Source organism: Roseovarius gaetbuli (assembly GCF_900172365.1).
GTDB classification, from domain to species: Bacteria; Pseudomonadota; Alphaproteobacteria; order Rhodobacterales; family Rhodobacteraceae; genus Roseovarius; species Roseovarius gaetbuli.
On sequence record NZ_FWFJ01000002.1, the window covers coordinates 1 to 56,376 of the forward strand.

Annotated in this window: 58 protein-coding genes and 1 riboswitch (1 of these 59 only partly in view); of the genes, 24 read left to right on the top strand and 34 right to left on the bottom strand. The window is 57.0% G+C overall.

Annotation, left to right across the window (positions count from 1 at the left end):
* Nucleotides 1-183: 183 nt before the first annotated feature.
* The 4 genes from ROG8370_RS01210 to ROG8370_RS01225 all read right to left on the bottom strand — a co-directional run bounded on the left by ROG8370_RS01210 (nt 184) and on the right by ROG8370_RS01225 (nt 2,948).
* Nucleotides 184-705 carry an IS30 family transposase gene (locus ROG8370_RS01210; RefSeq protein ID WP_370738320.1) on the bottom strand — a complete coding sequence of 174 codons (522 nt, stop codon included), beginning with the start codon at nt 703-705 and terminating at the stop codon, nt 184-186.
* A gap of 113 nt (nt 706-818) precedes the next feature.
* On the bottom strand, nt 819-1,454 hold the full coding sequence (locus ROG8370_RS01215; protein ID WP_085825279.1) for a DUF1326 domain-containing protein: 636 nt from the start codon (nt 1,452-1,454) through the stop codon (nt 819-821).
* Nucleotides 1,455-1,479: 25 nt separating this feature from the next.
* On the bottom strand, nt 1,480-2,262 hold the full coding sequence (locus ROG8370_RS01220) for a DUF2182 domain-containing protein (protein WP_245827135.1): 783 nt from the start codon (nt 2,260-2,262) through the stop codon (nt 1,480-1,482).
* A 47-nt stretch (nt 2,263-2,309) separates the two neighbouring features.
* A complete protein-coding gene (locus ROG8370_RS01225; RefSeq protein ID WP_085825281.1) occupies nt 2,310-2,948 on the bottom strand; it encodes a DUF1326 domain-containing protein in 639 nt (212 codons plus the stop codon).
* 753 nt (nt 2,949-3,701) lie between these two features.
* Between ROG8370_RS01225 and ROG8370_RS01230 the strand changes: the two genes are divergently transcribed.
* Complete coding sequence (locus ROG8370_RS01230; protein ID WP_245827136.1) at nt 3,702-4,109, top strand: c-type cytochrome; 408 nt, start codon at nt 3,702-3,704, stop codon at nt 4,107-4,109.
* Between the two features lie 518 nt (nt 4,110-4,627).
* Here ROG8370_RS01230 and ROG8370_RS20010 read toward each other — a convergent pair.
* The 4 genes from ROG8370_RS20010 to ROG8370_RS01255 form a co-directional block, all read right to left on the bottom strand.
* On the bottom strand, nt 4,628-4,831 hold the full coding sequence (locus ROG8370_RS20010) for a hypothetical protein (protein WP_139838014.1): 204 nt from the start codon (nt 4,829-4,831) through the stop codon (nt 4,628-4,630).
* Between the two features lie 669 nt (nt 4,832-5,500).
* Nucleotides 5,501-6,544, bottom strand: a complete 1,044-nt coding sequence (locus tag ROG8370_RS01245) for an IS110 family RNA-guided transposase (RefSeq protein ID WP_085825285.1) — start codon at nt 6,542-6,544, stop codon at nt 5,501-5,503.
* Between the two features lie 136 nt (nt 6,545-6,680).
* Nucleotides 6,681-8,117: a recombinase family protein gene (locus ROG8370_RS01250; protein WP_085825286.1), complete on the bottom strand. Its 1,437-nt coding sequence runs from the start codon at nt 8,115-8,117 to the stop codon at nt 6,681-6,683.
* Between the two features lie 183 nt (nt 8,118-8,300).
* A complete protein-coding gene (locus tag ROG8370_RS01255; RefSeq protein WP_245827137.1) occupies nt 8,301-9,521 on the bottom strand; it encodes a type IV secretory system conjugative DNA transfer family protein in 1,221 nt (406 codons plus the stop codon).
* A gap of 142 nt (nt 9,522-9,663) precedes the next feature.
* Between ROG8370_RS01255 and ROG8370_RS01260 the strand changes: the two genes are divergently transcribed.
* From ROG8370_RS01260 to ROG8370_RS01300, 9 genes are all read left to right on the top strand, one after another.
* Nucleotides 9,664-10,194, top strand: a complete 531-nt coding sequence (locus tag ROG8370_RS01260; protein WP_085825288.1) for a DUF3768 domain-containing protein — start codon at nt 9,664-9,666, stop codon at nt 10,192-10,194.
* Between the two features lie 2 nt (nt 10,195-10,196).
* Nucleotides 10,197-10,481 carry a hypothetical protein gene (locus ROG8370_RS01265; protein ID WP_085825289.1) on the top strand — a complete coding sequence of 95 codons (285 nt, stop codon included), beginning with the start codon at nt 10,197-10,199 and terminating at the stop codon, nt 10,479-10,481.
* Between the two features lie 385 nt (nt 10,482-10,866).
* Complete coding sequence (locus ROG8370_RS01270; protein WP_085825290.1) at nt 10,867-11,217, top strand: helix-turn-helix transcriptional regulator; 351 nt, start codon at nt 10,867-10,869, stop codon at nt 11,215-11,217.
* Between the two features lies 1 nt (nt 11,218).
* Nucleotides 11,219-11,695, top strand: a complete 477-nt coding sequence (locus tag ROG8370_RS01275) for a hypothetical protein (RefSeq protein WP_085825291.1) — start codon at nt 11,219-11,221, stop codon at nt 11,693-11,695.
* 88 nt (nt 11,696-11,783) lie between these two features.
* Nucleotides 11,784-12,611, top strand: coding sequence for a hypothetical protein (locus ROG8370_RS01280; protein ID WP_085825292.1), 828 nt, complete (start codon nt 11,784-11,786; stop codon nt 12,609-12,611).
* A 193-nt stretch (nt 12,612-12,804) separates the two neighbouring features.
* Nucleotides 12,805-13,164 carry a hypothetical protein gene (locus ROG8370_RS01285; RefSeq protein ID WP_085825293.1) on the top strand — a complete coding sequence of 120 codons (360 nt, stop codon included), beginning with the start codon at nt 12,805-12,807 and terminating at the stop codon, nt 13,162-13,164.
* Nucleotides 13,164-15,239 carry a type IV secretory system conjugative DNA transfer family protein gene (locus ROG8370_RS01290; RefSeq protein WP_212580038.1) on the top strand — a complete coding sequence of 692 codons (2,076 nt, stop codon included), beginning with the start codon at nt 13,164-13,166 and terminating at the stop codon, nt 15,237-15,239. The genes ROG8370_RS01285 and ROG8370_RS01290 overlap by 1 nt, the downstream gene beginning before the upstream one ends.
* Nucleotides 15,240-15,258: 19 nt before the next feature.
* Nucleotides 15,259-16,104 carry a replication-relaxation family protein gene (locus tag ROG8370_RS01295; protein WP_170925152.1) on the top strand — a complete coding sequence of 282 codons (846 nt, stop codon included), beginning with the start codon at nt 15,259-15,261 and terminating at the stop codon, nt 16,102-16,104.
* 52 nt (nt 16,105-16,156) lie between these two features.
* Nucleotides 16,157-16,639: an enoyl-CoA hydratase-related protein gene (locus tag ROG8370_RS01300; RefSeq protein WP_085825295.1), complete on the top strand. Its 483-nt coding sequence runs from the start codon at nt 16,157-16,159 to the stop codon at nt 16,637-16,639.
* A 24-nt stretch (nt 16,640-16,663) separates the two neighbouring features.
* Here ROG8370_RS01300 and ROG8370_RS01305 read toward each other — a convergent pair whose 3' ends face one another.
* Genes ROG8370_RS01305 through ROG8370_RS01330 form a run of 6 tightly spaced genes read right to left on the bottom strand, consistent with a single transcriptional unit; the run spans nt 16,664 to nt 21,430 of the window.
* The gene (locus tag ROG8370_RS01305) at nt 16,664-17,806 is read right to left on the bottom strand and encodes a benzoate/H(+) symporter BenE family transporter (RefSeq protein WP_306372358.1); all 1,143 of its coding nucleotides are present in this window, start codon (nt 17,804-17,806) and stop codon (nt 16,664-16,666) included.
* 52 nt (nt 17,807-17,858) lie between these two features.
* The gene (locus tag ROG8370_RS01310; RefSeq protein WP_085825447.1) at nt 17,859-18,485 is read right to left on the bottom strand and encodes a 3-oxoacid CoA-transferase subunit B; all 627 of its coding nucleotides are present in this window, start codon (nt 18,483-18,485) and stop codon (nt 17,859-17,861) included.
* Entirely contained in the window at nt 18,485-19,189 is a 705-nt protein-coding gene (locus ROG8370_RS01315; protein WP_085825297.1) for a CoA transferase subunit A, read from the bottom strand. The genes ROG8370_RS01310 and ROG8370_RS01315 overlap by 1 nt, the downstream gene beginning before the upstream one ends.
* On the bottom strand, nt 19,186-20,022 hold the full coding sequence (locus ROG8370_RS01320; RefSeq protein WP_085825298.1) for a 3-oxoadipate:acetyl-CoA acetyltransferase: 837 nt from the start codon (nt 20,020-20,022) through the stop codon (nt 19,186-19,188). Before ROG8370_RS01320 ends, ROG8370_RS01315 begins: the two co-directional genes overlap by 4 nt.
* 44 nt (nt 20,023-20,066) lie before the next feature.
* On the bottom strand, nt 20,067-20,924 hold the full coding sequence (locus ROG8370_RS01325) for an alpha/beta fold hydrolase (protein ID WP_085825299.1): 858 nt from the start codon (nt 20,922-20,924) through the stop codon (nt 20,067-20,069).
* Nucleotides 20,921-21,430, bottom strand: a complete 510-nt coding sequence (locus tag ROG8370_RS01330) for a hypothetical protein (RefSeq protein WP_306372356.1) — start codon at nt 21,428-21,430, stop codon at nt 20,921-20,923. Before ROG8370_RS01330 ends, ROG8370_RS01325 begins: the two co-directional genes overlap by 4 nt.
* A 140-nt stretch (nt 21,431-21,570) precedes the next feature.
* Here ROG8370_RS01330 and ROG8370_RS01335 point away from each other — a divergent pair, with 140 nt between their 5' ends.
* Together ROG8370_RS01335 and ROG8370_RS01340 are read left to right on the top strand one after the other, a co-directional pair.
* Entirely contained in the window at nt 21,571-22,446 is an 876-nt protein-coding gene (locus tag ROG8370_RS01335) for a dioxygenase family protein (protein WP_085825300.1), read from the top strand.
* 115 nt (nt 22,447-22,561) lie between these two features.
* The gene (locus ROG8370_RS01340; protein ID WP_085825301.1) at nt 22,562-23,452 is read left to right on the top strand and encodes a LysR family transcriptional regulator; all 891 of its coding nucleotides are present in this window, start codon (nt 22,562-22,564) and stop codon (nt 23,450-23,452) included.
* Between the two features lie 6 nt (nt 23,453-23,458).
* On the opposite strand, the gene ROG8370_RS01345 is transcribed toward ROG8370_RS01340, so the two are convergent.
* The 15 genes from ROG8370_RS01345 to ROG8370_RS01415 form a co-directional block, all read right to left on the bottom strand.
* Nucleotides 23,459-24,157: an ABC transporter ATP-binding protein gene (locus ROG8370_RS01345; RefSeq protein WP_085825302.1), complete on the bottom strand. Its 699-nt coding sequence runs from the start codon at nt 24,155-24,157 to the stop codon at nt 23,459-23,461.
* Nucleotides 24,150-24,893, bottom strand: coding sequence for an ABC transporter ATP-binding protein (locus ROG8370_RS01350; RefSeq protein WP_073196197.1), 744 nt, complete (start codon nt 24,891-24,893; stop codon nt 24,150-24,152). Before ROG8370_RS01350 ends, ROG8370_RS01345 begins: the two co-directional genes overlap by 8 nt.
* Nucleotides 24,886-25,890, bottom strand: a complete 1,005-nt coding sequence (locus tag ROG8370_RS01355) for a branched-chain amino acid ABC transporter permease (protein WP_085825303.1) — start codon at nt 25,888-25,890, stop codon at nt 24,886-24,888. The genes ROG8370_RS01350 and ROG8370_RS01355 overlap by 8 nt, the downstream gene beginning before the upstream one ends.
* A 4-nt stretch (nt 25,891-25,894) precedes the next feature.
* Complete coding sequence (locus ROG8370_RS01360; protein WP_085825304.1) at nt 25,895-26,764, bottom strand: branched-chain amino acid ABC transporter permease; 870 nt, start codon at nt 26,762-26,764, stop codon at nt 25,895-25,897.
* Between the two features lie 68 nt (nt 26,765-26,832).
* A complete protein-coding gene (locus ROG8370_RS01365; RefSeq protein ID WP_085825305.1) occupies nt 26,833-28,008 on the bottom strand; it encodes an ABC transporter substrate-binding protein in 1,176 nt (391 codons plus the stop codon).
* 40 nt (nt 28,009-28,048) lie between these two features.
* On the bottom strand, nt 28,049-28,828 hold the full coding sequence (gene benD / locus ROG8370_RS01370) for a benzoate diol dehydrogenase BenD (RefSeq protein WP_085825306.1): 780 nt from the start codon (nt 28,826-28,828) through the stop codon (nt 28,049-28,051).
* Nucleotides 28,825-29,847 carry a benzoate 1,2-dioxygenase electron transfer component BenC gene (gene benC, locus ROG8370_RS01375; RefSeq protein ID WP_085825307.1) on the bottom strand — a complete coding sequence of 341 codons (1,023 nt, stop codon included), beginning with the start codon at nt 29,845-29,847 and terminating at the stop codon, nt 28,825-28,827. The genes benD and benC overlap by 4 nt, the downstream gene beginning before the upstream one ends.
* 73 nt (nt 29,848-29,920) lie before the next feature.
* The gene (benB, locus tag ROG8370_RS01380) at nt 29,921-30,442 is read right to left on the bottom strand and encodes a benzoate 1,2-dioxygenase small subunit (protein WP_085825308.1); all 522 of its coding nucleotides are present in this window, start codon (nt 30,440-30,442) and stop codon (nt 29,921-29,923) included.
* Between the two features lie 12 nt (nt 30,443-30,454).
* Entirely contained in the window at nt 30,455-31,843 is a 1,389-nt protein-coding gene (gene benA / locus ROG8370_RS01385; protein WP_085825309.1) for a benzoate 1,2-dioxygenase large subunit, read from the bottom strand.
* A 64-nt stretch (nt 31,844-31,907) separates the two neighbouring features.
* Nucleotides 31,908-33,056 carry a muconate/chloromuconate family cycloisomerase gene (locus ROG8370_RS01390; RefSeq protein ID WP_085825449.1) on the bottom strand — a complete coding sequence of 383 codons (1,149 nt, stop codon included), beginning with the start codon at nt 33,054-33,056 and terminating at the stop codon, nt 31,908-31,910.
* 212 nt (nt 33,057-33,268) lie between these two features.
* On the bottom strand, nt 33,269-34,234 hold the full coding sequence (bhcD, locus tag ROG8370_RS01395; RefSeq protein WP_085825310.1) for an iminosuccinate reductase BhcD: 966 nt from the start codon (nt 34,232-34,234) through the stop codon (nt 33,269-33,271).
* A 62-nt stretch (nt 34,235-34,296) separates the two neighbouring features.
* On the bottom strand, nt 34,297-35,463 hold the full coding sequence (bhcC, locus tag ROG8370_RS01400; protein WP_085825311.1) for a 3-hydroxy-D-aspartate aldolase BhcC: 1,167 nt from the start codon (nt 35,461-35,463) through the stop codon (nt 34,297-34,299).
* 11 nt (nt 35,464-35,474) lie between these two features.
* Nucleotides 35,475-36,431, bottom strand: a complete 957-nt coding sequence (gene bhcB / locus ROG8370_RS01405; protein WP_085825312.1) for a beta-hydroxyaspartate dehydratase BhcB — start codon at nt 36,429-36,431, stop codon at nt 35,475-35,477.
* Nucleotides 36,431-37,714: a D-amino acid dehydrogenase gene (locus ROG8370_RS01410; protein ID WP_085825313.1), complete on the bottom strand. Its 1,284-nt coding sequence runs from the start codon at nt 37,712-37,714 to the stop codon at nt 36,431-36,433. The genes bhcB and ROG8370_RS01410 overlap by 1 nt, the downstream gene beginning before the upstream one ends.
* A gap of 146 nt (nt 37,715-37,860) precedes the next feature.
* Nucleotides 37,861-37,947, bottom strand: a riboswitch (glycine riboswitch).
* A 73-nt stretch (nt 37,948-38,020) separates the two neighbouring features.
* Nucleotides 38,021-38,491 carry a MarR family winged helix-turn-helix transcriptional regulator gene (locus ROG8370_RS01415; RefSeq protein ID WP_170925153.1) on the bottom strand — a complete coding sequence of 157 codons (471 nt, stop codon included), beginning with the start codon at nt 38,489-38,491 and terminating at the stop codon, nt 38,021-38,023.
* A 146-nt stretch (nt 38,492-38,637) separates the two neighbouring features.
* Here ROG8370_RS01415 and ROG8370_RS01420 point away from each other — a divergent pair, with 146 nt between their 5' ends.
* The 4 genes from ROG8370_RS01420 to ROG8370_RS01435 all read left to right on the top strand — a co-directional run bounded on the left by ROG8370_RS01420 (nt 38,638) and on the right by ROG8370_RS01435 (nt 42,758).
* Nucleotides 38,638-39,819, top strand: coding sequence for an amidohydrolase (locus ROG8370_RS01420; protein ID WP_170925154.1), 1,182 nt, complete (start codon nt 38,638-38,640; stop codon nt 39,817-39,819).
* Nucleotides 39,820-39,860: 41 nt separating this feature from the next.
* Nucleotides 39,861-40,898 carry a TRAP transporter substrate-binding protein gene (locus tag ROG8370_RS01425; RefSeq protein WP_085825316.1) on the top strand — a complete coding sequence of 346 codons (1,038 nt, stop codon included), beginning with the start codon at nt 39,861-39,863 and terminating at the stop codon, nt 40,896-40,898.
* Between the two features lie 70 nt (nt 40,899-40,968).
* Entirely contained in the window at nt 40,969-41,469 is a 501-nt protein-coding gene (locus ROG8370_RS01430; RefSeq protein WP_085825317.1) for a TRAP transporter small permease, read from the top strand.
* Nucleotides 41,466-42,758, top strand: coding sequence for a TRAP transporter large permease (locus ROG8370_RS01435; protein WP_085825318.1), 1,293 nt, complete (start codon nt 41,466-41,468; stop codon nt 42,756-42,758). The genes ROG8370_RS01430 and ROG8370_RS01435 overlap by 4 nt, the downstream gene beginning before the upstream one ends.
* Before the next feature lie 674 nt (nt 42,759-43,432).
* On the opposite strand, the gene ROG8370_RS01440 is transcribed toward ROG8370_RS01435, so the two are convergent.
* The gene (locus ROG8370_RS01440; RefSeq protein ID WP_085825319.1) at nt 43,433-44,653 is read right to left on the bottom strand and encodes a M24 family metallopeptidase; all 1,221 of its coding nucleotides are present in this window, start codon (nt 44,651-44,653) and stop codon (nt 43,433-43,435) included.
* 114 nt (nt 44,654-44,767) lie between these two features.
* Nucleotides 44,768-45,658, bottom strand: coding sequence for a LysR substrate-binding domain-containing protein (locus ROG8370_RS01445; RefSeq protein WP_085825320.1), 891 nt, complete (start codon nt 45,656-45,658; stop codon nt 44,768-44,770).
* A 94-nt stretch (nt 45,659-45,752) separates the two neighbouring features.
* Here ROG8370_RS01445 and ROG8370_RS01450 point away from each other — a divergent pair, with 94 nt between their 5' ends.
* The 6 genes from ROG8370_RS01450 (at nt 45,753) to ROG8370_RS01475 (ending at nt 51,549) form a co-directional block, all read left to right on the top strand.
* On the top strand, nt 45,753-46,553 hold the full coding sequence (locus ROG8370_RS01450) for a creatininase (protein ID WP_085825321.1): 801 nt from the start codon (nt 45,753-45,755) through the stop codon (nt 46,551-46,553).
* Between the two features lie 51 nt (nt 46,554-46,604).
* A complete protein-coding gene (locus tag ROG8370_RS01455) occupies nt 46,605-47,723 on the top strand; it encodes a polyamine ABC transporter substrate-binding protein (protein WP_085825322.1) in 1,119 nt (372 codons plus the stop codon).
* Nucleotides 47,724-47,797: 74 nt separating this feature from the next.
* Entirely contained in the window at nt 47,798-48,646 is an 849-nt protein-coding gene (locus tag ROG8370_RS01460) for an ABC transporter permease (RefSeq protein ID WP_073196173.1), read from the top strand.
* On the top strand, nt 48,643-49,443 hold the full coding sequence (locus ROG8370_RS01465) for an ABC transporter permease (protein ID WP_085825323.1): 801 nt from the start codon (nt 48,643-48,645) through the stop codon (nt 49,441-49,443). Before ROG8370_RS01460 ends, ROG8370_RS01465 begins: the two co-directional genes overlap by 4 nt.
* A 2-nt stretch (nt 49,444-49,445) precedes the next feature.
* Nucleotides 49,446-50,540, top strand: a complete 1,095-nt coding sequence (locus tag ROG8370_RS01470) for an ABC transporter ATP-binding protein (RefSeq protein WP_085825450.1) — start codon at nt 49,446-49,448, stop codon at nt 50,538-50,540.
* A complete protein-coding gene (locus ROG8370_RS01475) occupies nt 50,521-51,549 on the top strand; it encodes a GlxA family transcriptional regulator (protein WP_085825324.1) in 1,029 nt (342 codons plus the stop codon). The genes ROG8370_RS01470 and ROG8370_RS01475 overlap by 20 nt, the downstream gene beginning before the upstream one ends.
* Nucleotides 51,550-52,085: 536 nt before the next feature.
* Here ROG8370_RS01475 and ROG8370_RS01480 read toward each other — a convergent pair.
* The 3 genes from ROG8370_RS01480 to ROG8370_RS01490 form a co-directional block, all read right to left on the bottom strand.
* Nucleotides 52,086-52,301: a helix-turn-helix transcriptional regulator gene (locus ROG8370_RS01480; RefSeq protein ID WP_306372357.1), complete on the bottom strand. Its 216-nt coding sequence runs from the start codon at nt 52,299-52,301 to the stop codon at nt 52,086-52,088.
* A 43-nt stretch (nt 52,302-52,344) separates the two neighbouring features.
* Nucleotides 52,345-53,454 (bottom strand): tyrosine-type recombinase/integrase, encoded by a 1,110-nt coding sequence (locus ROG8370_RS01485; protein WP_085825325.1) that lies wholly within the window; start codon nt 53,452-53,454, stop codon nt 52,345-52,347.
* A 321-nt stretch (nt 53,455-53,775) separates the two neighbouring features.
* Nucleotides 53,776-54,399, bottom strand: coding sequence for a helix-turn-helix domain-containing protein (locus ROG8370_RS01490; protein ID WP_085825326.1), 624 nt, complete (start codon nt 54,397-54,399; stop codon nt 53,776-53,778).
* Between the two features lie 66 nt (nt 54,400-54,465).
* Between ROG8370_RS01490 and ROG8370_RS01495 the strand changes: the two genes are divergently transcribed.
* Both ROG8370_RS01495 and ROG8370_RS01500 read left to right on the top strand, forming a co-directional pair.
* A complete protein-coding gene (locus ROG8370_RS01495) occupies nt 54,466-55,992 on the top strand; it encodes a class I adenylate-forming enzyme family protein (RefSeq protein WP_085825327.1) in 1,527 nt (508 codons plus the stop codon).
* Nucleotides 55,979-56,376: the 5' portion of a DsbA family oxidoreductase gene (locus ROG8370_RS01500; RefSeq protein WP_085825328.1), read on the top strand. It continues 241 nt past the right edge of the window; only the first 398 of its 639 coding nucleotides appear in the window; the start codon lies at nt 55,979-55,981; its stop codon lies off the right edge, out of view. Before ROG8370_RS01495 ends, ROG8370_RS01500 begins: the two co-directional genes overlap by 14 nt.

The following is a 56,376-nucleotide window of genomic DNA, read 5'->3' on the forward strand; positions in this document are numbered from 1 at the left end:
CCTCCGCAAACTGGCCAAGATCCTTCCTGCACCGCAGCAAACGCGCAAAGCCTGATAGAAAAGGCGCTCGCGCTCTGTTCAGAACCACACTTTCTGCAACAGCAACACGTTGTTTTTCCACAGAATCGGCTCAGAACCGCCGCTCGCTGCGGATTGCACGAATGACCGAGTTGCGGGGCGGTCTCAAAGGGTCGCTGCAACACAGGCATTGAAACGCTCGGCGGGTGTTTCGTAGTTGAGCGTTTTTCGGGGTCGTTCGTTGAGCTGCCTTGCGACGGCGCTGAGCTTTGCTTGACTATGTATCGACAAATCCGTGCCCTTTGGGAAGTACTGTCGCAGCAGGCGGTTAGTATTTTCGTTGGTGCCGCGTTGCCATGGGCTGTGAGGTTCACACAAAAAGACATCAATATCCGTCGCCATGGTGAACGTCTTATGTCCGGCCATCTCTGTTCCGCGATCCCATGTCAGAGAACGATACAGCTCCTTGGGTAACTTGCGGGATTGTTTGATCAACGCCTGGATGACACTGTGGCTGTCTTTATTGCCAACCTTTGCCAGCATCACAAACCGCGTGCGCCGCTCGACGAGAGTAGCAATGAAGCTGTTGCCGGAGCCTGCGATCAGGTCTCCCTCCCAATGTCCGGGCACGGCGGCGGTTTCAACGGGTCGACGCACCAATGACCGCAGTGCGGAAAACCGGTCGATCGCTGCGCACGCCTCGGATGTCTCAGATGCGGACGAAGCAGACGCTTTTCAGCAGGTGAGACAGCCAGTCACTGCGTGTGGAAAACATCAACTGCCGAACGGCAACATCAGCGCTAATGAACGACGCCGTGCGGCCCGTGCTTCATGAAATGCCACTGACCGTAGCTATCCTTCAAATCAAGCGCGATGGCCGTAGTGCCTTTGGTCGATGCGTTGCCCACTTCGGCAACTGAAAATTCGATACCGTTGGGCATGTCGATGCGAACACGATGCTCACCATCGCTATGTGGCGGCTTGATTGGGCGCCCAGAAGATGCCAGCACATCGCCGATTTTCACCGATGCCGTACGCGCTTCCATGTCTGAGGTGAAGTCGATGGACTCAAAAACGGTGTCATGCAGCGTCGGACACATGGCGCGGAATACCCACCAATGTGTTGCCTCCTCATCGGTCTCGCCGCCGGTGAGAACCGTCTCAAGAGCTGCACGCTGAGCGGGCGATGCCGCAGGATCAATGATCAACTGCATCTCGCCCTTACCCTCGTAGATTGGCCCGGGCCACGCATAAAGCACAGCGACTTTCAAACCCGTGAGTTCAAAGTCCTCAAAGTGCCCCTTGGTGATCTCCATCACCTCAAATCCGCGGCAGTTGCCATGGGTTGGGTCCTCCTCGAACTGGCAAGGGCATGAATAGCCGCAATTGCAGTTCCCGAATGCCGGTCCTTCGACATACCAATCCTTGTAAGCCATGAGTCATCCTTTCTTTTTGTCGCAGTTACACAGATGTAAAAATGCACCAAATTCCCCAGCCAATCAGGAGGGCTCCTGTTAGTCTCGAGAAGAAGCGCGGTTTAGGAATGATTTTTTCGGCCAGCACGTACAGAGCAAGGCCAACAATCCAGTAAAGGTTCATGATGCCGCCGACAAAGAGCAGCGCCATCAACGCCCAGCAACAGCCAAAGCAGAAAGCGCCGTGATGCATCCCCATCAGAAGCGCGCCTCCGCTGCCTTTCCTGCGATGACGTGTCAGAAAGGCTGCGGGCGAACTGCATTGTTTCAGACACGCCGTCTTTAGCGCTGAAAATTGAAAGAGACCCGCTGAGATCAGCACTACGCCCGCGGTGGGCCGTGACGCGAGAACCATCATCGGCCCATCAACCAGACCAAGTTTTTCCGTTCCCCAATGCGCCCCTGTCGCCAGCAGGCTGAAGCCACCCCAAATTAGAAGATAGCCGGCAAGGAAGATCAGGCTGAGTTTCGTCGCCGACGCGCGTTCCGAACTGTGCCGTTTCAGTGCAGTGTAGAGCAAAAGCGTTGGTGCGGCACTTGGCGTCATCATAGCGATCATCATTACCCACCACATCAGAAAGACGAGGAGCGCGTAGCCAAATGCCCAGGTCTGCGCTTCACCCATTGCCATGGGGTCGCCGATCGGGCCCGCCATCCTCGTCATGTCCAGCGCCGACATGTTCATGCCGACGCCGTTAACTGTGTAAAGACCGGCCAACAGCACGATCGTTAAAACAGCAACAGTCACCACCAATGTGTCGCGCGCCATTACCCTTTCGACGGGCCCTATCGAACCTTGCATCACAGGTCAGACCATTATGCGGCGACGCGGCCTTGGCCAGTTAGGTGCAAGCTTGCCATATGAGCGTGGGTGCCAGTGTTTTTGTTCAGGTCCAGATCGCCACCCGAGGTTTTGGTTTGGCCCTTGGCCATTTCGGCAAACCCGAACTCGAATCCGTGAGGCAACCTGATGCCGATGCGGTGTGGCTCCCCTGTGACGATGTTAGGTATTGGCTCCGCGTTGATTTCGAAAACGCCTTCGGCAACTCCCTTGCCAACGCGATCCTCAATCTTCATTTCCAATGAAACTGGTGCGTAGATCGTGTCATGTCTGTTAGGACTCATCGCACCAAAGACAAACCACATGGTGGCCATTTCTTCCGTGTCAGCCCCGGTCATGATCGCCTGAAGCGCTGCGCGCTGGTCTGCATCCGCATTTGAGTCAATAATGAGCTGCATGTGACCGTTGCCCTCGTGAATCGGGCCAGGCCACTTGTAGACGCCCGCCGCCGTCAAACCGTCAAGTGACGTATTGCCATAATGCCCCTTGTGAATTTTGTAGACAACTGCGGCTTCGCAAGTGCCATCCGTCGGCAAGACGCCGAACTGGCATGGGCATCCGAAGTTACAATTACAGTTCGCGAGCTCTTCGCCCCTTATCTCCCAATCAATCATGTTTCCGTCCCCTTGGAGTAACTGCCACTAAAGTTGGCAGCGATGTGTTTTGCCCGAAGGTTTGGAGATCGTTAACTTTGTTTGTTCTATAGCCTCACCATATCGCGACTTATACCAGAAAACTGGCCCCGTGTCATCAAAGCCGAAATCGGCGAAGACTGGCGTCAGATATGTGTCTGCATCGGGCTCGAAGGCGACATCTGAGTTTTTCTGTCAGATGACCTCTTTGGCGTGCTTTGCGGACGCCTGTGGGCGATTTAAGCCACCGGGGGGAGGGCTGAGCATGAAAAGTGACGGTAATCCCATAGACCCCGCCCAAAGGCTCAGAGATGCGCCTAGATGCAGCGCAACGTCAAAGAGGACCGGAGGGCGTTGCAAGGCTCCCGCCGTTCGAGGCTGGTGCGTCTGTCGCATGCATGGCGCTGGCGGTGGAGCGCCGTCCGGCAAAGCGCATCCTAACTATCGCCAGGGACTGCGGACCCGACAGATGGAAACCATTCGCCGGTTGGCTTCGTTTCTGGGCAAAGAAGCGCGAGAGATGGGCTGGGTTCGGAGCCTGTGAATCGGAGGCAACGGCGATGACTGCTTGTTCTGATAGCGGACGTTCGGCAAATCCGCTCAAATGACGGCTCTGCCGGACCAAGCTGCCCTTACCTCCAATCACTTCAACGTCTGCTTTGCGAACACGATCAAGTTTGGAGTTGGAGGCTGGTTCAGAAATAGTTTAGCATAATGCATGAAGGGAGAGGACTCGTGCAGCTTAGAATGATTTTGGCAGCAATAACCTTGTCAGGGGCAGCCTCTGCCCAAAACATCGACGTACAGAATGGACAGGACCTCTTCTTATATTTTTGCGCGGAATGTCATGGAAAAGATGCCGAGAGCATTGGGCCAATGGCAGAAATGCTGGCTATTGATCCACCAGAACTGACGACGCTTGCGGAACGAAATGACGGGGAATTTCCGGCCGAAGCGGTTGCCAAGCAAATCGACGGCAGACTAATCGTTGCCAACCACGGTGATATGCCTATTTTTGGACCGTATTTGGAGACCGCGCAGTCAGTTGCGATCAAACTGCCCAGCGGTCAACCTATGATGGTAACGCAGCATCTCGCTGACCTGATCGCCTATATAAAAAGCGTTCAAACTGAACGGCATTGAGCGAAACATCAGGTGACAGCATCGATTTCGGCGGCACACATGCCTAAAAGCTGACCGTCTGCGCGCCCCTACTTGGCTTTTGAGCTCAACCGGGCAAGGTATCAACAGCAGCTTTAATCAAATTTCGTTGAAAAACTCTGCAATCTGAAATTCGCCTCAAAATTTTGGAACAGCGTTCCTTCATGTCACCTTTGGGCAAACTTTGTTTGCTCGACGGAGCTTTCGCGGAAGGGTGTTCTGCAGATTTACGTCTTCTTTGCAGCACACCGGCTTTTTCAACACGAACGGCCCAACCTGACCTTGGTCGGGTTCGCAACGATCGACCGCTTCGAGCGCTGCAATGCCCATCAGAATACCTTGGAAATCCGGACGCAAGAGCGAAGCATTCGAAAATCAGTCGAGATCAAGAAAAGAAAGGACGCCACCTTGGCAGATCAAGGTGGCCAACGCAACGTCGAGGCGATCGTCAATCCGCCATCGACATTCATTCGGTTCTGCCGGTATTCGATTCTGCAGGCCTAAACGGAGTTTCCACCGCTAGACCGAAATAGCCCGGCTACTGACGACACGACGGAGTTCATCCGCGTTGGTATCTCAAGATCGGGGATGTCGGATGCAGCGTCTTTCATGAAGTCCCAGATGGTCTGATCGACCTCGTTCAGACCGTCATCCAACTCGCGGGCCTTGTTGTAGATGTCGGGGTGCGTATCTATCCAGTCCATCAAACCATACCTTATCTGCTCGTCATCTAGGGGGATTGCATCCCGAAGCGCCCTTGTTGCCTCGGCTGCATCTGTAGCCCCTATGCGTGCAAGCTGGTCTGGCAGATCATCGATCCGTTTTGCGCAATCTTGGTGGAGAACACATCCAAGTAACCCGGCGGCTCCGCTCGTGCAGCGTTGCCAAACCAAAGCCTCCAAAACGGCTACTTGATCGGCGGATAACTCATCTTGGGATCGCAATGCTCGTTCGATCCGAAGCAAGTCGGTTGGACTATCTTGCTCGAGAAGGTCATGTAACTTTTTGCCCATCCGATCACTATAATGTGTTTCCGGAAATTCGCAAATCCGGCCCAAGAACCAAGCCGCCGTTCGCGCATCTCGCAGCGAGCTTCCGCTTCGGGCTCGAAGCCGTCATTCGCAGAAACTTGACTGAAGGTTCTCTATCTGCGGCCTTAATTTCAAGGGCGTATTTCAGTCTCATCGGGCTCATGGTTCTCTCCGAGGTCGGCGGTGCCGCCTCATAATGGCGTCGGGGACTGGTGCCTCAAAAAGGTCCGCTGCGAGGTCGCCTGAGTTCAGGCGCATCGACATTCGACGGCGAGGTCATCCGGCCACCGTCCCGATGGGACGTCGTTACACCTGGACGGGCGTATTCGTTTGTTGGCTATCTCATGCAGGTAGCTCCTCCTTGGTCCAGGCGAAGGTTGTCCTGTCGCGCCAGATGCGAGTCATGATGACAGCCAGTTTTCGGGCCGTAGCAACGATAGCCTTCTTCAAACCCCTTCGTGCGACAAGCCGCATGGCCCATGCTTTGAGCGGCGAGAAGCGCGCTACACGTTGGATCAGGATGTTGGCCGCTTCATAAAGCAGTTTGCGCATGCCCCCGTCACCGCGTTTAGAGATACGTCCCGACCAATCTGTTTCACCGGATTGATATCGTCGTGGGGTCAGGCCCAAGTAAGCGCCAACATCCGTTGCTTTACGAAACCGCGTCACATCGTCGATTGTCGCGATGAAGTTGAGGCTAACGATTGGACCGACTCCAGGGATGCTGGTCAGCCTCCGTGCAAGAGTGTTGTCTTTGGCAAGCTGCTGGACCTTTGCATCGATCGCTGTGGCCTCAATGCAGACAGTCTCATGCACGGCGATCAATGAGGCGAAGATCATCTGCAAACTTTGATCTCCCTTGATGGCCAGGCCAAGCTGATCGCGGAAGCTCTTTCGGCTGTAGCCCGCATTTACCGGCCCAAGCCGGATCCCATAGGCCTTCAAAAGACCGCGCACTTGTCCTTCGATATCCATCCGGATACGGATCAACCGCTCTCGTGCCGCAAGCAGTAGGCGTAACTGATCGCTCGACTCGCTCTTGATGTGCACCGCGCCATACCAACCCGTGCGCGCCAATTGTGCCAACCCGACAGCGTCCGATTTATCAGACTTATTCATGCGCGCGGAGAGCACTTTGTGAGCAGCACGGGCATCAATACAGACCACCGGTGCCCCCCGTTTGACCAGCTCCCGCGTTAACCAAATCGACAGTGGGCCGGTTTCGTGCACGATCTTTTCAACATCATCGGCAATAGTAGCGATGGTGCGCACAATTTCATCAGGGTCCGTCGCACAGGTCCCCTCGAACAAGATCGCGCCTGCATCATCCACAATGCAAAGGGCACATTGCTCTTGGGCGACATCAATTCCAACGTAGCGTTTCATGGTCGTTCTCCTCTGGCTTCAAGGTTACACCATCCACAATAGCGATGTTTGAAACCTCAAAAGCTGGATTCGCCGCAGATACGCCATGTCCGCTATCGCCAAATTCATCGGTCTGGAAATTCACGGGGTGCTGACCCTAGTTGACTACCCGCTCACGATTAACCTGCGGCACGGATGTTTGATGGTCGGTCCAGGCGCGGAGCTCGAGATCCACGCCTTCCGGCCTGATCAGGCGCGTCTCAAATGTATTCTCAATCAATTGGCGGCGCTCGAACAAGTTGGCAGCCTTATAGAGAGATGACAGTCGGGACATCTTGCGGATATACGCATCACGGGCGGAATTCATGGCTTTTGGATCGGGTAGATTGTCGAGATCTTCGCGCAACCTGCCCAAAGCAAATTCCGCGTCGCGTTTCTTGTCATTATAGGTTTGGCGATCCAAAGCCCCTTCGATCAACAGGTCTGCTGCCCGCGCCAGCCGGGTTTCTTCAACCTCAATTCTGGAGGCAAGAGAACGACGTTTCTGCACAAGCTCTTCTTGAACCCGACCGGATTTCCAGCGCTTTTTCTGCTCAGCCACAGTGTCTTTGTTCAGCTGAATCTCCGCCAGCCGGTTCACAATTGCATCCTCCAGCCGATCTTCACGGATAGTTTTCATCGGGCAGCTTTTCAGTGTGCACCGATAGTACACATGCACGACCTTTTGCCGCTCCGGCACCATTGGCCCCTGACAAAGCCCGCATCGGAACAGTCCCATGAACCGGTGGCTATGTCGTGTCACTTTGGGCCCACAGCGGCGTGATTTGATCTTTTGCGCCTGACGGAAGGCCGTTTTAGATACCATTGGTTCGTGAATCCCCTCATAGGTTTCACCCGTGCGCGCGATGGTGATGAGGCCATGATAAAACGTGTTGCTGAGGATCTTTTCGATGCCATGCAAGCTCACGGGCTTTCCGCTATATCCCGTCAATCCCCGTAGCTGCATTTCCGTATGCAGGCTGCGAAGCGAGTGCTGACCGGAGAGATAAAGCTGATACAGTTCCTTGATCAGCGGCGCTTTGATCGGGCAAGGCGCCTTGGGCTCTCCTCGCCCCATGTCCAAATACCCCAAAGGCGCTCTGAAGGGATAAAGGCCCTGCTTGAGACGCCCATTGAGCCCTTTTTTGGTTTCTTCACGTTGGTTGCGGATAAAATCAGCCGCAATCACAGCAAGAAAGTCTGCTGTCATGCGGCCACCCCGCGTGTTGAAGTCGAGACTTTCGGTCGCGATGTGGACGTCGATGCCCTCGTCGGGTAGTTCAGACACCAACGCCCAGTCTTTAAGGTTGCGGGCGGAGCGGTCAATCTTATGGACCACGAACCCTTGCGCATGCCCTTTGCGCAACCGTGCGATCATCCGGTTGAATATCGGTCGCCCCGACTTGGCTGCTGTTTCCAGTTCTTCAAACCATTCAATGATCTGCAGGTTTCGCAGGGCCGCACAGGCTATAATCGCGTCTTTCTGCTCCTGAAGCGAGACTCCCTCCCCCTGGCGCAGGGTACTTACTCGGATGTAGCCAAAACAGGGTTTCATAATGGAGGATCTATGGATTGGACTCTATCACAGGAGTCGGATTCAGACGAATCTTCGGGTATCTCAAACGGCCAAGCACCCTCAGCCAAGAGCCGGAGATATACCCGTTCACAAAGTTCAAAATGCGCTTGTAATCTTTCCTCATTGGTCATCCATCAAGAATACCAGGCAGGAATTACACAACTAGGACCGCCGATGTATCCGACGAGACGGATGGAGGTCGGCAGAGAACGGCATCTGCTTTTGGCCCTGCACGATCATCTGCACAAAGGCGCGGTGGTTTGGTTGCATGATCAGCTGTTCGGGCGACACAGCGAGGAGCTGCTGCGCAATCATAGGTGCATCAAGCGCGCCGACGCGCAGGGCCAGGATGGTGCCGACATTGCCGAAGATCGCCTCCAGAACGTCCCTGTCGGTCTGTGTGGTATATTGCTGCGCCAGAACCACACCTAACCCGTATTTCCGACATTCCGACAGCGCATCGGCAAAGACGGCAGTGCTAAAGTGGTGGAACTCGTCGACGTAGAGAATGAAGGGCCTGCGCCTGGCGGCCTCGGTATCCGCTCTCGAGAACGCCGCGTTGACGATACTTGCAAGAAGAAGACCGCCCATCACATTGGCCGTATCCGCGCCCAGCTGGCCCTTGCTGAGATTTATGACGAGGTGCTGCTGCGTATCCATCAGCTTGCGGAACCACAGCGGCTGTTCGGGTTCACAAAGTGTTTTGCGCGCCACCGGGTTTGAGAGAAGAGCGCCCAACTTGTTGGCCAGTGGGGCTACCCCATCCGCAGAGGTGCGGTAGTTCATTGCCGGGTATTCCCGGCTCCAGAAGGCGTGCACCTGCGGATCAATGATCCGGGTGACGGCCTGACGTCGGAAATCGCTTTCCAGAAACAACCGCATGATGTCGCGCAGATCGGCCTGTGGCTGCTCCAGCAGGGCCAGAACCGCGTAGCGCAGCAAATGCTCCATGCGCGGACCCCAGGCATCCGCCCATTGCTTTCTGAGCGCCTCAATCAGCCCGGAGGTGACCAGATGACGGCGGCTGGCGCTGACGCCCAGCAGGGGGTTGTATCCGAGCCGAGACTCCGGATCAGCCACACGCCAGTTCAGGACATCTGGGTGATCAGAAAGCGTTTCGGCCAGCTCGCCGTGTGGGTCAATCAGGCAGAACCCCTGCCCCCGGTCGATATCCTGTCGCGCGAGGTTTTCAATGAGGGTGGATTTGCCAGTGCCAGTCTGGCCGATCACATAGGTATGCAGCAACCGATCCGGCAACGTCTGCCCAAAAGCATATGGCGTGTAATGGTGATAGGCCGTGCCAAGGGTCACCTGGGCGATAAGGTTCGCGGTTCGCATACCCTCAGCTTGCCAGACCCGGACAGTAGCACCAGGCCCGCGCATGGCACTCCAAAGAACACGAGGGGTCCTGGCCCTGTCTTCGCACGACCGGCATAATAGAGGCAGGTTCGTTCTTTCGTTCGCCTTCCGCAGGGTGCGTCCGGGATAATCCCGGGCGGCCACCCATACGGAAGGAGAACCAGCGATGGGTACTTTGCAAGAAGATGTCGCAGGCGATGTCGGGTCTGTCCCACATTGCCGGACCTGTGGATCGACGCGCGTGACAAAAGACGCCTGGGCGGGCTGGAATTCCGAGGCAGGTCTGTGGGAACTCGAGACGGTGCTCGACCAGGAGTTCTGCCATCAATGCGAAGCCGACACCACATTCGTTTGGCGGCGTGCAGAGACGGTTCCAAGCCAGAAAGTGCAGGAGCTGAATGATCGCTTCCGCACCTCTGGTCAGGGCAAGGGGTCCGTGATGATAACCTCGGGCCTGCAGGAGAAAGGCGGCGCCTTCATTGTCGCCGCCGTCAATGCAGTTCGCACTTTTGATGACTTCTCAGAAGGCAACGATCCCTGGGGCGAGCATGATTTTGGTGCTGTCGAGATTGAGGGCGAGAAGGTCTTCTGGAAGATCGACTGCTACGATCCGACCCTGACAATGGGTTCGGAAAATCCGGCCAATGAAGCTGTGACACATCGCGTTCTGACCATCATGCTGGCCAGTGAATACTAGCCATGGGTGACGGTTATGACAGTTTTGACTTGGTCTGGTGCGAGCGTGACATCGAGGTCAGATATCAGGCCAACTGGCTGAACACCGATCACTGTCACATCGAGCTGCACTGCGCAGAACGGTTACCAGTCACGGAAACCGGCTATCGCTCGCACTTCGTGCCGGGTGACGCGGTCACAGACGAAGATGATGTCCGCAGGTACATTCTGGCCTGGCTGGATGAAGTCGCGCGGGATCCGAGCTGGGCGCGCCACCTCGAAGACAGCAAGCAGCTCAACCTCTTCTGAGCCTCCAATCAAACACACGCCATCCTGCTACAGGCAGGGTGGCGTTTTCTCATCCCTGTTCAAAAGCACAACGAAATATGATCTAGCACCTCATACGCCGTGACCTGACATCGCCCCCACCCAAAAGGGGCGATTGTTCAGGTCGTCACAGCGCGCGTGAAAGAAAACGACGCCGCCACGCGTACCAACTGGTAGGGCTGGTCCGCCGGTTCGGCAGATCATCCTGGCACAAACAGAATGCTGCGAGATTGGGCTGACGCCCAGTCCGGCCAGGAAGCGCCAGCGGCGGACCAGCCTCCAGAGTGACATCAGCGGTCCTGTACGCTTTTTGGGAAAGTGATATCATCTCAATGAGGCTTAAAAGTTAATTTGTTTTTCTCGTTCTATGACCACACAATTTGCTCTTGATGTGTATCTGGCACGTATCAAATCCGGGTACACACAATCTGACGTGGCACATCTTCTGGATATCAGCCGCGTCACCATTTCGCGTTTTGAACGCGGCAATTCCGAACCCTCGCTTCAGGACATCCTGGCCCTGTCGCTGGTTTATGGCAGAAGCTTTGAAAGCTTCTTTGCCGACAAGCTGCGCAGACGGCGACAGCGGCTTTTGAAACGGCTGCAAAACCTGCAGCCGCTGACGCAGCCGACGACAAAACATGCCAACCGCGAAGCGAACTTGCAGCGGCTGGCGCGACGTTTAGAAGCTGATCTTGCGATTCATGACTGGGCTTAAAGTGCTGGCGGTTGCCGCCGCCAACCGGCGCGTCGGATACGCCTATTTTGAGAACTGGGATCTGGTGTACTGGACGATTTCCACCAAAGCCGGTGAAAAACCGCTGAACGCAGTTGCTGTCACTCAGGACCTGATCACGCGGTTTGCTCCGGATGTGCTCGTATCCCAAAAGGTGACCCCCGCCCTGACCAAAAGCAAGAACACCAAAAAAGTAATCTCTGCCATAGCGCGCACCGGCAAACAGAATGACCTGATCTGCATTGCCGTGCCGCGCCTGCGCAAACATAAAAACAAGTACGAAGAAGCTGAGGCGCTTGCCAAGATCTTTCCGCAAGTCGCCGATTACCTGCCGCAACCACGGCAACTGCACCACAGCAAGGAGCCGCGCAATACGGTACTCTTTGAGGCCATCGCTTTGGCCGTGACGCTGTTTGAGGATGAAGACCAAAATCTGCTGATGGCGCAGGCGATGGGATAGCCCTCGGTTCGCGATATCAGAGAAAACAATTGACTCGCGTTAGCGTCAGCTTGCAGCCTCACTCCTATTGTTTTGAGGAGATATTGATATGAGATCATATGAAGCGGCGCGTGGCTTATTCAGCTTTCTGGGGCTTTGCAGTTGGGCAGTTATTGTAATTGGCGCGATCCTGGCATTCTCAGGCGGCACTATTGCAGGTACCGGTTTTGGGCGTGGCGCCAACGGCATGAGCGCGCTGCTGGGTGCAGCGCCTGGTTTCATTTTGGCCATGCTGGGCTTTTATGGATTAGCTTTGGTTCAGATGGGCCGCGCGAGCGTCGATAGCGCTGAATACGGCCAGCAGTCACTGGAGGTGGCCAGGCAACAGCTGGAAGTGTCGCGTGAGGTTCTCGATCAGGGCAAGAAAACAGCCGCATCGTATGCCTCTTTGGTCGCGTCAAACCAGCCCCGTTCAAAGACGAAAGCTAAAGATCCTGCGAGCGACAGTTCAGAAATTTCATATGCCAGCAAAGCCAAATCCGAGCCGAAGAAAGAGCCTCCCGCAGATGCAACGCCCGCTCAACCGAAACTGGAAAAGCCAGAGCCAGTAGCTGTCAAAGAAGATCCAAAACCAGCACTGCCAGAGCCTCCCATTGAGCTGAGCTTGCCTCAATTCGAGCCAGAACCAATCGCTGTGCAGACAAACAAACAACCGGAACCGAAAAAGGCCGTAGCGCACTCGAAGGCATCTGAACCAAAAGCTGTCGTGGCCTCAAAGAAACCTGAGCCAAAGAAAGAGCCCTACGTTTCGAAGCAAATCGAGGAAAAGGACGGCGTGTTTTCCTACGGCTCCACAACCTTTTCATCAGAAGCCGCTGCCAGACGATACGTGGCGCAACTGGGAGTCAATCCAAACGTCAAATTGCCTGATGCCTGACCCCCATACAGACCCCCAACCCCTATGGGGGTCATGTGTGGGTACCAGCGTGGCACATGGCTGAACATGGCAGCATAATTTGCAAGAAACCACTGCGCGACTTCATCTGTTTTACAGCTGAATAACCCCACCCTCCCGTGCGTGATACTCCCTTATCCGGTCTGACAGGCCCAACCCTAAAAAGCAGCCTTCAATGCGTATCTCAATCAAACATGAAACCGTCCGGCGCGGGCTGCTCTTCAAGACCACGTTTTACGAGGTATCACTCACCGTGCTCTTTACCCATGAAGAGATCCAGATCATTCGCCAACGTAAACTGATGCAGACCAAGTTGCTGGATCGGCGTCCCGCGACGGCCAAGGTAGATGACCGCGATAGCAAGTTTGCACTGAATGTGGGTGATATTGTGAATGGTAAGACAGACCGGTTTTTATGCGCCACCCCATCAGCATCAAAACGCTACGAAGAGATGCTGCTCGACACGCTGCAGCAACTCAAGCTCTGGATCAGCGACAACGCCGAGGAGGCCGAAGACTTCGTGGTTGAGATTTAATGGGGCGCGAGTTCGGCGATCTCTTCGGCAGCCTGGTTGGGGCCGCCATTATTGTAACCGGCTTGCTCCTGGCTGCGGTGATCATCACACCGTTGTTCCTGATCGGGATAGCCGCTTATGTCGGGTTCCGTCTCTGGCACGAAAGCCCGGCGCGCGCTGAGCGTCTGGCCCATGAAGAGACGATGCGCCTCTATCATCATGCCCAGAGTGGACAGGTTTGGTTGAGCGAGGCTGAGATCGACCAGGCACTCTCGGACCGCTGGCCTGCGACCACACCGGAGCCGCTGCGCGTGCAGCTACTAGAGGTGGGGCAGGCGCTCTATGCAGACGAAGGGTTGAGCCCCGACATCCCACCACCGCCGACGCTTTGTAACACGGTCGAAGGCGGACGGTATCGCGACCTGCTGGCCAAGCAGGGGCAGGCGCGCAACGATCGGAACATGCTGGTGTCGGCTTTGGGTGTGATCTCAGAAGCACTCGCGCCCATTGCGCGGGCAGCCCCGCCGATGCAAGGCGATGTGCTGGTTTCCGTGGCGCAGTTCCTGACGCCGCTGGGGCCAACCATCGATCAGGTGATCTCGCCCTTTTTTGCCGACAACGGATACAACCATTTTAAAGCCCTGCGGCAACAGCTAGATGCGAACCTGCGCGGCACCCATCGCGCCACCCCGCTTTTTCCCCGCGACTACAAAGGTGACGATGCCATAGACACCTATCTGGCAGGTACCAGGTTGGCCGATCTCTTCATGCTGCGCACCCCATTCGAGATCCCGGCAGAGCTCAGGTTCGAGCACATGCATATCGTTGCGGGCAGCGGCCATGGCAAAACCCAGACCCTGCAGTATCTGATCGCCAAGGATTTGCCAGCAGTCGCCGCCGGTGACAAATCCGTGGTGGTGATCGACAGCCAGGGCGATCTGATTGGCAATATTCTCCGCGCCAAGGCCCTTGAGCCAGACCAGATCGTGCTGATCAACCCTGAGGACATCGCCTATCCGGTTAGTCTTAACCTCTTCTCCATCGGGCAGGAACGATTGGACGGCTATTCGCCCCTGGAGAAAGAACGGCTGACCAACTCCATCATCGAGCTCTATGACTTCGTTCTGGGGTCACTGTTGTCAGCCGGGATGACCGCCAAGCAAAGCGTCGTCTTCCGCTACGTGACCCGGCTGATGTTCCACATACCGGACGCCACCATCCACACCCTGCGCGATCTGATGGAGCCTGGCGGGACCGAAAAATACCGCGAACACATCGAAAAGCTCGAAGGCACGCCGCGTCGCTTTTTTGAGACAGAGTTCGAGAGCAAGGAATTTGCCGCCACCAAGACCCAAGTCCTGCGTCGCCTTTACGGCGTGCTGGAAAACCAGACCTTCGAGCGCATGTTTGCGAACCCGCAATCCAAGTTCGACATGTTCACGGAGCTGAATGCAGGCAAGCTGATCCTGATCAACACCTCGAAATCCCTGCTTAAGGAACAGGGTACCGAGATCTTTGGCCGTTTCTTTGTGGCCCTGATCGCGCAGGCGGCGCAGGAACGTGCGGTGTTGCGCCAACAGGACCGCCTGCCCGCGATGATCTATATCGATGAAGCACAGGATTACTTCGACGCCAATATTGGTGTAATCCTGTCTCAGGCGCGCAAATACCGCGTTGGCATGGTGATGGCGCATCAATACCTCGGCCAGCTCTCTAACGGGCTTCAAGAGGCCTTTGAGGCCAATACCTCGATCAAGCTGGCCGGTGGTGTCTCTGCTCGTGATGCACGAGCGCTGGCCAGCCAGATGCACGCCACGCCTGAGATGGTCCAGCAACAGCCCAAGGGCACCTTCGCCACCTACCTGCGTGGATTGACTGACAAGGCCGTGCCAATCGCCTTTCCGTTTTTTGAATTAGAGAACCTGCCCCGCACCACAAAAGAAGAGCGTGCGGCTATCCTGCAACACAGCCGCGACACTTACGCGGAACCATGGCAACCCAAGGCTGACCATAGCGAACCACAATCCGAAGACGCCAAAATCATTCCGCCGAAAAAAGACGATGATGACCCTCTTGCACCTTCTCCCGAGCTCTAAGCCACGCCATGCTGGGTCCATGGCACAGCATCTGAAATCCCCGAAAGCATCTCGACCGGACAGCCATCCCACCGCGCGCGAGCTACGCTGGTTTGCCCATATTGATCGGCACGGGCCGCAATCCTCGGAGTTCCTCTATGAGCTGACCCGCGACACGCACCGCTGCCGCGACACCAGCCTGCGACGATTGCGGGCTTTACGGGAGGCAGGGTACCTGCGACTGCCCCCGCAGCAACGCCAGATCGCCAAAGCTGATTTCAATCCTTATGTCTATGACTTGACACCGCTTGGGTGGGACGTGCTGTCCTGTGAAAAAGACCTTGAACGCTATTGCCGTCCAACCGGTCACTGGTGGCACGTATACTGGGTTTCCACGCTTACCAGCGCCATTGAGATTCAAGGAACCCGAGCCGGTCTTGAGTACATTCCCGCCGCCAGCATACTGGCGCTTAAGAATGCCCCACTGGCCATTCCGGTCGACAGCTACAAACTGATCCCAGATCAACTCTTCGCGATCAAATACCCAGATGGCTATCGAGCCTTCGCGGTTGAAGTAGACCGAGGTACCGAGCCAGTGCGCTCTGCCTCAGCTCGAAAGTCCCTGCTCGCGTCCTTGGAGCAGTATCGCGAAATCAAAGCACAGCGACTGCACAGCAAGCACTACGGCCTAAAATCACCACTGTTTGTGCTTTGGCTCTTTGCAGCCGAGACCCGCAGAAAAGCTTTCGTGACCCTGCTCGGTCCCGAACACCCCGCGACATTCACGTCGGTGACCTCGAACTTAGTGCCGAAGTGGGACGACATGATGAACATCTCCAAAGCTAGCTGGAGCGGAGCGGAGGACGGACGATTCTTCATCGTATGAGGCAAAAGCATTTGGAAGTAAGGGCAGGGAGCGACGGCATGCAAATGTAGATATGTACGGTCTCTCGGGGCATGCGGTTGGCGGAAGCTGTGAACTGGCTATGATGAGCTACATCATCGTGGCGGCGGAATGTGCGTGCTTCGCCCTGCCCGAAACAACGATCGGGATCATTCCCGGCGCCGGTGGCACACAGCGTCTGACCCGTGTCGTCGGCAAGGCGCTAGCAATGGACATGGTCCTGACTGGTCACGCGATGAGCGTCGAAGAGGCTCGCGCGGCGGGGCTGGTCGCGCGTGTCATGGCGGATGGCGCGCATGTGGACACCGCAGTAGAGATGGCAGAGCGGATCGCGCGTAACTCGCAGCCCATTGTCATGATGGCGAAAGAAGCCGTCAACAAGGCCTATGAGGCCCACCTCGCCGAAGGTATCCACCTTGAACGACGTTTGCTTTATGCGACTTTTGCAATCGAATATTGCCGGGAAGGCATGACTGCATTCAAAGAAAAGAGGCCCCCAAACTTCCTTGATCGCTAACCAGCACCGGATCAGACCGCGCCATCATTCACCCATAAAGGCCTGTCGAATGAAACGCGTCAAATGTAAAGCGATCAGGCCAACAACAACGCCCCAAAACGCCGTGCCGATTCCCCCCAAGGTTACGCCGGATGTTGTAACGAGAAAGGTCAGCAAACCGATCTGAGCATCCTCTGAGGCCATCAAGTCCGAAAGGCTCTTCTGAATCGCGCTCAACAGGGCGAGCCCTGCCAAAAGCGAGATCATTGCTGAAGGAAGCAGCACCAGGACGTTGACAATCGTGCCTGAAAAGATGCCCCCAAGACAGAAGAAGACGCCACACGCGACGCCCGCAATATAGCGGCGCGATGGATTCTCGTGACACTCGGGTCCAGCACAAAAGGCCGCCGTAATAGAGGCCAGTGCGGTCGTCACGCCGCCAAAGAAAGCTCCGACAAGCGATGCGGCACCTGCGACAATAAGGATAGGGCGCGCCGATGTGGCATAGCCATGCGAGCGCAGGATCGCCATGCCCGGAAGAAACTGTCCGCTAAGCGTTGTGATGAACAACGGCAAGGCCAGGCCAAGGATGGCGGCCATCGAAAACTCTGGCAAAACCGTTCCGGGCGCGGCCAACGAGAGGTCGACATGCCCAATCGGTGTGTCATAGACCGTCGCGCTCAAGATCATGGACAGCCCGACAAGGCACAGGAGCGCGTATCGCGGAATAATCACGCTTAGAACAACGAAGGCTGTCAGAAGGGTTGCAAAGATGAATGGATCGGTGGCCAGACTGCGGGCCGCCTTTAGGCCAAAGCCAAAGAGGATGCCTGCCATCATGCCGTTGGTTACGGCAGGTGGCAGAAAGCCAATTAGTCGCTCGAACCATCCAGAGAGACCAAGCAAGAGAAGAGTCGTTGCGACCAGAAGATAGGCGCCCACGACTTCTCCAAGCGGGAGGCTTGTCCCGATGGATATGAGCAAAACGGTTCCTGGCGCCGACCAAGCCATCGCAATTGGGGCTCTGAACCACGCGCTCAGCGTGATGCTAGAAAGACCGGCGGCGATTGAGATGGCGAAGACCCAAGACGAAAACACCGCCGTGGGCATATCCATGGCCTGGGCGGCCTGAAGGTAGATCAAAAGTGGTCCAGCATAGGACACAAGCACGGCCAGAAACCCCGCCACTGCGGCCGTCGCGGAGATGTCCCGCCAAAAGACCCTCCGGACTTCAGTGACCTCAGACAATTGTCGCCTCGGTGGCGGCGATCATTTCTTCGCGGGTGACGCCCGGTGCCAGTTCCTGAATGTGCAGGCCCTTGTGGGTGACGTCCAGCACGCCCAGGTTGGTGATGATCCGGTCAACGACCCCGGTCCCGGTCAGGGGCAGGGTGCAGGCCTTGAGGATTTTTGACTCACCATGTTTGCTGGTGTGATCCATGACCACCACCACACGGCCGACGCCTGCCACGAGATCCATCGCGCCGCCCATGCCTTTGACAAGCTTGCCAGGGATCATCCAGTTCGCCAGGTCGCCGTTCTCGGCCACTTCCATCGCGCCAAGGATCGCCATGGCGATCTTGCCGCCCCGGATCATGCCGAAGGAAAGCGCGGAATCGAAATAGGCGGTCTGCGGCAATTCGGTGATCGTCTGCTTGCCTGCGTTGATAAGGTCGGGGTCTTCCTCGCCCTCATAGGGAAACGGGCCCATGCCAAGCATGCCGTTTTCCGACTGAAGCGTAACCTCGACCCCCTCGGGGATATAGTTGGACACCAGCGTCGGGATGCCGATGCCGAGATTGACATAGGTGCCATCTTCAAGTTCTTGCGCCGCGCGGGCGGCCATTTGATCGCGATCCCAAGGCATCATGCGGCTCCCTTCTGGCGGGTTGTGACTTTTTCGATGCGTTTCTCGTGCTCGCCCTGAATGATCCGGTGCACATAGATGCCCGGCAGGTGAATGTGATCGGGGTCGATTGACCCGGTCGGCACGATTTCTTCGACCTCGACAACACAGACCTTACCGCACATCGCGGCGGGCGGGTTGAAGTTGCGCGCGGTCTTGCGGAACACCAGGTTGCCGGTGGCATCGGCCTTCCAGGCCTTGACGATCGAAAGGTCGGCAAAGATGCCCTCTTCGAGAATATAGGTCTCGCCGTTGAAATCCTTGTGTTCCTTGCCCTCGGCGATCACCGTGCCGACACCGGTTTTGGTGTAAAAGCCGGGAATGCCACAGCCACCGGCGCGCATGCGCTCTGCCAGGGTGCCCTGCGGGTTGAACTCCAGCTCAAGCTCGCCGCTCAGGTACTGGCGCATGAATTCGGCGTTCTCGCCCACGTAAGAGCTTAGCATTTTCTTGACCTGCTTGGTCTGCAGCAGGATGCCGATGCCGAAATCATCCACGCCCGCGTTGTTGCTGGCAAAGGTCAGGTCCTTGGTCCCGGCCTCCTTGATCGCCTGCAACAGAAGTTCCGGGATGCCGCAAAGACCAAACCCGCCCGCCGCGATCGTCATACCATCGAATAGCAGCCCATCCAGCGCTGCCCCTGCGTTCGGAAAAACCTTGTTCATGCCGCGACCTTTCGTAGCCCAAGTATGTCGCGCGCCTGTCGCCATGTGGCAACGGGACGCTCGTATTTCTCGCACAGATCCACCGCGCGTTTGACCAATGCTGCGTTTGAAGGGGCGAGCCGCTCACGATCCAGTCGCACATTATCCTCAAGACCCGTGCGGGTGTGGCCGCCCTTGGCAATCGACCATTCGTTTATCGTCAGTTGTGTCGGACCAATGCCCGCCGCACACCATTGCGCATCCGGCGCAAGACGTTTGAGTGTCTCGATGTAGAATTCGAAAATCGGTTCATCCGCGGGCATGGAATTCTTCACCCCCATGACGAATTGCACGTAAAGCGGACCTTTCAGCCTACCGTCGGCCGCCATCCGCGTGGCCTGAACAATATGGCCAAGATCAAATGCCTCGATTTCGGGTTTCACATCATGTTCGATCATCTCGGACGCGAGCCAGTCGACGAGGTCAGGGCTATTCTCATAGACCCGCGTGGGGAAGTTGTTAGAACCAACCGACAAAGAGGCCATATCCGGTGACAACGGCAGCATCCCACCACGCTCGCGCCCTGCGCCGGATCGCCCCCCGGTCGACAATTGTACGATCATACCAGGGCAATGATGCTCCAGCCCTTCCTTGAGCCTTGCAAAACGCTCGGGGTCGGAAGTCGGCTTGCCCGCCTCGTCGCGGACATGGCAATGGGCAATTGCCGCACCGGCCTCGAAAGCCTCATGAGTGCTTTCGATCTGTTCCGAAAGTGTGATCGGTACCGCCGGATTGTTGTACTTTGTCGGTAATGATCCGGTGATGGCAACGCAGATGATGCAGGGGTTGGTCATGGCTTTTCTTAAGGCTCCAGTAGAGTAGGCAAATTCAGCGGCGATCAAGCCGCCTTGACCGCGTGGACCGGCATTTTGCAAAGCGCGTCGGCAAAGAACGGGCGGAACCCTTCGGGGTGCTCGCTCATCGGGAAATGCCCGAGCTCGTCCATAACCGCGAGTGTCGCGCCCGGAATCGCATCGGCGGTGCGCTTGGCATCCTCCGGCGTACAGGTCAGATCATAGGCCCCCACGATGATATGCACGGGCGTCTTTTCCGTATCAATCTGTCCCAGGCGTGCAATCAGGCTCTCGTCGCGAGTATAAAAGCTTAGGTCGCCGCGAAACACACCGGGGCCGGACTGCTTGAACATCCAAAGCGTGTTCTCACGCTCGGCCCGGGGCGCGAAGGGCGAGATATTGGCCGAGACCAGGGCCGCGCCCATCTCGCCACCATGGGCGTCGGGGCGGTCGAACCAGTCGATGTCATACCATGCCGCCTGAAAGTCCGAGGCCTCGATCGCGATGAAACCGCTGAATTTATCCGGGTGAAGCGCGGCAAGCTGAAGGGCGATACGCCCGCCCATCGAACAGCCCGCAAGGACAGGGCGATCAAGACCAAGCCCGTCGACCACGGCCAATATGGTTTCGATATAGGCTTGAGTCGTCAGCAGATATTCCTGCGTCTCGAACCCTTCCGGCGGCAGCGACTTGCCGTGCCAGGGCATGTCAAAAGCAATCAGGCGGTTCGTGGCGGTGATGTCGGCGTCGTTCATTAGATGGCGCCATTGGCGGGTATCCGCGCCCGCCGTGTGAAGGCAGATGACAGGTCGCCCCTGCCCGGCCTCTTCAAAATAGATGCGACGCGGTGCGCCCTCGACCGTGATGGTAAGGTAACGTCCAGTGATGGGTTCAATGCTCATGCTGCCAACTCCTTTGACGGGCGCGCAAGCGCCATGACGTCCTTGAAGAACCGCAGGTTCTTGACCAAGCACAGAATATCGCCGTCGATCCGACCGCGACCGATTTTGACAAGGCCGAAAATGTCATGGAATCCAGCCTCGGGAATGGGTTGCCAGAATTTCTGCAAGGCCTCCGCGTCGGTGCGAAAGGCAAAGCGCCAGGGCGTTTTGCGGCTTGGTCCGGGAGTCACTTCAATAAGTCTGCCCTTGTCGAAACCAAGGTAGATTTCTTCGCCGCAGATCTCGATCAGGACGGTTTCAGAGAAGAGGCGGCCCAAACGCAAAAGATGTGGCGTGCCGTTCAGTTGCGACTGAATGTTCTGGAATATCTCGATCACCTGGATCTCCTTCAAAGAAACTTGATGCGCCGTTGGTGCCACGTCGAGGGGCGTTCTTACCATGCCGATACGGGTATGGGGTGATACTCTGAAACTGAAGCGCCATGTTTCACCGTCGGGATGGAACACCCTGCAGCAAATGACTGGGTATCACCCGATACCGCAAGCGGCATTGGTTTAAGCGACTTCTTAGCGGATGAATAGGTAGCGAAAGACGCCCCCAAAGCGTCCCGGACCACTGACAGAATCGCCAATTTGGAGGAGAAACCATGGGCATTGTAAATCTTGAAAACATCACGGATGTCGTGATCGCCAGCCTTGGAAAGTCCGGTGATATCACCGAACGTCAACGCGAAATCATGACCTCGCTCATCAAGCACTTGCACGGGTTCTGCAAAGACGTGAACCTGCAACATGGCGAATTCCTGGAAGGCTGCGAATATCTCAAGCGCGCGGGCCAGACCTGTGACGAGAACCGGCAGGAATTCATCCTGCTTGGCGACATCGTCGGTGTTGAGGTTCTGGTCGACATGCTCTCGAACCCCGTTGAAGGCACCGAAAGCGAATCCACCGTTCTCGGCCCGTTCTACCGTGAAAATCCGCCGGTTCTGCCTAAGGGTGGTTCGACCATCCAGAAACATTATGACAATGAGGAAACCGCCTATTACGAAGGCTATATCCGCGATGCCGATGGCAATGGCGTTGCGAATGTGACGCTTGACGTCTGGGAAGATGCGCCAAACGGCATCTACGAAAACCTCGACCCCGATCAGCCCGAATACAACCTGCGCGGCCGCCTTGAGACTGATGAAAACGGGCATTACGCCTTTGTGGCGGTGCGCCCCGTGCCCTACCCGATCCCGGACAATGAAACCGCTGGTGAATTGCTGCGCTTCATGGGGCATCACCCCTATCGGCCCGGGCATATGCATTTCATCATCTCGAAAGAGGGCTACCGTCCGCTGATCAGCCAGATCTATGACGCCGACAGCAAATGGTTGGACAATGACAGCGTTTTCGCGGTCAAAGACAGCCTGATCGGCAAGTTCAAGCCCGCCCCCAAGGAGCTTGGCACCGATCTGCACTTCGAGTTCGATTTCGTTCTCAAGGCAGAGGACAAAGCCCAATCTGTTGCGGCCGAGTAAGACTTCCAACCTCCCTGTAGACTGGCCCCCGTGTTGCGGGGGCCTTTTTTTATTTAAAGTGCTGAACTACTGTTCATCTCGCATATGTTGATTTGACGCTGGAGGGGAGGCCGCGATGAATTTCAAGCAAATGACCTATTTCATCGCGGTGGCCGAAGAATTGCACTTTGGGCGCGCGGCGGAACGGCTTGACATGGCGCAGCCGCCGCTGAGCCGCCAGATAAAACAGATCGAGGAAGACCTGGGCGCGATCCTTTTCAATCGTGGCCGCAGCGCGATTAGTCTGACACAGGCCGGTGAGAAGCTGCTTGAAAGAAGCAAATCCATCATCGCCCAGCTTGACGATACAAAGCTGGAAATTCGACGGATCGGTCAGGGAGCCGAGGGTCGGCTTCGGATCGGGTTTGTCGGCTCTTCGACCTATGGCATTTTTCCCAATATCATAAAATCGTTTCGCGCCGCCTACCCTTCGGTCAATATGAACCTGATCCCGATGAACAATGCCCAGCTTCACAGGCAACTCGTCTCTCGGATGATTGATGTCGCCTTTGCAAGGCCTGCACTGAGCGACCCGGAATTTGCGGTGAAGAAGCTTCTCGAAGAAGATCTTATCCTTGCCTTGCCCGACACATTGGATACGGGATCGCGCAGGATTGCGGACCTGCGCAGGCTGGCGACGCACAACCTGATCCTCTATCCTGAATACCCTCGGCCCAGCTATGCCGACCTGGTGCTAAAAGCCTGCCAGGACGCCGGTTTCGAAGTCCCTATGCGCATTTTCACCATGGACCTGCACACCGCGCTTAGCCTCGTCGCAATCGGTGAAGGGGTTTGTATCGTCCCGGCCTCTGTGGGATCGGCCCCGCGTAACGGGATCAAGTTCCTGAAGATCGAGCCTGAGATCGCGCGCACTGCCCTGTCCATCAATTACCGTCTGGATGAACAGGGCGTGCATGTTCAGAATTTTGTCAAGATCGCACAAAGTGTCGCACGAAAGCTGATCTGAGAGGGCTCAGACACCCAGCCACTTATGCTGGGCGTCTTCATCTGCGCGGATGTCCTGTGCGCTGCCTGTCCAGACCACCTGCCCTTTGCTGACGACGACAACATCGTCGGCCAGCGATGTGGCAAAGCCGAAATTCTGCTCGACAAGCACCATCGACAACCCTTCGGCCTTGAGCTCCTGAAGCTTGTCATGAATGAGCTTGACGATGATTGGCGCAAGCCCTTCGGTCGGCTCGTCAAGAATAAGCAGGCGTGGATTCATCAACAAAGCCCGCGCGATCGCAAGCATCTGCTGCTCGCCCCCCGAAAGCTGTGCTCCGCCATTGTCGAGGCGCTCTCCGAGGCGGGGAAAGAGATCTAGGACGCGCTCGAACGTCCAGTCCGCGCCGTCTCCGCCAAAGCGTTTTGCGGCGATTTCAAGGTTCTCGCGCACAGAGAGCGATGGAAAAATATCGCGTGTCTCGGGCACATAGGCGATGCCCGCCTTGGCGACATCAAACGACCGTTTGGCAATCGGCTTGCCTTCAAACCGTATCTCGCCAGAGCGGGTTGGCAACAGGCCCATAATCGTCTTGAGGGTGGTGGATTTTCCAGCTCCATTTCGCCCAAGAACGGCAAGAACCCTGCCTTTTTGGGCGCAAAGGCTCATGCCGTACAGGACCTGCGTTTCGCCATATCCGGAATTGATTGCGTTCAGTTCAAGCATCTTCCCAGCTCCCCAGATAAATCTCTTTCAAAAGGCTCGACCCGCGCGCCTCTTGCGGCAATCCGTCAAACACCACCTCGCCGTAGTTGAGCACCGTGATCGTATCGGCCACGTCAAAGGCCAGATCCATATCGTGCTCGATGATCAGAAGCGTCAGGTCACGCGGCAGATTGTTCAGCAGGTCGTGAAACCCCTTCGCCATCTCGGGGCCGACGCCGCTTGTCGGCTCGTCCATCAACAAGACCAGCGGACGGGTCGCAAGCGCGACGCCCACCTCAAGCTGCCGACGCACACCATAGCTGATCTCAGACACATTGGCGTGCAGGAAGGGCATCAGGTTGACCTGATTGGCAACGTCCTGAACGATCTCGCGCACTTCGGGTTTCGCCAGACTGTCACTCCACAGCGTCGTCGCATGTCCGGTGTGGATCGACGCCGCCAGACCGAGGTTTTCCTCGACCGTCAGGCCATCGAACAGCGTGTTCTTCTGATAGCTGCGCGATAGACCCCGGCGCGCCCGTTTTGCGACTGCAAGCGCGGTAACATCCTCGCCCGCCAGATGAACCGAGCCTTTGTCAGAGGCAAGTTCACCGACCAACTGGTTGAAAAGCGTTGTTTTTCCGGCACCGTTAGGCCCAAGAATGACCCGCCGTTCACCGCGTTCCAGTTTGAGCGAGACATCACGCGTGACGTGCACAGCCCCAAAACTCTTGTCCAGATTTCTTGTCTCAAGCATCGCTGGCAACCTCCTCGGTTTTTTGATTGCGCGTGGCATCTGCGGCACGGCGGTCGATCCGGGCACCCCATCGGTCTTCGAGCCAGCCAAAGATACCGTTCGCGCGGCTCATCACCACTGCGATCAAGATACAGCCCACAACAAGGTGCCAATAGGTCGTGACCGCGCTCAACTCGTGTTTGAGCATGACAAAGGCCACAGCCCCCACCAGCGGGCCAATCAAGGTTCCCACGCCGCCAAGGATGACAACCACAAGCGCCTCGCCTGAAACGGTCCAGCTAAGAAGACCGGGTGAAATATACATGATGTGCTGGGCCGCCAAGACACCGGCCAACCCGGCGATCATTCCCGAAAGTCCGAAAACATCCGCCTTGACCCGCCAGACCGTAAGACCAAGCGCGCGCATGCGCTGTTCGTTGTGCATCACACCACTCAGCGAACGCCCAAGACCCGAGCGCAGGATTAGAACCGCCGTGCCATAGACCGCCGCAAGGATCGCGAGGCAGAAAAACGCAAAGCTGCGGCTGTCATTGAGATCAATCCCGACAAAGGACAGATCAAGCCGCGATATTCCGCCAAGCCCGTCATCGCCACCGAAAATCGGGGCCTCGAAGACATAGGAATAGGCCATCTGCCCAAAGGCGAGCGTTGCCATGATGAAGTAGATGCCATGGCTGCGGGCGCAGATCGCCCCGATAACCCAGGCCGCGACCCCGGTGACTGCAATCGCCCCGGCCATCGCAACCGGAGGCGCAATCCCCGCTATGGTCGAAAGCATCACATAAGCGTAGGCGCCGACGCCCATCAGCGCCCCGTGACAGAGCGAAACCATGCCGCCAAAGCCTGCCACCATGTCAAGCGCCAGAACCAGCACTGCGAGTATGAAAATTTCAGTCAGTATCTCAAGCCCGAAATACTCGGCCGTGAAGACCCTGAACAGGGCCACGGATGCCAGCAGCACCAGCGTGGCATAGCGAAGCGGTGTATGACGAAACATCGACTTATCCTTTCGCGGGAAACAGGCCCACAGGCTTGATCACGAGGACCGCAGCCAGCAGGGCATAGATGAGAACCGACGCGAGTTGCGGCGCCAGCACGGCGCCAAACGTCTGAACAAAGCCGTAGATCAATGACCCGGCAATCGCGCCTTTCAGGGATCCAAGGCCGCCAATCACGATGACGATCAAGGTCGGGATCAGGATTTGCAGCCCCATTTCAGGGGTCACGCTCAAAAGCGGTGCGGCAACCGCCCCGGCAAGACCGGCCAAAGCACAACCGACACAGAAAACGATAAAGAACAAGCGCTCGACATTGATCCCGAGGCAAGCCGCCATGGCATCATTGTCCACACCCGCACGGATCATCGCGCCAATCTGCGTCCGGCTCAGAACCAGCGAGAGGGCAGCTAAAATAGCTGTTCCGAGAACGATGATGAACAAGCGGTATGTCGGGTATTCGACACCAAGAAAGGCAAGGCGACCCGAGAGGATGCCGGGCACCTCGATCGCCAGGGCTAGGTCGCCCCAAAAGATGCGGGTGAGATCCAACAGCGCGAAGATAAGGCCAAAGGTCACCAGAACCTGCGCCATCGGCCCGGATTTGCGCATCCGCTGAATAAGCCCGGTATAAAGCAGCACACCAACCCCGGCGACAGCGACGGGAGCAAGGAAAAAGCCCATCCAGTAGCCGCCCACCGCCGCCAGCGACGCCGCGAAATAAGCGCCAAGCGCATAGAGCGCACCATGGGCGAGATTCACGAAATGCATCAGGCCGAAGATGACCGTCAGGCCGACGGATAGAAGAAATAGAAGCATCGACAGCTGCAGCGCATTGAGGGTCTGAAGCGTCCAGAAGCCAAGATCGATTGTCATTTTGGGACCTCCTCCCGAGAGTTTGCCCGGCGGCATTTTGCAGCCGGGCGCAGTTTTTTTGCTGTGATTTAGTTGGAGACCGGCGCCGCCATCTCGCAGCCATTGACCGGATCGGCCTCGGCTGGAAGCTGTGCGAGCACCTTCTGGGTCAGACCACCTTCACCGGCAACGGTTTCATACACATAGATCGGCTGAACGATGTTGTTGGTCGCGGGGTCGATGGAAAGCTGACCACGCGGGCCTTCAAAGCTCACCTGACGCAGCGCATTGGCAAGTGACGCCCGATCGGTGGCGCCCGCCTTTGTTGCCTCGATCAGAGCGCGCGCCGCATCATACCCCTGCACGGCGAATTCCGACGGCATGCGGTCTGTCTTGGCTTTGAACGCTTCGACAAAGGCTGCATTTGCAGGGCTGTCGATCGTGGGCACATAGTGCAGCGCCGTGATCACACCTTCGGCTGCGGGGCCTTCGGCATTCACGTAAAGCGGCGATGTCAGGAAGCCCGAGCCATAAAGCGGCAGCTCTGCCTTGAGACCGAAGCTGTCATACTGCTTGACGAAGGAAATCGCCTCGCCACCCGCGTAGAACACGTAGACGGCATCCGCGCCGCTGGATTTTGCCTGCGTCAGATAGGGCCCGAAATCCTGGGTCTTCTGGAACGGGGTAAAGTCCTGGCCGACGATCTCGCCACCTGCGGCGGTAAAGGTCGCCGCAAAGCCTTCAATCATCTGGCGACCCGCCGCATAGTCGGGTGCAAGCGTATAGATTTTGCGGATGCCCTGATCGTACATCCATTGCCCCATCGGACGGTTTACCTGACCGTTGGAAAACGACATGCGCGTGATGAAGGGCGAGCAGGACTCGCCTGTTGCGCCGTCATTTCCGGCATTGGCCACGATCAGCGGCACGCCCGCACCATGTACCATGTCGCGCACGGCGCCGAGCACGCCAGAGCTGACAACCCCGACCATCACGTCAACCTTGTCCTGAAGGATCAGCTTTTTGGCCTTGCCGAGGGCAACCGGCGGTTTGACCTCGGTGTCTTCGTTGACGATGTCAAAGGTTGCATCGGTTTCGCCGCCGAATTGCTCCAGTCCCAGAGCAAATCCAGCCTCGATCTCATTTCCCAATGATGCATAAACACCCGAGAATGGCAGAAGCAGCCCGACTTTGATATCTTCAGCGGCTGCAGGCATAGCAAGGCCAGTGGCAAGCCCGAGGGCCGTCAGAATAGAACGTTTCATTTTATATCCTCCAGTTGAGTTTCAGACCCCTCCTCAGGGCCTATCCAAGATCGCCCCCACCAACCGGCACCGTAACGCCAGTGATGTAGGAGGCATCATCCGACGCCAGAAACAGGATCGGACCTGCCTGTTCGTCGAGTGTTCCGTATCGTTTCATGAACGACGACTGGATCGTCTGATCGACGATGGTCTGGTACCAGTCTTCGCGTTGTTCCTCGGCCGCGTTGGCATTGCGCGGCACCACACGGGGCGGTGCCTCAGTGCCGCCGGGCGCGGTGGCCACGACACGGATACCGCGTTCCGCCACTTCCCAGGCAAGGCTTGCAGTAAGGGCATTCACCCCGCCCTTGGCCGCCGCATAGGGTACGCGGTTGAGCCCACGTGACGCGATTGACGAGACATTGACGATGACGCCACTGCCCTGCGGCAACATGATCTCGATCGCGGCGCGACAACAATAAAGCGTCGGGAAGAGCGAGCGGCGCACCTCGGCATCAATCTGTTCGGGCTCGTAATGCTCGAACGGTTTGGCCCAGATCGTGCCGCCAACGTTGTTCACAAGAATGTCGATCCGCCCCCAGAGGTCCACGGCTTTGGCCATCGCCGCAGCGCAGCCTGTCCATGTCTCAAGATCGGCGGATATCGCTTCGACACTGCCACCTGCGGCGCGGATATGCGTAACGACCTCGTCGCGTGCGGGCGAACGATCCACGATCAAGACGCGCGCGCCCTCGGCTGCCGCGCGCTCGGCGACGCGGCGGCCGATGCCTTGCGCGGCTCCGGTGACGACCATGACCTTATTGTCGAAACGGCGGCTCATGTGGCAACGCCCTCTGCTTCGGTCGGGTTGAATTTTTCAAAGTAGAAATTGGCGGGCTCGACACCCAGCTTGCCGAAATGCGTACGCACCGCATCGACCATCGGCGGCGGACCACAGAGGTAGACATCGCAATCGCCTCCATTAAGGTCTTCCGCAGTCACGTGATCGGTCACGAAGCCCTTGCGCTCATGGGTATCTTCCTCGGCGGCCAGCACCGTAATGACGGTGACGTTGCCGATTTTCCCGGCCAATGCGTTGACGCGGTCCAGCTCGACCAGATCGGCGGCGTTTGTCACGGCATAAAAGAGTGTGATCGGCTGATCCGTCCCCTGCTCTGCGACCTGTTCCAGCATGGACAGGAAAGGCGCAAGCCCGGTGCCACCGGCAAGCCAGAGCTGCGCGCGCTCCATCGGGCGCAGATAGAACGCCCCCATCGGCCCAGTCAGCGTCACGCTGTCGCCAGTCTTGGCGCCCTCGCCCAGATAAGAGCTCATCACGCCGCCCGGAATATTGCGCACGAGGAAGGTCGCGATGTCGGCGCCGGGCGCAGAAGAGAACGAATAGGACCGGTGCTTTTGTGTGCCCGGAACCGTGACATTCACATACTGCCCTGGCAAAAAGCCGATGGGCTTGGCGGGTTTCACACGCAAGCTGAAGGAGGTCTCGGACAGTCGGTCAACGCCCAGAACCTCGGCCTGCACCGCCTCGGGCGCCGTCTTGCAGACCGCTGACGAGGCCGGGACGCGCAGAACGCAGTCACTTTCCGGGATCATCTGGCAGGTGAGGACGTAGCCCTGTTCGGCCTCTTCGTCGCTCATCGACTCGTCCATGTAGAATTCAAGCTCGTACTCGCCTTTTTCGGCGAAGCATTTGCAGGTGCCGCAGACGCCATCACGGCAATCCATGGGCAAGTTGATCTTTTGGCGAAAGGCAGCGTCTGTCACCTTCTCGTCGTCTTCGCACTCGATGACGCGCGTAACGCCGTCTTCGAAATTCAAGGCAATGTTGTAATGGGTCATAGCGTGCTCCTCCCTTGTCCACGCACCCTCGCAAGGGATGCGTGGTCGTTCAATGTGATCGATGTGAACCGGATCAGATGTGGTAGACGTCAATCACGTGATGAATCTTGTCGTTTTTCAGTACGACTTTCTTATTCGTGATCAGAGGCTTTGGACCGGTCGCATCTATGGTGTAAAACGACGTTCCCCAATGCTGGTCCGTTGTCCCGTAGCGGTAGGTCAGCGTAATCCAGTTGAAGCGCAGCTTGATCTCCCCGCCCTCTTGGCTCAGAACTTCGATGTTGCTGAGGTTGTGCATCGTGCGCGGCTCGGGCAGCGAGGTTGACGATGATCGGTCAGTCTGGATCCGAAAGACACGATCCTCAATCCCCGATTTGTCGGGGTAAAAGATCAGCGACATCTCGTTTTGCGGATCCTCGGTAAGCTGATCCTCATCATCCCAGGCGGGCATCCAGAACGGGCAGTCAGCATGATAAAAGCTCAGCCAAGTGTCCCATTGACGGTCGTCAAGCGCGCGTGTCTCGGCAAACAGGAATGCCTGAATTTCGTCAAAACCAAGAGCTGTGTCGGCACGGTTAATTGTATCGGTTGTCATGGTTCTATCTCCTCATTCTGCCGCAACGGATGCATCAGGTGCATCTTCGCGTTCCTTGGCGATGGCTGCCGCCATGCGTTCTGTCCACTGCGTGTGCTGAATAACAAACAGGCCCTCGTCTTCGGTCCGCGCCCCCGACAGGATCGGGTTGATACCAAGTTCCTTGGCATCCTCATCCGGCCCTTCAATCCACTGGGTCGCACCCCGGCTCAGGTCGTTCCATTTGGCATGAGCGCCACCCGCATAGCCCCGCTGCGTCGCGCGGAATTCTTCTGTGTCATCCGGCGTCGCCATGCCGGAGGCGTTGAAAAAGTCTTCATACTGGCGAATGCGCAGCGAGCGCGATGCCTGGTCTTCGCCTTTCGGCGCGATGCAGTAGATCGTAACTTCGGTCTTATCGACGCTGATCGGGCGGAACACGCGGATCTGGCTGCTGAACTGGTCCATCAGGAAGACGTTCGGGTAGATGCACAGGTTGCGCAACACGCCGACCATCCATTCGGCCTTGGTCTTGCCGTAGGTCTTGGTCCACTCTTCAAGGCGCGCATAGTTCGGGCGGGTGCTCGGATCGGCCCAGGTTGTCCAGAGCAGCAGGTGACCATTCTCATAGGAATGAAAGCCGCCCTTCTGCTTTGACCATTTCGACGCATCGGTCGCTTTGATCTTGTCTTCCTTGCCGTCCACTGTGCGGTGTGAGGTGGTGGCGACATAGTTCCAATGCACGGCAGAGACGTGATAGCCGTCCGCGCCGTTCTCGGCCTGAAGCTTCCAGTTACCGTCATAGGTGTAGGTTGATGATCCGCGCAGGACTTCCATGCCCTCCTCGGATTGATCAACGATCATGTCGATCATCTTACACGCCTCGCCAAGATATTCCTCCAGCGGTTGCACATCCGCATTGAGCGAGCCGAACAGGAAGCCGCGATAGTTCTGAAAGCGGGCGACCTTGGTCAGGTCGTGACTGCCGTCCTGATTGAACTGCTCGGGATAGCCGCCGCCCTTGGGGTCTTTTACCTTGAGAAGCTTGCCGGTGTTCGAGAAGGTCCAGCCGTGGAAAGGGCAAGTAAATGTCTTCTGGTTGCGCCGCTTGAAACGGCAGAGCATTGCGCCGCGGTGTGAACAGGCGTTGACCAGTGCATGCAGCTCGCCATCCTTGTCGCGGGTGATCACGACAGGCGTCCGGCCCATGTGAAGCGAAAAATAATCGCCAGGATTCGGGATCTGGCTTTCATGCGCCATATAGATCCAGTTGCCCTCGAAAATATGCTTCATCTCGAGCTCAAACAGTTCCTCATCGGTGAACATGTCGCGGCGCGCGCGGAAGATGCCTTTTTCCGGATCATCCTGCACTATACCGTCAAGACGGCTTTCGAGTTCATCCAGATTAGATTGCGTGAACATGGGTCTTCTCCTCCTTAGGGGCCAATGCAGGGTTTCGGCATTGGCAAATTGCTTTGCCCGTGGGTTATTCCCCAGCGGCAGACTTCAGTATCCGGCTACCGCCGCGGCGGTAGAATTCAATCTTGTCAGGGTCCAGTGTGACACCGATCCCGTTGCCTTGCGGAACCTCAACGCAGAAGTCGCGATAGACGATCGGTTCGGCCAGTATCTCGTCGGTCAAAAGCAGCGGGCCAAAAAGCTCTGTTCCCCAGTGCAGCGTTTCAACCGTCGAAAAGAGCTGAAGTGCGGCCGCCGTGCTGAGACCGGTCTCAAGCATTGTGCCCGCATAAAGTCCAAGCCCTGCAGCCTGACCGACGGAGATCACTTCAGACGCCCGTTTCAGGCCACCCGATTGGGCAATCTTCACGGCGAACACATCAGCGGCACGGTGCGTGGCAACGGCCAAAGCGTCTTCAGGTCCGTTCAGTGCTTCATCTGCCATGACCGCAATTTCATAAGAACTGGTCAATTCGGCCATTGCATCCAGATATCGGGCCGGAACCGGTTGTTCGACCAATTCGCATCCGACCTCCTGCAGGCCCTTCAATCCCCAACGCGCGTCTTGCAGTGACCATGCCGTATTTACGTCCACACGGATGCTCGCCGCGTCACCGACCGCTTCTTTAATGCGAGCCACATGCGCCACGTCATCACGCACCGCACGCTTGCCAATTTTGAGCTTGAAAATATTGTGGCGGCGCGTCTCGATCATTTCCAGCGCTTCGGCGATATCGGTCTCTGAATTTCCTGATGCCAGTGTCCAGGCGACCGGCATCTTGGTCGTCACGGCACCGCCGAACAACTGCGAGACTGGCACCCCAAGGCGCTTGCCCAGGCCATCCCAAAGGGCAATTTCCACCGCTGTTTTCGCAATACGGTTACCGCGAACCAACTTGTCCAAAAGCTGGAGGGCACCATTTACGTCGTCGGCATCCCAATCGGCCAGCGCGGGCGCGATATAGGTATCAATTGCGGACTGAATGCTTTCGGGACTTTCCGGGCCATATGCCAGCCCACCAATTGTTGTCCCTTCACCAATCCCCTCGGAGCCATCGGAAAACTTGATGCGCACAAGGACTGCTGCTTGTGACCGCATTGTCGCCATAGACAACACATGCCCCCGGATAGTTGGGATGTCGAGGATCATGGTCTCGATTTGGTCGATCTTTGTCACGTCAATCACCGCATTTGTTTGATTTTGTTAAGATGCAGATTGCGCGTTAAAGTGGCTCTGTGTCGATGACGGTTGGGGTCTCGGGTGATACCCTTATTGGCACCACCTCGCGTTTCTCGAACCGACCGACAACGCTGAAATGAAATCAAGCGCCGCACTTCGCGACGCCTGAACATAATGTGTCTTAGATCTGATCCGGTTTGTTGCACCACTCAGAAATCCACCTCGATAGCGATGCCTTTTTTAACCGCCAGGTCAACCACGACAGCGGCGACCGCCAGGTCCTGAAGGCCAACACCGGTGCCATCGAATAACGTCAATTCCGCATCCGCCGTTCGGCCCGGATCGGTGCCGTTGATGACCTCACCCAACTGCGCGATGTCACTTTCCGCCAGCAAGCCTTGCGTCACAGCATGCTGGGCCTCGCCGATGGTGACGGATTGCGCCACCTCATCGGTGTACACCTTGGCCCGCGCAACCAGAGCGGCCTCGACCTCCTGCTTGCCCTTGGTATCAGTGCCCATGCAGGCAATATGCGTGCCATCCGAGACGTGATCCGCCATAAGCGAAGGAGAGAATGCCGAGGTGATCGAAATAATCACGTCCGCTTCGGCCATGCCGGGCAAGTCGACCGGCTCGAAAGGAAGTCCTGCCTCGGTCGCAACCTTTTCGATATTGGGCAGCATCTCGGGGTGAAAATTCCAACCAATCACCTTTTCGAAAGCCCTTTGTTCCAGCGCCGCGCGCAGCTGGAACGTCGCCTGATGGCCCGCGCCGATCATTCCGATCACCTTGGCATCGGCACGCGCCAGATACTTGATAGAGACTGAGGATGCCGCAGCGGTTCGCAGCGCGGTCAGAAGGTTGCCACCGATCATTGCCACTGGTTTTCCCGTATCGGGATCAAAAAGGAAAACCGTGGACTGGTGATTGATCAACCCGTGTTTCTCCAGGTTGTTCGGCCAATAGCCCCCAGCTTTGAGTCCGAGCGTGAAACCGGCGCGGTCAAACCCGCCCTTGAAGCCATAAAGAGCATCCTTATGACCGATCGCCTCGCGCACGACAGGAAAGTTGTAGGCATCGCCCGACGACATCGCAGCAAATACATCTTCGACGGCTTCAAAGGCTGCTTTGCTGGTTATCAAGCCCGCAATTTCCCTTTCAGGTACGATCAGCATGATTTGGTCTCCTCAAAATATAGGCGGGCCGACATGACCGGCCCGCCTTGTGACAAGCATGATCAGTAAGCGCGGCCGCGCGCGGAAACGGGCCAGACACATTCGACCTTGCCGTTCCGCACGCCGACATACCAATCATGTACGTTGGCTGTCGGATCGCAGTGGCCGGGCACAAGCTTCAGCTTGTCGTTGACCTTCAGAACGCCCTGGGGATCCGAGATCACGCCATGCTCGTCCGAGCATTTAATGTATTCCACATCATCGCGCCCATAAATGAAAGGCAGCCCGCTATCGACCGACTGCGCTTTGAGCCCTGCATCGCAGATCGCCTTGTCGGCCTTGGCGTGGCTCATCACGCTGGTCAAAATGAAGAAGGCATTTTCCCATTCGCCCGCATCGATGCGCTTGCCATCCTTGTCAAGGATACGGCCATAATCGGCATCCATGAAGGCGTAGGATCCACACTGCAACTCGTTGTAGATGCCCGAATTCGACTCGAAATAATACGAGCCGGTGCCGCCGCCGGAGACCAACTCCGTTTCGATGCCTTCAGCCTTCAGGGCATCGACTGCGTCTTTTACCTGCGCCACGGCGCCATCGATCTTGGCCTTGCGGGCCTCAAAGCTGTCTATATGCTGCATCGCGCCCTGATAGGCTTGGATGCCCTTGTACGTCAGGTTGTCAGCCACTTTTACGGCCCGTGCAATCTCGACAACCGCGGGGGTCGTGGTCACGCCGCAACGCCCCGCGCCACAATCGATCTCAATGAAGACGCCCAGGTTCGTCCCATGCTTTTTCGCAGCCGCAGACAGGTCGGAGACGTTGGCGACATCGTCAACACAGACGATGACCTCGCCGCCGCTCATCTGCGGGAGTTGCGCAAGCCGTTCGATCTTGGCAAGGTCCCGAACTTGATTGGAAACGAGGATCTCCTTGACGCCAGCGCGCGCGAAAACCTCCGCCTCGGACACCTTCTGACAGCAGACACCAACCGCGCCGCCAACTTCCAGTTGCAGTTTCAGAACATCGACGGACTTGTGCATCTTGCCATGGGCGCGGTGCCGCATGCCGTGTGCCTTGGCGTAATCACCCATCTTCTTGATGTTGCGCTCTAGCGCATCGAGATCCAGTACCAGCGCGGGGGTCTGGATATCCGCTGCGTCCATGCCGGGTTTGGCGGGAATGTCAAAGCCTACCTCATATGTGTCGAAATCAATCAAGTCTTTCATGGGAAGTCTCCTTATGAGCCCAGCATCCAGGGCAATTTGTCCAGATCGACGTTGCCGCCGGTGATGATGACGCCTACGCGTTTGCCGCGAAATGCGTCCGGTTGTTTCAGAATGGTGGCGAGAGGGACCGCACTTGAGGGTTCCATGACCACGCGCAGGTGCTTCCAGATCAGTTTCATTGCATCGATGATCTCTTGGTCGGAGGCCGTGTAGATTTCGGTCACGTGGTTCGACACGAAATGCCAGGTCAGGTCCTTGAGTGGCACCAGAAGCCCGTCGGCAATAGTCTTGGGAGCATCGTCTGCGATGATATACCCGGCCTTAAAACTGCGATAGGCGTCGTCCGCCTGCTCGGGCTCTGCCGCAATCACCTTGGTTTCAGGAGCAAACTTCGAGAGCGTCAGGCAGGTCCCCGAAATCATGCCGCCACCACCGATCGGGGCTACGACCATATCCAGCCCGCCGGTCTGTTCCATGAACTCCTTTGAACAGGTCCCCTGCCCGGCGATCACGCGCGGATCGTTGTAAGGGTGCACGAAATCGCCGCCTGTCTCGGCCTGCACCTTGGCAAAGGTCGCCTCGCGCGAGGTGGTGGACGGCTCACATTCGGTGATCTTGCCGCCATATCGGCGCACCGTGTCTTTCTTGGCCTGCGGGGCGGTGCGCGGCATGACCACATTACAAGGGATACCGCGCAGCATGGCCGCGTAGCTCAGGCAAGAGGCATGGTTGCCCGAGGAATGCGTCGCCACGCCCTTCTTCGCCTGACCCTCGTTCAACCCGAACACAGCGTTGGCCGCGCCGCGAACCTTGAAAGCCCCGGGCTCCTGAAAGTTTTCGCATTTGAAGAACAGCTGACAGCCTGCCAACTCGTTCAAATAGTCAGACGTCCGAACAGGTGTGCAGCGGATGTGCGGGGCAATCCGAACGTGTGCGTCAAGCATGTCGTCGTATGTAGGAATATACATCACACAGCCCTCTGCGCTTTCAACGGTGACGAGGTGGAGAAGGTTACACCCTTGAGCGTATTGATGATGCGCGAACCCGCGATCTTTTCAGCGACTATCTCGGCGGTCACGGCCGATAGCGTCCAACCAAGATGGCCGTGCCCGGTGTTGTAGAAAACGCGATCGCGCGCGCCTTGCCCCACCTTCGGCATCATGTTTGGCATCATCGGGCGCAGTCCTGCCCAAGGGACTGAATGCTCGGTGCTGACACCGGGAAAGAACCGTTCACACCATTTCACCAGCGGGCGAATTCGGTCATCGCGGATGTCGAGGTTGTAGCCATTGAACTCTGCCGTACCCGCGATCCGGAAGCGATCCTTGCCCAAGCGGCTTGTGACGACCTTGGCTTCGTCATCCAGCAGGCTGATCCAGGGCGCGGCGCTCTGGCTTTCCTCATCATCGAGGCGCACGGTGATCGAATAGCCCTTGACCGGGTAGACATTCACGCGGTCGCCCAGCAGCGCGGCAAGGGAACGGCTTTCAACGCCCGCGCAAACGACTATGGCGTCAAAGATCTCGGTTTGGCTTTCGTTATTCCGGCTCCAAGTCAGGCGCACTTCATTCTTGTCAACCTGGAGTGCGTCGACATCGGTGCCAAAACGAAGCACTGCACCGCCTGCCTCGATGGATTTGGCAAGGCCGGTGGTGTAACGGTGGATGTCACCGGTAAAGTCGCTTTCGGTATAGTAACCACCATAGAAATCTCCGCTTATCGCGGGTTCAATCTGGCGCACCTCTTCGGGGGCGACCGCGCGGCGCTCCAGCCCGCCTTCAGCCAGCAGATTGTTCACCTCGGTGGCGTGATTGAACTCGGCCTTGTTGGTGTAAATGTGCAGAATACCGCGGTTCTCACAGTCGAAATCAAATCCGTGGCGTTCCGCCTTTTCAGTCAGCAACCCGCGCGCAGCGATCGCCATGCGGGTCGTCTCAACCGTATTGGCGCGGTATTGCGGGATCGCGGCGACAAATTCGGCCATCCAGCTGTACTTGTGCCAGCTCGGCTTGGGGTTCACCAAAAGCGGCGCGCCCCGTATCATCATCCACTTCATGCCCTTGAAAACCGTGGCCCACCGGTTCCAGGTTTCGGCATTCGAGGCGGAGAGTTGCCCGCCATTGGCAAACGAGGTCTGCATTGCCGCGTAACGGTTGCGATCGAATAAAGTTACGTCATAGCCCCGATCCATAAGGCTTGACGCGGTGGTGACGCCGGTAATTCCGGCGCCGATAACGGCAATTCTGGTCATGGTATCCTCCCGCGACCCAAGGTTTCGTCCTGCCGGATGGCAGGTCCAATCCCCTCTGTCGCGAGGCACGTAGCTGACTGCGGCAGTTGCCATCGCCAGTTTCGTGACGTGCGCGCAATGATGCACGCACCACACTTCAGATCGCCGCGCTGATTGCAGTCCTTTTGCCTGAGAGGTTCCGGGGGGTTGCTCCTTCGGCGTCGGCCACGGCCGATCTCTCCTGCCTCAGCTTGCTAGGCTATCGCATAGCTTTAGAGCAATTTCCATCTCACTGCAAGACTATTTTTCAGAAAGACCAGTTTGCTTTCAGGCATTCTGTAGCGTTGATCGATATTCTTCGGAAGTGACCCAATTGCCAAGGCGCTCCAGAATTTCGTTGAATATATGTAGTTCCTGCGCGGAAAGCGGATCCGTAAGGATGACCTCCAACCTGTCTGAAAGCTGGCGCGCCACCTTACGAACCTCAGCGCCCTTCTCCGTCGTACTAAGCAAGAAGACGCGCGCGTCCTCACTTGAGTTCTCCCGCTTGATCAAACCATTTCCAAGCAGGCTCTGGATGATGCGCGACGTCAAACTTCGCTCAAAACCGGTTATTTTCGAGATTTCCGCGAAGGTTGTCCCCGGATTGTCATCTACCAGACGCAAAACTCTCAGCTCTCTGATCCGACAGCCTGTTTCACGAAGGAAAATCTCGTCGTTCGCAGTGATCGCCTCCTGAGCCACAATACTGAGCTTGTATGTAAGGCGTTCGTTGCTAAAGGTCTTGTTCGTCTGCATCATATGTCCCTTTGCTTGATCCTGGCACTGGAAAAGTATCACGCCTCACCCTGCCTTCCGAAAAAACCCTCTTATATTGAAACTATCTTGCATGACAAATACCTTTGTGCAATATTCTCAACATAAGACTACTTGGAGGGATGGCGATGTTCAAACACTGGTATGAGAGCCAACGAGACACCTCGGCTGAATGGCTGCAACACCTCCATCGCAATCCAGAGGTTGGCTTTGAGGAAGTCCTCACATCAGCCTTTGTTGCTGATCGGCTTACAGAGCTTGGCTATGACGTGGCCACGGGCATTGGCGGAACCGGCGTTGTCGCAACACTGCACGGAGCAGGCACCGGTGCGACAGAATCCGAGCGGTGTATCGGATTTCGCGCTGAGCTTGATGCGCTTCCGATGGCAGAAAAGTCCAAGGTCGCATATGCATCCAGAAATGCAGGGCGATTTCATGGCTGCGGCCACGATGGTCATGCAACCACGGCCCTGACTGCCGCTGCCTATCTGGCACAGCATCGGGATTTCGACGGCGCGGTGCGCTTTATCTTTCAGCCCGCCGAGGAGTTGCTGAGCGGGGCACGCGCGATGATCGCAGACAAACTGTTCGAGCGTTTCCCCTGCGATGAAATCTATGCGCTGCACAATCTGCCCGGCCTTCCGGTTGGCCATGTGGGCGTGCCTGCAACTGCGGCTCTGTCATCTGCGGACAACATTGACATCACGATCCGCGCAACCGGAGCGCACGGGTCAATGCCGCATACCGGCGAGGATGCCATCACCGCGGGGGCCAGTTTGATCACTTCAGTGCAGCAAGCGGCCACCCGAGTCGCGGATGCACGGAATGCAGGAGTGATCTCTTTCGGCCTGTTTTCCGGCGGGACCGTCCGGAATGTCCTGCCCGACGAGGTTCTCATCGAAGGCACCATGCGCACCAACGCAGTCGAGGTGCGCGACCGCCTGGCACAACTCCTTGAGGATGCGGCCAAAGCAACCGAATTGCTGTTTGGCGTGCAAATCGAAATTGACGTGACCAAGGTTGCCCCCGTGACGATGAACGATCCTGCCACGGTCGCTGCGGTCGTTTCCGCGGCGTGCCAAACGGTTGGTGCCGACAAGGTGATCGAAAACGCGCGGAGCATCATGGCGTCCGAGGATTTTTCAGAACTCGCGACGCGGGTGCCCGGGGCATATTTCTTTATCGGCCAAGACGGGAGAACACCGCACCATCCGGAATATGTCTTCGATCCGGACATCATTCCGATTGGGGCCGAAATCTTCGTAAATCTGGCAAAAGCCCGCACGAGCAAGACCCTCAACGCACAATAACCAACCTGATCAAAACACGTTCAATCCAAGGGAGAAGCCATATGTTTGATAAAATATCCAAAATGGTAAAAGGCGCGGCTGCTGCCACTGCAATACTTGCAGTCACACCGCAGGTCGCCAGCGCCGAGATGCTCACCATGTCATCATGGGTTCCGCCGACCCACTTCATACACACTGATTTCCTCGTGCCGTTCACCGAAAAGGTAGCAGAAGTCACCGAAGGTCGTGTGACCGTGATGATCCTGCCAGCCCCGCTCGCAAGCCCGCCGCAGCACTGGGAACTCGCCCGCACTGGCGTGGCAGACATCACATGGGGCAATTTCACCTATGAACCGGAACGCTTCACCTCGATGTGGTTCGCTGAATTCCCCAACGCTGGCACCAAAGCCGAATCGCAAAGCCGCGCGCTTTGGCGGACATACGAAAAATTCCTTGCGGACAATGGTGTGTTTGACGGGGTGAAGATGCTTGCAGTTGGCATGTTCGGTGGCGGTCAGCTACATCACGCTTCAAACTCCATCACCACACCTGCTGATGTCCAAAACCAGAAATTCCGCATGGGCGGTCCGATTCAGGAACAGCTTATTTCTGCGCTCGGTGCCGTTCCGGTGGCCGCACCCGCAACAAAAGCCTACGAGATGCTCGAAAGCGGCGTCATCGACGGCTCGTTGCACACGATGGAATCGGTTGTAAACTTCAGGCTGGAAGACAGCCTGAAGCATCATACAATCTTTCCGAATGGTTTCTATGATGCGGCTTTCTTTGTCATCATGAACGGCGCAAAGTGGGACGGCCTCCGCGATGAGGACAAGACAGCCATCAGTGCAATTATCGGCGAAACGCTTTCGGCTGAATGGGGTAAGAACTTCGACGCCCAAAGCCCGGCTGCGACCGAAAAGCTGGCCGCTGCAGGACATGAGATTGTTGATGCCTCACCAGAGCTGATCGCAGCGGTGAATACTATCAACGATCAGATGGTTGCGAACTGGATCATTGCGGCCAAGGCGGCGGGTGTGACAGACCCCGAGGCTATGCGAGCGTTTTACAACGACACATACAACGCGCTCGCTGCCGAATAAGCCAAATTACCGAAAATCAAAGCGAGGGACGACACGACCGCCCCTCGCCCACACGGGAGGAGACTGGATCATGCAGACGATCGTATGGAAAATCCGCTGGTTGACCGAGACGTTAATGGCACTGTTCTTGTTGTCGATGGTGGCACTTACATTCGCCGACGTCATTGGGCGGCGGCTATTGAACAAACCGATCTATGGATCGAATGACATTACCGAGCATCTGATGGCGCTTGTCATCTTCGCAGGTCTGCCTCTTGTCACCGTCGCAGGCGCACATCTGACAATCGATCTGCTGGACAAGTTCGTCAAAGGCCCATCGATGGCATGGTGGCGTGCGCTTACGACCGTGCTGGTCACTTTGGTTCTAGCACTCATTGCCTGGCTCTTTGTCAAACACGGCCTGAATGCCTCTCGGATTTCCGAGGTCAGTCAGGCGCTCCGGGTGCCGCGCGCACCGCTATATTTTTTCATGGCCCTGAGTTGCGCATTATCAGCTCTGGCCGCCCTCGTTATCGGCATTAGCGGCCCGATGGTCGACCCGACCGATACCCACGAAGAGGAAGCGCTATGATTGTTGGATCCTTCGCTATGGCGGCAGCGATTGTTCTCGCCTTCCTCCGCGTTCCGCTCGCCTTTGCACTCTTGGCTGTCTCGATCGTCGGCATCGGTTTTGCAATCAACTGGAACATTGCATTTCAGCTTTTGCCGCTGACTATTTCCGATGCGGTTCTGTCCTACGACCTTGCCGTCGTGCCGATGTTTATTCTCATGGGCAATGTCATTTCAAAGACCGGAATCGCACAGGATCTATTCCGGGCGGCTTACGCCTTTGTCGGAAATGTGCGCGGTGGCTTGGCGCTATCTACCATGGTTGCCTGCTCCGGCTTCTCCGCCGTCTGCGGGTCCAGTTATGCCACTGCCGCGACAATGGCCAAGGTCGCATACCCAAGCATGAAGAAATACAAATATTCCGATGAGTTGGCAGCAGGCACCATTGCCGCAGGTGGAACTCTAGGTATCCTGATTCCGCCATCGATCATCATGGTCGTCTACGGCATCCTGACCCAGACGAATATCGGGGATCTGTTTATCGCAGGGGTCGTACCCGGACTTTTGGGGCTTGCGATGTACATGCTTGCAATCCGTTTCATTGCCGCGCGCGATCCCGCCCAAGCCCCCAAAGGCGAATACACGCCCTGGAGCGAAAAGCTGAGTGCCCTGTCCGGCGTCTGGCCGTTTCTCCTGCTTTTCGGCCTGATCATAGGCGGGCTTTACGCCAAGCTTTTCACGCCAACCGAGGCAGCAGGCATGGGTGCTGGCCTCGCCGTCATAATCGCGACGCTACACGGTCGCCTCAGCCTTTCGGTCCTGCGCAAGATCATCATCGACACCGCTTATACGTCAATTTCGCTTTATACCGTGTTGTTCGGCGCACTGATGCTGTCCAAGCTGCTTACTCTGTCCGGCCTAGCCGCCGGGGTTCTCGCCCTTGTCCAATCGACCGGGCTGGAAGGTATCGCGCTGATCATGGTGATCATGCTGGTGTTCCTCGTACTGGGCTGCGTGATGGATTCCATGGCGATCATCCTGATCTTCGTCCCCCTCTTCGCCCCAATCGTGGTGGCTCAGGGGTTCGATCTGGTTTGGTTCGGTATCATCGTTATCGTCGTCACCGAAATCGCGCTCATCACTCCACCGGTTGGGATGAATGTCTTCGTGCTCAAAGCCGTGCTGCCGGATGTGCCTGTGGTTCGTATTTTCAGGGGTCTCGTTCCGTTCATCGCAGTTGATGTCGTGCGGCTTGCCTTTCTGGTCGCGTTCCCCGGGATTACGCTATGGTTGGGCAGCACGGTGGGTTAGAATCCAGACGCGGTACGAAATGATCGGAGTTGGGACGGTTTCGCTGTTTTTCGACACCAACTCCGAATCACACCGAAAATCTACGAAAGAACTGTGCAAACCGCTGGACGCGTCGAAACTGGTTCAATCGACTCTGCATTTCAGGATTTCCCGTTCCAAAGACGCCAAACAGCCCTGTCCGCCGTGAAATCTTACGAATGGCCATCTTGTGCCTCAAGCGCCTTCGTCAAAAAACGCGGATGAAACCCATGTCGATAACACGTTGGCGTCAGACAAGTGCCACCCCATCTGCGCACGAAAAGTGAGCCCGACCCTTATGCCAGGCCAAGACCACGCCACGTGACAAGAGCGGCGGCGCGCTACATTCGAGAATATTTGAAAGCGCGCTGCAAAAGCTCACGCTCGTTATCCCGCATTTGCGATCATAATTGGAAAAATCCAGACCAAAACTGTCCGGCTTTTAGCCAATGGGTCATGATCTTTGGGTGACGCCGACCTGCCAATGTCAGTCTTCAGCAACCTGGCGAGGCACTGGGGCGACTTGGGTAAACGCGCCATATCGAAAGACGGCGACACGTCCATCTCCCGCTTGATTCAGAATGAATAATGCGGCCAGCGTCAATCCGACGCTGACCGCAGCAATAAGTCTATCGAGGGCTTTGCGCACGGAACGCTCAGCCCTTGCCCACGATGTTATGCTCGGGACCAAAGGGGAAGCCGGTGATGTTCTCGGCCCCATCTTCGCCAATCACCAGAATATCATGCTCGCGGTATCCGCCCGCGCCGGGGCGACCCTCTGGGATCATGACCATCGGCTCCATCGAGACGACCATTCCGGGTTTCAGCTCCGTGTCGATATCCTCGCGCAGCTCAACCCCTGCCTCGCGGCCATAATAGTGGCTCAGCACGCCAAAGCTGTGGCCATAGCCAAAGGAACGGTACTTGAGCAGATCCCATTCGCGATACATCTCGTTGAGTTCCTTGGCGATATCCATGCAGCGCGCGCCCGGCTTCATCAGTTCAAGCCCGCGCTCATGCACCGCGACGTTCTTTTGCCAGATATCGAGGCTGGCATCATCGACGCTATCGCAAAACAAAGTCCGCTCAAGTGCCGTGTAGTAGCCAAAGATCATCGGAAAGGTGTTGAGGCTGAGGATATCGCCCGACTGCACCACGCGATTGGTCACCGGGTTATGGGCGCCATCCGTGTTGATACCCGACTGAAACCATGTCCAGGTGTCCATCAACTCTACAAACGGAAAGGATTTGGCTATCTCGCGGATCATCGCATTGGTGCCAGCGATGGCAACCTCATGCTCGGGCACGCCCGCCTGGACGGCACCGGCGACAGCATAGCCGCCCACGTCGCAGATCCGCGCGCCTTCCTTGATAAGCGTGATTTCTTCGGCTGATTTGATGGTGCGCATCCACATCGACGCCTGGCTGATATCGACCAGTTCGACGCCAGGCAGAGCATCCTGAATCAACTGGCGATACTCAAGCGATACGTGGTCGAACTCGATCCCGACCCGCTTGGCGCCCTTGGTCAGCCCCTGCACCGCGCGGTAGAAGTTGTCGCGCCGCCAGTCGGTATAGGTGATGTTGCTGCCAAAGGTCCGGCGCCACGGCTGACCACCATCAATACCCGCCGAAATCGTTGTGGCATTCTTTTGATCAACAACCATGCCATATTTACGTCCGAAATAGCAGTAGAGCCAACCCGAGTAATAATTGATGCAGTGATACGAAGTGAACAACGCCGCATCGACGTTGTTACCGGCCATCCAGACGCGCAACTCGTTTTGGCGACGCGCCATTTCTGTGTCTGAAAAGGGTGAAAATTCCTTTTCACCATTATGCCACTCCGTGACGTGCAGCATTTCATCATCAAGCATTTCGGTATCTCCTCGCTGTCTTCGATACCAATCGGCTAACAGCAAAGATGACCAAAGCATAATTAATAGGTTTGATTTTAGAATAAGAAATCCAAATCTATAGACTGAGCCGCATTAGCTGCGTGCATACGTAAGCTTGCGAAAGGCGCCTACCCCTTCGGTGATTTGTTCGATCAATTTCAACGCGGCGTCAGAGGCCTTGATGTGCTTATAGAAGAGGCCGACATGCAGGTTGGCCAGCGGAGGAAACCCCTCTTTTGGGGAAAGCACACGCATCCCCGGCAAGAGTGTTTTCTTTGTCAGGGCTGTCACCCCCATCCCGTCAAGCACTGCGTTTTGCAGAGCGGATATGCCGGGACTCTCAAAACAAATCCGCCATTCGCGACCTTCCGTATTGAGGGCATCAATCATCCGTTTACGATAGAAACACCCCTTGGGATGGGCAATTATCTGAACCGGCTTGTCAAGGCTGAATTGATAGTCACGCCCACAGACCCAGAATGGCCGCTCGGACCAGTAGAGCGACACATAAGGTGCAGGCATTGTATCGGTGATCGCTATGGCAAGATCCAGCTCGTCAACATGCAGCTGCCCCAGGATATCACTGCTCCTGTCGCAACGTATATCCAATGAGACATCGGGATTCGCCCGCGAAAAATCGGCAATGATGCGCTGAAAATATTCAATCGCGTAATCTGTAGGCAAACCCACGCGGAGGGTGCCCATGAACTTGGCTTGCTGCAAATTGGCCACCGCCCTGTCATTCAGACGCAGCATCTCGCGGGCATAGCCGATAAGAGCATGCCCCTGCGGCGTCAAATCCAGGACCTTGCCTTTGTGATGCAAAAGTTTGGCCCCTACTAGATCCTCCAACCTCTTGACCTGCAATGAAATAGCGGGCTGCGTGCGGCCGAGAACCTGTCCGGTTTCGGTATAGCTCCCAAGATCCACAACCGTGACAAAGGTGCGGATAAGGTCGATCTGTAAGTTCACAAAATGACGCATGATTAATAATCCTTATTCAAACATTGATACTATGAATTTTACGCATAGAGCAAGCCGTTCTAAGCTCCAGCAACCTAGAAGAAAAGAGGGAAACATGGCCCAAGATACGGCTTTTGCAGCAGAATTACCCTGGCCCGAGTATCAGCGCCGCGTTCAAGGCGGGGCTGTCCCCATCTTTATCCCGCTCGGATCAATGGAACAGCACGGCCACCACATGCCGATGCATGTCGATGTCCTCTTGCCCACTGAATTCGCCCGTCGGGCGGCGGTGGCGACGGGTGGTCTTGTCGCTCCGCCATTCACCTACGGATACAAATCCCAACAAAAGTCGGGGGGTGGCAATTTCTTTCCGGGCACCACCAGCCTGGACGGCGCAAGCCTCGTGAACGCGCTCAAGGATGTCATCCGCGAGTTCGCCCGTCACGGCAATCGCCAGCTTTGCATCGTCAATGGACATTTCGAGAATTCCTGGTTCATCGCCGAAGGCATTGACCTCGCGTTGCGTGAACTGGGCTGGAGTGGCATTCACGACACCAAGGTTGTGGTGCTCTCTTATTGGGATTTCGTCGATCAGGCGGCGATCGACAAGCTTTACCCCGAGGGTTTTCTGGGCTGGGACATTGAGCATGGCGGGGTTCTGGAAACCTCGCTGATGCTGCGCCTCTATCCCGACATGGTGGCCCTGGAAAAGGCAGTCGATCATCCGCCTGCCGAATTCCCGCCCTATGACGTTTATCCGCCGCATCCTGAATGGACACCGGCAAGCGGCACGCTGTCCTCCCCCAAAAACGCCTCTGCCGAAAAGGGCGACATCCTGCTGGACGTCTGCACGCGCGGCATCGTGAAAGCGCTGCGCACAGAGTTCTCATTCAAAGATCAGATTGCCGCCGAGTGAGGCGTTGAGAGACCAAGAACAAAAACCGTTTTGACCACCAAGGAGATATCCATGACCAAGACCACGCACGCCCCGACCCGCCGCCGACTGCTCCAGATGACCGCTGGTGCGGCGCTGGCCACTCCCTTCCTGTCGATCCGCGCCGCGGCCCAGACCGTCAACCTGTCAATGCTGGCATGGTATGGCCATGCAGAGCCCGATATCGTCGGAGAGTTCGAAGACGCCAACAACGCGAAGTTCACGCCGAAGTACTATACCGGCGGCGACAACATGCTTGGCCTGATCGCACAATCGCCCGCTGGCACCTATGACCTCATCCTTTCGGATGCCGAGTATGTTCAACAGCTGAACGCCGCTGGCTATATCGAACAGCTCGATCCGGCGGATTACGCGTTTGACGATTTCTACCCCGAGTTCCAGAAATTCCCCGGCCACTGGCAGGACGACAAGCTGTATTCGGTGATCACGCGGTTCGGCTTCCTCGGCATCGCCCATAACACCGACGTGCTGAGCGAGAAGGACGCGTCAAGCTATGGCGTATTCTCCGATCCACGCGTCACCGGCAAGCTGGGCCACTTTGACTGGCACCTTCCGAACCTGGGTCAGATGAGTCTCGCGGTCGGCAACCCCTCGCCTTATGACATCGACGAGGCGGCCTGGGAAAAGGTGCAGGAGGCCACCATGGCCCTGCGCGGACAGGTCGGCGGCTTTTTTGACTATGGCGGCACCTTCTCGTCGCTCAATGACGGACAGATGGTTGCCTTTGGCGGGATCGGCGACTGGATCACCGGCGTTCTGGAAAAGAACGGCGCAAAGGTGCGCACCACGATCCCCGAAGAAGGCGGGCTGCAATGGACCGAATCCTTCTCGATCGGCAAGGGTTCGCGCAATCACGAGATGGCCCGCAAGTGGATCCAGTGGATCACGTCGCCCGACGGCCAGGCAAAATCCGCGGATATGGCCGCATACCCAGCGCTTGTCCCCAGCAAGAAGGGTTGGGAGGTTCTGAACAGCACCAACCCCGCAGAGGCCAAGCGCCAGAACATGGTTCTGGGCCAACACAATGCCATGGATATGATCCGCGAGGGGCGTATCAAGTACCGCCAACTGCCCGTGCAACAGAGCCTTGAGGACTGGAACGACTTCTGGTCCGACTATAAGGGCGCCTGACGCGGGCCTTGCCGGGGTCTTTCATCTCCCAGACCCCGGCGCATCCGCTCCTGCCTCCGAGAAAGCCGCATAAAATGACCCGATCCCGCCCCAGTCTCTTTTCTCTCGTGCTGTCCCTGCCGCTCTTGATCTGGCAGGTGGCCTTCTTCCTCTTTCCGCTGATCTTCCTCGTGGCAATCAGCTTCTGGACGGTACGCAATTTCCAGATGACGCCGGACCTGAATTTCGGCAATTGGGACCGCATCCTGACGCGTGGCACCTTTTGGGATGCCTATGCGCGCACCGCAATGCTCGCCACGGCGTCGGCGGCATTGACCAGCGCCATCGCCTTTCCCGCTGCCTATGCGATTTCATTCAAGCTCTCGGAGAGGGCCAAGCAATGGCTGGTCTTCGTCCTGATAATTCCCTTTTTCACCAGCTATCTGGTGCGGGTTTATTCGCTTCAGGTGTTTCTGTCGGATGCGGGAATTATCAACGCATTCCTGGACATGTTCGGAATTGGGCCGTTCCTAATGCTTAACACCACCTTTGGCACGCTGGTGGGAATGGTCACGCTCTGCCTGCCGCTGGTGATCCTGCTTCAGGTGTTCAGCCTCAATTTCGTCAACCGAGATTTTGTCGAGGCTGCGCATAACTTGCGCTGCGGACGGCTGCGCACGGTGCTGGCGGTGATCGTGCCCTCGGCACGGGTGGGGCTTGTGATTGCCGCGCTGTTCGCCTTCATCCTCTCGTTCGGCGATTTCGTGAGCCCGCTTTACCTGGGTGGAGGCAACCCGCCGACGCTCTCGATCATGATCACCGATATCACAAAATCCGGGCAGCAATGGCCCCGCGCCGCCGTCGTCGCGCTAATGATGATCGGCACGCTGCTCACCGTGGCCTTCGGCGCCATCACTTATGCCTACAAGGAGCGCGGCAAATGACCGGCAACCGCAATCGCCTGATCAACGCGGCCCTGAAACTGCACATCGCGGCCTGCGTGATCTTTATCTTCGCGCCGATCCTCGGCAGTTTCGTGTTCTCGCTCAACTCGGATCGCTTTCCCTCGCTCCCCCTGGGGCATTTCTCGACCGAGTGGTATCGCCTGATCTGGGAGGATCCGTTCGTCTGGGCCGGATTCTTCAACACCGTCGTCGTCGGGCTCATTGTGGCGGTGATTGCCACGGTGCTGGGTTTTGGCGGGGCCTACACCGATTTTCGATACAACTTTTTCGGAAAGAACATATACCTCGCCCTCGCCCTTTTGCCGCCGACCATCCCGGTGGTAATCATGGGGCTGGCAATGCTGGCGTTCCTGTCTCGGGTAAACCTGTCGGGCAGCACGATCTCGATCATCATCGCTCATGGCGTGATGTGCAGCCCCTTTGCCATGGCCATTATTCGCCTGCGCCTGTCGCAGATGGACCCCGATCTTGAGGCCGCCGCGTGGAACCTTGGCGGCAATGAATGGGCGACCTTGCGCCACGTGATAATTCCCTTCACCAAGCCAGCACTTTTTGCCGCGCTCTTCATCACTATGGCTGTGTCCTTCGATGAATTCGCGGTCGCTTGGTTCGTCTCGGGCCTCAATGAAACCCTGCCGGTAAAAATCCTCGGCTTTCTTCAGGGACAGGTCAGCCCGCGCATCAACGCAATCGGCTCTCTGGCCTTCGTTAGTTCCATCACACTGATCATTCTGGCGCAGATGCTCTTGCGCAATTCGTCAAAGGATAAGTCATGACCATGCACATGAACACCGACGCCATCGTCAAGCTTGATGGGGTCGTCAAGCAATTCGGCACTTTCACCGCCGTGGAGCGGGTCGATTTCGAGATCGGGCGCGGCGAGTTTCTGGCGATCATGGGCTCATCGGGTTGTGGCAAGACAACCACCCTCAGGATGCTGGCGGGATTGGATGATCCAACCGAGGGCGATATATGGCTTGATGGCGAGCGGGTGAACGGCAAGGCCACATGGGACCGCGACACGCCGATGGTCTGGCAGAGCCTTGCGCTTTTCCCCTTCCTCACGGTGCAGGAAAACGTCGAATTCAGCCTGAAGATGCGCGGCGTGGGCAAGACCGAGCGTATCGCCCGGGCGCGCAACTGGCTCGACAAGATGCAGATTCTCGAATTCGCCGACCGCAACATCTCGCAACTTTCAGGTGGTCAAAGGCAGCGCGTGGCCCTTGCACGCGCCCTAGTGACCGAACCCAAGATATTGCTCCTTGATGAACCACTCTCGGCGCTTGACGCGCATCTCAAGGTACGGATGCAGGCGGTGCTGTCGAGCCTGCAAAAAGACCTTGGCATCACCTTTGTCTATGTCACTCACTCCATGTCCGAGGCATTTTCAATGGCGGATCGGGTGGTGATCATGAGCCGGGGCAAGATCGAGCAGATCGGGTCGCCCCAGGAAATCTATCACGCGCCGCGCAATCGGTTCGTGGCCGAATTTCTCGGTTCTTCCAATATCTTCACTGGACGGCTGGTAGAGAAATCAGGTGACGATTGGCTGGTCGAGACTGTTCATGGCCGCTTTGCGGTCACTGCAAGCAATGCGCCCGCGAAATCTCTGGGAGACGCGGTAACCTTTACCGTCAGCGCCGAGAACATGCATATCAGCCCCGAGGGGGCCCACACGCCAGGTATCCGGGCCAAGGTGGTGGGCGAGGAGTTCGTCGGTGCCACTGCCATTGTATTTCTAGAGACAGAAACAGGAGAAGAGTTGAAGGTGCAGAAAAGTCATGTTGAACTGACTTCGGTAAATCTGCATCCGGGGAGCACCCTGAATCTGCATTGGGAGTCTCATAGCTGTCATGTCCTGCCAGGCGAATGACACCGAAAAGCGCCGCGAGGCCATTATTCCGCAAGGCGCGGCTTACTTTGCTGTAGAGACAACCAAATCCGCGCGGCATTTCGCCTTTCACCTGCTCCCCGAGTTCACCCTTCTAGCGTTCAGCGCAGCGCTTGACCCTCTGAGGATCGCCAACCAACTGGCACAGCGCCCGCTCTATCGCTGGACTGTGTCCTCGCAGGATGGCGCCGCGGCTACCAGTTCTTGCGGGATGTCGGTGAATGTCGATCAGCCGCTAAGCCCGAGCGCGCGCGATACCGATCTCGTGGTCTGTGGCGGCACTGTGCGAAGTGGCGAGGGCCATAAGGAATTGCAGGCGGTCCTACGCCAGCATGCCCGCTTTGGTGGTCGTGTGGGGGGGATCTGCACGGGGGCGATTGCCCTCGCGCAGGCGGGGTTGTTGGCTGGGCGCAAGGCCACATTGCACTGGGAAAACCAACCCGCGTTTCGCGAAAAGTTTCCCGACGTGGAGGTAACCGGAAACACCTATGAGGTGGATGGCAGGATTTTCACTTGTGGTGGCGGCGTGGGCGCAACCGACATGATGCTAGAGATCATCGAAGACGATTACGGCCGACCTTTTGCCGATCTGGTCGCCGACATGTGCCTCTACGCTCAGCGCCGCAGCGAGCGATCCCCTCAGCGCACATCGATCAGCAATGCAATCGAAAGCCGCAACCCTTTGCTTGTCCGCGCAATCAAGCTGATGCAAGCCAATATTGAAACGCCAACGGCGATGGAAGATCTGGCAGATGCCACAGGATGTTCACGCCGACAAATGGAACGGCTTTTCATGAAATATCTCGACAAGACCCCCTACAGGTTCTTTCGCGACCTCAGGCTTGACCATGGCCATAGTCTTTTGCGAGAGACCGACATGAGCGTGACAGAGATAGCCGTCGCCTCGGGCTTTGCCTCGCCGGTTGTTTTCATAAAATGCTTTCGCGAACGCTTTGGCCACTCTCCCGGAAAATACCGAAAAACGAACTAGCTTGAATGCATCAGGGTTTGGTACCGCCGCAAGGGTCAATCTATACCATATTGGCCTGTTGGAAGATCGATGTTTGCCGCCACTCCATGTGAGCAAATGAGGCCAATTGCGCCGAAGATGGGGACTATCTTAGTTTGAGAATTTAAACTTCACAGCCCGACTTTCAGCGCTCGTCCAGTCGATCACACCTAAACTAAAGGGCAACTAAAGCCGCCCCGAATGGTCTTACTCGGCGTTCCGCGCAGCGTAATTGTCCCAGGCATAACGTCGAAATAACATACGCCGTTCTAAGAGAAACAGAGCGTCCCTGAACATGTGCAGTAAAATAGTTTTGGGGAGTATCGCTCCGGGTCCTTATACTGCACATAATCACAATCTTTGTCGGAATGTCTTCCAAAGCGACACAGCACTCGTGACCTTTTAGGAATGTTCTTCTCACCCTTCTGGTAAGTAACTGACTGAATAGCCTTGTAGGCGCTTCGGTTGTCGGGTGGCCGGGTTTGCAACCCCGACCACCCAGCTCCCTTTCAGGAGTGTCAGTTCGGCACCTCGCGGCGCGCAAGCCGTTCTTCGAGCCAATCCAGCACCTCACTCTCCAACCAACCCACGCGGTTCGGACCCAGCTGTACCCGCTTGGGGAATAGGCCTGCCTTCTCCAGACGTGCGATGTGTTGCGGTGAGTACAAGACTAATTCCTTGACCTGGCGTTTTGAAAGTATCCTCATCACGATCTCTCCATGATAGAAGAGCATCGCGATGCTCGGGTTTCGACAAATCCCCCGAGGAAGTTTCAGACTAGCAGTCGGCAAGCAAGTTGGCGAGATAATCGTCGTAAGCCTTCACGGCGAACCGCATTTCTGCAATGTATGAATGCCGGTTGTATACCGCAGCAACCCCGCTGATGGACCCAGAAACATGATTCAGCAGCTTTTCTGTGACATGAATTGGCGTGCCAAGTTTGGCATGAATTGTGGAGAAGGTCCGGCGCAAATCATGCAACGTGAAATGAGCTAACCCTGTATCTTCTACAATCCGTCGCTGTGCCTTCGACCACCCATTATAAGGCTGATCGTCGCCTGGCGTACCGAAGACGTGAATCTGACCACCTTCGATGTCATGCAGCAGATCTACCGCTCTCGAACACACTGGCACGCGATGCTCACGCTTGTTTTTTGTGCGGTCAGGTCCAAAGATCAGGGTGTCACCATCGACCTCTGACCATTGCAGCCCCGCGACCTCCCCTTTCCTCTGACCGGTCAGTGCCAGCAGGCTGACGATGTCATGGAAGCGGCCCCGGTGCCCAAGGGTGAACTTCAACAGAGTCTTCAACTCTTCTTCAGAGAGCACCCTGTCACGTGAGACGGTCCGGTTTGGCCGTTTCAGTGCGTTGAGCGGGTTGCTTGCAACATACTGACGGCGCACAGCCCAGTTGAAAAACACCTTGAAAGTTGTGAAGGCGTAGTTTTGACTCGAAGGACTTTGGGTATATTGCTCAATTCCTTTGAGAATATCGGATTGGGTGATGCTGCCAATCGCACCACTGAATTCTATGTTGCTCAGGTAGAGCACGTAGCCTTCAAGGGTGCTCACCCGCAATCGATTGCGACAGTCCTCTAAGTAGGCTTCGACTACCGCTTGATAATCATGATCAGCCTGAGGATCGGTCGAAAGCCCTTGAGTGGCCAAAAACAGCCGCGCACGTTTGCGTGCATCAGCTAAACTTAGATCCGGATAGCGACCCAAAGTCTTGAGCCGTCGATCTCTACCGTACATGACGACATAGGATTTTCGTTTGCTGGAGCAGCGAATGCCGAAGCCAGGTGTCGTAGCATCCCAGTGGGTCACCTGCCCCTTTTCCGTGAAAGACAGTTTCTTGACGCCTAGGTCTGTCAGTCTCATCTGCATTTTAGTCTCTTTTTAGTCTCATGAATCATGTGCATAATGGTGATATGCAGTGATTAGCTATGTTCATCTAAAAAGGTATAACCCCTTGTTTTTATATATGATAGGCGCATCAATGTACAGCAATGTGTACCCCCTGAATCTGACTACGAATCAAGGGGTCGGGGGTTCGAATCCTCCTCGGTCCGCCACTTGCCCCCTTGAAATGATCGTGCTCAGCCGCGCCTCTCGCACGCAGACCACCGAATGCGCTAGCGGAAACTTGGTTTTATTCCATAGCCATAGACAGCATTCTTAAAGTGAAGTGACCGCAGGATTGCGCCGTCAGGACAGCGACGTGACCCAGAGAATGGTGGCGTCTTCGGTACTGACCGACACCACGTTATGACCCATGGTCGCGTCGTAATAGGCGCTGTCGCCTCGGCGCATCTCGATCGGTTCATAAAACTCGGTGTAAAGCCGGATCACCCCGGTCAACACATAGAGAAACTCTTCGCCGTCATGGCGGACCCAGCCGTCAAATTCATCAATGCTGCGGGCCCTGATCTGGGCGCGGTAGGGCAGCATGCGCTTGCGGCTGAGCACCTCGGCGAGCAATTCGTGCTCATAAGTCACCGTGGCCTTTTGCGCGCCCTCGCCCGAGCGTGTCACCGCCATGCGCCCGTTGATCTGATCGCGCTGCGGTTGGGTGAAGAGCTGCGGCACCGAAATCTCAAGCCCGAGGGCCAGCTTTTTAAGCGCCTCATAGGTCGGCGACATCTGGCCGTTTTCGATCTTGGAAAGGGTCGAGCGGGCAAGCCCGGCCTGTTTTGCCGCCTGTTCCAGCGTCCAGCCGCGCGCCTTGCGCAATTCGCGCACGCGCCCGCCAAGGTCGAGCGGCTCGGCCACCGGGCTCTGCCCGTCTTCGCGGTTGATGCTGATCAAGGAATGGATTGCTTTATCGGTCATGACGCTTTTCTATACGCAGACCTCCCTGCACTTGCAACTAAGCCGCGCCCGGCCTAAGCCACCCCCATGACATCGCTTTTCGATCAGGGCCCGCCCGCCCCCTGCCCTCGGCCATTCAACCTTGCCGCCCATGTTCTGGGCCGGGCCGATGCTTGCCCTGACAAGATCGCGCTTGCGGTTCTGGGGCTGGAAGGCACCGAGGCCTGGAGCTATGGGCGCCTGAAATCGGCGGTTCTCGGGACTGGTACCGGGCTTTTGCAGGCCGGATTGCGCCCCGGCGACCGGGTGTTGATACGCCTTGATAACACGGTGGAATTTCCGATTGCCTATCTAGGGGCAATTGCCGTGGGCCTTGTGCCGGTGCCGACCTCGGCGCAGCTGACCGCGCCCGAGGTCGCGCGGATGATTACCACGCTCACCCCCGCTGCGATTCTGCGCGCGCCTGGCGTGGCCTGTCCCGAGACCGACGTGACGATCATCGACCAGCCCGCGCTTGAGGCAATGCGCGATCTGCCCGCCGCGCGCTATGACATGGGCGACCCGGATCGCCTTGCCTATATCATCTATACCTCTGGCACCTCTGGCGTGCCGCGCGCGGTCTGCCACACGCATCGCGCGATCTGGGCGCGTCAGATGATGATTGAGGGCTGGTATGACCTGCGCTACACCGACCGGCTCTGTCATGCGGGCGCGTTCAACTGGACCTATACGCTTGGCACCGGGTTGATGGATCCCTGGACGATGGGCGCCACCGCCCTGATCCCCGCACCCGAGATCACTCCAGAGCAATTGCCGGGCCTGCTTGCCCAGCAAAAAGCGACGATTTTTGCAGCAGCTCCGGGGGTTTATCGCAAGCTCTTAAAGCCGGATCAGAGCTTTGATCTGCCTGATCTGCGCCACGGTCTCTCGGCTGGAGAAAAGCTGTCGCAGACGATCCGCCAGCATTGGCAAGACGCCACCGGCACCGCGATTTACGAGGCTTACGGCATGTCCGAATGCTCGACCTTTATCTCGGGCAGCCCCGCACATCCCGCCACGAACAACAGCCTTGGGCGCCCGCAGACCGGCCGCCGTGTCGCAATTCTCGGGCCGGATGGCCCGGTGCCGCTTGGCCATGAGGGCACCATCGCCGTACACCGCGATGATCCCGGCCTTATGCTTGGCTATCTCAACGCCCCCGAGGCGACGGCAGAGAAATTTGACGGCGACTGGTTCGTGACCGGCGATCAGGGCGCGATGGACGGCGATGGCCAGATCACCTATCTCGGGCGCGCCGATGACATGATGAACGCCGGCGGCTTTCGCGTCTCGCCGCTTGAGGTCGAGGCGGCGCTGAACCGGCACCCCGGCATCACCCAATGCGCCGTGACCGACATCGAGGTAAAACAGGATGCACGCCTGATCATGGCCTTCTATACTGGCCCCGAACCCTTGCCGCCCGAAACCCTGGATCAGTTCGCCACGGCAGAGCTGGCCGCCTATAAACGCCCGCGTGGCTATTTCCACGTGCCCGCCCTGCCGACCGGGGCCAATGGCAAACTCCTGCGTCGCGCATTGCGGCCCATTTACGAGGCTATGAATGGTCAAGCTTGATATCGTTTCCGATCCGATCTGTCCCTGGTGCTACATCGGGAAAACCCTTCTTGATCAGGCCCTTGCAGAGCGCCCCGATCATGGCTTCGAGATCGCCTGGCATCCGTTCCAGCTCAACCCCGAGATGCCCGCCGCGGGCATGGACCGGCGCGAGTATCTTGAACATAAATTCGGCGGCAAAGAGGGCGCGATGCGCGCCTATGCCCCGGTGGTCGAGCGCGCCGAGGCGGTTGGTCTCAAGATTGATTTCTCCGGGATCAAACGCACCCCCAACACGCTTGACGCGCATCGCCTGATCCATTGGGCGGGCATCGAGGACGTACAGAGCGACATGGCGATGGCGCTGTTCCGGGCCTATTTTGAGGAGGGGCGCGATATTGGCGA

Coding starts and splice junctions, on each gene's coding strand:
- ROG8370_RS01355 (WP_085825303.1), bottom strand. CDS start 25,890: ATGTTTCGTCATACACCGCTTCGCTATGCCACGCTGGTGCTGCTGGCA.
- ROG8370_RS01450 (WP_085825321.1), top strand. CDS start 45,753: ATGGCCCAAGATACGGCTTTTGCAGCAGAATTACCCTGGCCCGAGTAT.
- ROG8370_RS01435 (WP_085825318.1), top strand. CDS start 41,466: ATGATTGTTGGATCCTTCGCTATGGCGGCAGCGATTGTTCTCGCCTTC.
- ROG8370_RS01460 (WP_073196173.1), top strand. CDS start 47,798: ATGACCCGATCCCGCCCCAGTCTCTTTTCTCTCGTGCTGTCCCTGCCG.
- ROG8370_RS01465 (WP_085825323.1), top strand. CDS start 48,643: ATGACCGGCAACCGCAATCGCCTGATCAACGCGGCCCTGAAACTGCAC.
- ROG8370_RS01410 (WP_085825313.1), bottom strand. CDS start 37,714: ATGACCAGAATTGCCGTTATCGGCGCCGGAATTACCGGCGTCACCACC.
- ROG8370_RS20010 (WP_139838014.1), bottom strand. CDS start 4,831: ATGGACTGGATAGATACGCACCCCGACATCTACAACAAGGCCCGCGAG.
- ROG8370_RS01270 (WP_085825290.1), top strand. CDS start 10,867: ATGACCACACAATTTGCTCTTGATGTGTATCTGGCACGTATCAAATCC.
- ROG8370_RS01455 (WP_085825322.1), top strand. CDS start 46,605: ATGACCAAGACCACGCACGCCCCGACCCGCCGCCGACTGCTCCAGATG.
- ROG8370_RS01225 (WP_085825281.1), bottom strand. CDS start 2,948: ATGATTGATTGGGAGATAAGGGGCGAAGAGCTCGCGAACTGTAATTGT.
- ROG8370_RS01220 (WP_245827135.1), bottom strand. CDS start 2,262: ATGGCGCGCGACACATTGGTGGTGACTGTTGCTGTTTTAACGATCGTG.
- ROG8370_RS01340 (WP_085825301.1), top strand. CDS start 22,562: ATGAATTTCAAGCAAATGACCTATTTCATCGCGGTGGCCGAAGAATTG.
- ROG8370_RS01335 (WP_085825300.1), top strand. CDS start 21,571: ATGGGCATTGTAAATCTTGAAAACATCACGGATGTCGTGATCGCCAGC.
- benC (WP_085825307.1), bottom strand. CDS start 29,847: ATGACCCATTACAACATTGCCTTGAATTTCGAAGACGGCGTTACGCGC.
- ROG8370_RS01300 (WP_085825295.1), top strand. CDS start 16,157: ATGTACGGTCTCTCGGGGCATGCGGTTGGCGGAAGCTGTGAACTGGCT.
- ROG8370_RS01250 (WP_085825286.1), bottom strand. CDS start 8,117: ATGAAACCCTGTTTTGGCTACATCCGAGTAAGTACCCTGCGCCAGGGG.
- ROG8370_RS01470 (WP_085825450.1), top strand. CDS start 49,446: ATGCACATGAACACCGACGCCATCGTCAAGCTTGATGGGGTCGTCAAG.
- ROG8370_RS01445 (WP_085825320.1), bottom strand. CDS start 45,658: ATGCGTCATTTTGTGAACTTACAGATCGACCTTATCCGCACCTTTGTC.
- bhcC (WP_085825311.1), bottom strand. CDS start 35,463: ATGAAAGACTTGATTGATTTCGACACATATGAGGTAGGCTTTGACATT.
- ROG8370_RS01265 (WP_085825289.1), top strand. CDS start 10,197: ATGGGTGACGGTTATGACAGTTTTGACTTGGTCTGGTGCGAGCGTGAC.
- ROG8370_RS01290 (WP_212580038.1), top strand. CDS start 13,164: ATGGGGCGCGAGTTCGGCGATCTCTTCGGCAGCCTGGTTGGGGCCGCC.
- ROG8370_RS01255 (WP_245827137.1), bottom strand. CDS start 9,521: ATGCGCGGGCCTGGTGCTACTGTCCGGGTCTGGCAAGCTGAGGGTATG.
- benB (WP_085825308.1), bottom strand. CDS start 30,442: ATGACAACCGATACAATTAACCGTGCCGACACAGCTCTTGGTTTTGAC.
- ROG8370_RS01345 (WP_085825302.1), bottom strand. CDS start 24,157: ATGCTTGAACTGAACGCAATCAATTCCGGATATGGCGAAACGCAGGTC.
- ROG8370_RS01325 (WP_085825299.1), bottom strand. CDS start 20,924: ATGAGCATTGAACCCATCACTGGACGTTACCTTACCATCACGGTCGAG.
- ROG8370_RS01350 (WP_073196197.1), bottom strand. CDS start 24,893: ATGCTTGAGACAAGAAATCTGGACAAGAGTTTTGGGGCTGTGCACGTC.
- ROG8370_RS01320 (WP_085825298.1), bottom strand. CDS start 20,022: ATGACCAACCCCTGCATCATCTGCGTTGCCATCACCGGATCATTACCG.
- ROG8370_RS01440 (WP_085825319.1), bottom strand. CDS start 44,653: ATGCTTGATGATGAAATGCTGCACGTCACGGAGTGGCATAATGGTGAA.
- ROG8370_RS01310 (WP_085825447.1), bottom strand. CDS start 18,485: ATGCCTTGGGATCGCGATCAAATGGCCGCCCGCGCGGCGCAAGAACTT.
- bhcB (WP_085825312.1), bottom strand. CDS start 36,431: ATGTATATTCCTACATACGACGACATGCTTGACGCACACGTTCGGATT.
- ROG8370_RS01365 (WP_085825305.1), bottom strand. CDS start 28,008: ATGAAACGTTCTATTCTGACGGCCCTCGGGCTTGCCACTGGCCTTGCT.
- ROG8370_RS01495 (WP_085825327.1), top strand. CDS start 54,466: ATGACATCGCTTTTCGATCAGGGCCCGCCCGCCCCCTGCCCTCGGCCA.
- ROG8370_RS01480 (WP_306372357.1), bottom strand. CDS start 52,301: ATGCTCTTCTATCATGGAGAGATCGTGATGAGGATACTTTCAAAACGC.
- ROG8370_RS01420 (WP_170925154.1), top strand. CDS start 38,638: ATGTTCAAACACTGGTATGAGAGCCAACGAGACACCTCGGCTGAATGG.
- ROG8370_RS01415 (WP_170925153.1), bottom strand. CDS start 38,491: ATGCAGACGAACAAGACCTTTAGCAACGAACGCCTTACATACAAGCTC.
- ROG8370_RS01430 (WP_085825317.1), top strand. CDS start 40,969: ATGCAGACGATCGTATGGAAAATCCGCTGGTTGACCGAGACGTTAATG.
- ROG8370_RS01490 (WP_085825326.1), bottom strand. CDS start 54,399: ATGACCGATAAAGCAATCCATTCCTTGATCAGCATCAACCGCGAAGAC.
- ROG8370_RS01485 (WP_085825325.1), bottom strand. CDS start 53,454: ATGCAGATGAGACTGACAGACCTAGGCGTCAAGAAACTGTCTTTCACG.
- ROG8370_RS01285 (WP_085825293.1), top strand. CDS start 12,805: ATGCGTATCTCAATCAAACATGAAACCGTCCGGCGCGGGCTGCTCTTC.
- ROG8370_RS01215 (WP_085825279.1), bottom strand. CDS start 1,454: ATGGCTTACAAGGATTGGTATGTCGAAGGACCGGCATTCGGGAACTGC.
- ROG8370_RS01260 (WP_085825288.1), top strand. CDS start 9,664: ATGGGTACTTTGCAAGAAGATGTCGCAGGCGATGTCGGGTCTGTCCCA.
- benD (WP_085825306.1), bottom strand. CDS start 28,828: ATGAGCCGCCGTTTCGACAATAAGGTCATGGTCGTCACCGGAGCCGCG.
- bhcD (WP_085825310.1), bottom strand. CDS start 34,234: ATGCTGATCGTACCTGAAAGGGAAATTGCGGGCTTGATAACCAGCAAA.
- ROG8370_RS01425 (WP_085825316.1), top strand. CDS start 39,861: ATGTTTGATAAAATATCCAAAATGGTAAAAGGCGCGGCTGCTGCCACT.
- ROG8370_RS01280 (WP_085825292.1), top strand. CDS start 11,784: ATGAGATCATATGAAGCGGCGCGTGGCTTATTCAGCTTTCTGGGGCTT.
- ROG8370_RS01475 (WP_085825324.1), top strand. CDS start 50,521: ATGTCCTGCCAGGCGAATGACACCGAAAAGCGCCGCGAGGCCATTATT.
- ROG8370_RS01360 (WP_085825304.1), bottom strand. CDS start 26,764: ATGACAATCGATCTTGGCTTCTGGACGCTTCAGACCCTCAATGCGCTG.
- ROG8370_RS01245 (WP_085825285.1), bottom strand. CDS start 6,544: ATGAAACGCTACGTTGGAATTGATGTCGCCCAAGAGCAATGTGCCCTT.
- benA (WP_085825309.1), bottom strand. CDS start 31,843: ATGTTCACGCAATCTAATCTGGATGAACTCGAAAGCCGTCTTGACGGT.
- ROG8370_RS01295 (WP_170925152.1), top strand. CDS start 15,259: ATGGCACAGCATCTGAAATCCCCGAAAGCATCTCGACCGGACAGCCAT.
- ROG8370_RS01315 (WP_085825297.1), bottom strand. CDS start 19,189: ATGAACAAGGTTTTTCCGAACGCAGGGGCAGCGCTGGATGGGCTGCTA.